Consider the following 56,542-nt stretch of genomic DNA (forward strand, 5'->3'; position numbering starts at 1 on the left):
CGAGGAAAACCTGCGGCGATTCGCTGCGACAATGGCCCAGAATATTTGTCAAGCGAGCTGATTAACTGGGCTGAAAAACATCAAATTACGATGCTCTACATTCAACCAGGTAAACCGACTCAGAATGCCTATGTTGAACGATTTAATCGAACAGTGCGGCATGAATGGCTCGATTTACACCTGTTTGAAAGTGTTGAACATGCACAAGAACTTGCCACTCAGTGGCTTTGGCTTTATAACAACGAAAGGCCTAATACAGCTATCGGAGGCATTCCGCCAAAACAATTAACGCAAGCGGTTCATTAATTCTACGAATAACTGCTGCTTAAAATGGGGGGATTACACTAGGTTCTACAGTGTTTTGCGGAAATACGTAAACTTCTTTCAGCCATCCGTAAAGCTACTTAAAAAAACACGTACCGGTGCCAAAGTGGCGAAACAATATGATAAAGCACTGACCCCTTACCAACGTATTTTAAATAGTCCGCACGTACAGCAAGGAGTCAAAGACGATTTGACCGCGATGTACTTACAACTTGACCCCGTGACGTTAATGTCTGAGTTAAAAGTGTTGCAAAATAACCTCATGACCTTTGCCTGGAATATTAACGGCTCCGCCAAAACCGAGCACCATGCTGATAAACGGGCTGAACCTAACCAAAGTCATACAGCACCGACAGAGTCAGAAGTCCTAGACTACTTTCGTTTTGAAAAGCCAAAAGACAAACGAAGTCTTCCGCGGACTTGGCGGACCCGTAAAGATCCGTTTGAACACGCCTGGGATGATATTAAATTCAAGCTTCAACTAGAGCCTCACTGTACAGCCCCTGAAATCATTGAGTGGCTTTCAGTTCGTTACCCCGGTCAACACGATATGGGACAAGTTCGGACCCTGCAAAGACGCATTTCAGCGTTGCGTTTACGTGACCATACTTATCAGGCTAAACTAACTCAGTTAATGCAAACGGAATGATTTTTGACTGAACTAACCGAGCGATTGGCAAAGTGTTACTTTTTAATGAGGCAATACGAACCGGCCAAGGTAATTGACGCTGGATACATTGGCCAGCAAACTTTGTATAATTGGCGAGATGAAGCCAAATTACGGGGGCGCCCAGTGCCAGGAAATAAACCGACTCCAGATCAATGGTCAGCAGAAGCCAAGCTGGCAGTTGTTATAGAAACGGGCTCAATGAATGAAGCCGAACTAAGTGAGTATTGTCGCGCTAAAGGACTCTATGTCGAGCAAGTGAAAGCGTGGAAAGCAGACTCATTAAAAGGCTTTGTAAGCTCGCGTGAACAAGAGCTCGAAGCGAAGCAACAACGTAAAGCAGACCGCAAAGAGATAAAACAGCTTAAGCGCGAGCTTCGCCAAAAAGAAAAAGCGTTGGCTGAAACCGCTGCATTGTTAGTACTCAGAAAAAAGCTGGATGCGTTCTGGGAGAACGACAGCGAGGACGATTGACCTCGGTCTCAGAGCGCACACAATATGTTACTTGGATCCGCGAAGCTAAAGAGTCAGGAGCTCGGCTTCCACTAGCATGCGAAGAAGCCGGTATCAGTTTGCGTACTTATAAGCGCTGGTATCAGAATGGCAAAGTGCTTGCGAACAAACGTCCGGATGCTGTTCGTCCGGAGCCAGTGAACAAGCTCTCACCGGGTTAAACTGATCGCGGTTTGTGCAATCATCAATACGGGGCAAAGGAACGCAAATAGCCACACCAAGCTACGTAGCTTATCCCAGTTCACGATATAAAAAATGTGATAAGCAATCCGAAAGACAATAAAGCTAACCGCTAAGCTGATGTTGAACGGGGTGATTTGGTTGGTGGCGATCACCAACAAAATCGCAGCCGCATAAAATGGAAAGGCTTCATAAGCATTGTAATGCCCAGCCACCGCTCGCGCTCCTGCACCCGTTAAGCGTTCTTGTTGAGCGCGGGGATGACGGTTGTCATACCCCTTGTCACGGTTTTGGAAGTAAACCACGGGGACTTTTGCCGCAATGGGCAAGAGTCCCGCAATCAGAAGACACCAAATTAACGGACTCATTTGACGACCTCGCCAGCGGCTTGCATATCTGCATGGTAAGACGAACGCACTAATGGACCTGAAGCAATATGGGTGAAGCCCATTTTCTCACCTTCTTCACGGAACATATCGAATTCTGTTGGTGTGACATAGCGTGTCACTGGAAGGTGATGGCGGCTCGGCTGCAAGTATTGACCAATGGTCAACATATCAACATCATGAGCGCGCAGATCACGCATGACTTCAAGAATTTCTTCGTTGGTTTCACCGAGCCCCACCATTAAGCCTGATTTAGTACGTACGTCGGGACGGGCTTCTTTATAGCGTTTCAGTAAGTCGAGCGACCACTGATAGTTTGCACCCGGACGTGCTGCTTTGTACAGGCGAGGAACCGTTTCTAAGTTGTGATTGAAAACATCTGGAGCTTCGTTGGTCAGAATCTCTAGGGCAACTTCCATGCGGCCACGGAAGTCTGGAACTAATACTTCCACTTGGATACCTGGACTTTCTGCGCGAATTTCACGAATACAATCCGCAAAATGTTGGGCGCCACCATCTCGTAAATCATCGCGGTCAACCGAGGTCACCACCACGTATTTCACCTTCATATCGCGAATAGTTGCTGCGAGCTTTGTTGCTTCTTCAGGATCCACTGGCAATGGACGGCCGTGGGCTACGTCACAGAACGGACAACGGCGGGTACAAATGGCACCTAAAATCATAAAGGTCGCCGTACCATGGTTAAAACATTCGGCCAAGTTGGGGCAAGACGCTTCTTCACAGACTGAATGCAGCCCGTGTTTGCGCATTGCTTGTTTAATTTCATCAATACGCTGGGTTGAGGTTGGCAGCTTAACTTTGAGCCATTCCGGCTTCCGCAGCATTTGATCGCGCTCTGTTGGCACAATTTTAACTGGGATCAACGCCATTTTGTCGGCGTCACGAAGTTTAACGCCAGGTTCAATTCGTACTGGTTTCGAGCTCATTATTAGTGAATCCTGTTGTAACGATCGTTGTCTCATAGCCCAAAAGACGGGCAAATAGTTGAGTCACTTCTTGGCCTGCTTCAGTCACCGTCTGGGGGCCATTAAGATCTTTGCATTGAATCATTTGCATGCCTGCATAACCACAAGGGTTGATGCGTAAAAAGGGTTCTAAATCCATATCGACATTGAGAGCTAAGCCGTGGAATGAACAGCCTTTGCGAATTCGTAACCCGAGTGAGCAGAGCTTGGCTCCATTCACATACACTCCGGGTGCGTCGGGACGAGCCATGGCTTCAATACCATACTCTGCCATGGTGGCGATCACCGCGTCTTCAATGGCGTTTACTAGGTGACGCACGCCAAGTTTGCGGCGACGTAAATCCAATAAAAAATAAATGACCAGTTGCCCTGGGCCATGGTAGGTTACTTGCCCACCACGGTCGACTGCAACTACCGGGATATTTCCAGGGGCTAGAATGTGTTCCGCTTTTCCAGCTTGCCCTTGAGTAAAAACAGGGTCATGTTCGAGCACCCAAAGTTCATCGGGAGTCTCGGCCTGCCGCTCATCGGTAAATTGCTGCATCCGGTGCCAAATAGGCTCATAAGCCTGCCGACCGAGCTGGCGGATAATTAAACTAGAGGACATAACGAACTTCCTCAATATCGGCAAGGGCACGATAGAGAGTTTCGATATGGGATTGGCTGGTGACCTGAATTTTTATCGAGACCGAGTGAAAGGTACCTTTACTGCTCGGTTTCACCGTTGGGGCGTAATCGCCGGGGGCATGTTTTTGAGCCACTGCAACGACTCGTTCAGGTAATTCGGGCACGGCTAAGCCCATCACCTTAAAGGTAAAGTCACATGGGAATTGGACCAACTCATCAAAGCGTGTTTTTTGCATGCTTTACTCCTGAATGAGGTGACGTTTGCTGGTATGGTAAGCACCAATTAATTGTGCTGTGATTGGACCACACTGGCCTTGACCAATCATTATATCATCAATTTGCCCAACCGGTTGTATCTCCCGACTGGAACTGGTGAGAAAAACTTCATCCATGGCCGTCAACTCATGGGTGAATAGAGGTGTTTCATGAACCTCTATTTGTAATTGTTTCGCTAAGTGAATCACCCATGTGCGGGTGATTCCCGCCAAAATCAAGTGATCGGCTGGAGGCGTATAAAGCTGCCCATCCCTCACGAAGAAATAATTACATGACGCACCTTCGGTTATCCGTCCGTCGCGATGCAATAGGGGCTCATCGGCATGGCGTTGCTGACAAGCCCGCTTCAACATAATGTTGCCTAACAAGCTGGTGGACTTAATATCACAGCGCAGCCAGCGAATATCGTCCAGCAAGGTGACGGTAAAAGGGGTGGGGATCTCCCAGCGGGCGTTGAATGGGCTAACGCTGGCGTAGACCGTTGGCGTTAATGGTTGGGAAGGTAAATGCTGGCGGTGTTCGTCTATCCCAAACGTGAGTTGCAAATAAACCAAGCCATCCATCACACGATTGCGTTGCAGCAGTTCTGTTATCAAGACTTGATAGGTTTCCAGCGGCGCAAGCGAAAGGCTAATGGCTGCCGCAGAGCGCTGCAGCCGTTGTAAGTGCAAGTCGAGTAGGAAAGGACGCTGTTGATAAACGGGAATGACTTCATAAATGCCATCAGCAAATAGAAAGCCTCGGTCGTTGACTGAGATTTTGGCGGCTGTTGCTGCGTGCCATTCTCCGTTTAGATACACAACTTGGGTCATCGCAGGAAATTTTACTCGTCGCTATCGCCACTCATTTGACGTTTCACCCAATCGGTTAAACGCTTAAAGACACCCGCTTGCTCAACACTGGTTAGGGTGACCAATGGGTAGCTGGCAATATCTTCACCATCCAATTGCAAATAAACGGTTCCAACTTGGGTCCCTTTTTGCACAGGTGCTTCTAAAGCTTGGCTTAATTCGAAGTTTGCTTGCAGGTTATTACGCTGACCTTTCGGTAACGTAATGACGACTGGCTCGGTGACACCGAGTGATACGGTATCTTGTTCGCCGCCCCAAACGCGATGGTCAACGAAGCTTTCACCGGCTTGGTAAGCGGTGACCGTTTCATAGTAACGGAAGCCATAGTTCAATAATTTTTTGCTTTCTACTTTACGTGCTTGCTCACTTGCAGCGCCCATCACCACAGCAATAAGACGTGTATCACCTTCAACTGCTGACGATACTAAACTATAGCCAGCTTCACTGGTATGACCAGTTTTGATGCCATCAACGTTCATGCTGCGATCCCACAGCAAGGAGTTCCGGTTATATTGCTTGATATTGTTATAGGTAAACGACTTTTCAGCATAGAGTGAATATTCTTCAGGAACATCACGGATCAATGCCTGGGCTAAAAACGCCATGTCATAAGGGGAGCTATATTGTTCGTCGGAATGGAGGCCGTGGCTGTTGGCGAAATACGTGTTGGATAACCCCAACTCAGCGGCATAAGTGTTCATTAAGTCGGTAAATGCGTCTTCACTGCCGGCAATGTGTTCTGCCATCGCAACGCAGGCATCATTTCCTGAAGAAATGACGATGCCGCGATTTAAATCTGCGACTGATACCTGTTTCCCCACTTCGATAAACATTTTGGAGGAATCGGGGAAGTTTTTTGCCCACGCGTTTTGACTGATGGTGACCATATCATCGTTGTGGATACGGCCCGATTGTAACTCCCGTCCAATAATGTAGCTGGTCATCATTTTGGTCAGACTCGCTGGGGAAAGAGGTTCATGCTCATTACCCGCCGTAATAACGTATCCGGTGGTGTAATCAATCAAAATATAGCCTTTGGCATTGACGGTTGGGGCAGGTGGAACAATGGCCGCTTGAGCGACAGCGGCGAATGTCGCTGCTGTGAACGCAACCGTACGAACGAAATGACGAAGGACACAATGCATGGTAACTCTTCTCTGTTTTGTTAGTTTCATGATGGAAATGGTACTGTTGACAACATCATCCAAAGGTTTGGTTGATATAGCTCTCGCTATTGACCGCTTGGCTCACTCGGTGGGATAGGCACCCGAAACGCATCGGGATAGCCTGCCCGGCGTAGCTGCTGCAGCAGCTCGTTCGATTGAGGCTCGGCCAGTGGACCTAACACCACTCGATATAGACCATTATTTTCCTGAGTAGTTGCAGGAACTTGATAGAAATGCTGCAACCGCTCTGCTTCGCTACGCAAACGCGCTAAGTCACTGCCTGCGTGCACTTGAATGTAAAATTGTGCGATTTCTTGATACTGAATTGGTGACGGTGTCGCCAACGCAGCATTGTCCTGATTAGGTTGCAATGCTTCAATCCGTACCCGCGCTGTGCCCGATTGTAACATGTCAAGCTTATAGGCGGCTACATAGGAAAGGTCAATGATACGATTTGAATGAAAGGGGCCACGGTCGTTCACGCGCACGACCACACTTTTCTGATTGGCAAGATTGGTCACCCGCACATAAGTCGGTAATGGGAGGGTTTTATGGGCCGCCGACATGGCGTACATATCATAGGTTTCTCCATTGGAGGTTAAGTGGCCGTGAAATTTTTCACCGTACCAAGAAGCCACTCCTTCTTCGACATAATTGTGACTGGATTCAAGAATGTGCCAAGTATTACCAAACAGACTGTAGCTGCGATTGCCTTGTCGACTTGGCGGTTCGAATCGAGGTTCCGGCTCAACCAGCTCTTCGGGGGTAGGTAAACGCGAAGGAATGGAGTCATGCTGCTGACTGTAGCGAGACTGAGAGGCCGGTGGCGGGGCACTCGAACACCCCACCATTCCGATGATCAGAGCAGCAATAATGAACGGATTCAATGGCTTCATTCGGCTTGATACGCTTCCTTGAGTTGTTGGCTGAATTGATAAACGGCCATGGCATAGAGAGGGCTGTGATTATATCGAGTGATCACATAGAAATTATGTAAACCCAACCAATATTCATGCCCTTCTACTTGTTCAAATGCAAATACTTTTGCTGGGATCGTGCTGGCAAGGGTTGGCTGTGCTGGTAATGGTAGACCTTTTGCTTGTAATTCTGCGACCGTTTCAGAAGGCTTCAAACCAGTACTTACCCATTGGGCGAACTGCGCTTCTGTCTCAAGCGGAATGGCAACCGCTTGGTCTGCTTTCCAGCCATGTCTGGCAAAGTAGTTTGCCACACTGCCAATCGCATCGACTGGGTTGGTGAGCAAGTCACGAACCTCGTCCCCGTCGAAATCGACGGCATAATGACGGTAAGAGGAAGAGATAAACTGCCCGTAGCCCATGGCGCCGGCATAAGAGCCGTATAATTCATCGTGCGGCAAAGATTCTTCCCGCGTCAGAATGAGAAACTGCTCCAGTTCTGAACGAAAGAATTTGGCGCGCGGAGGGTAGTGAAACCCTAATGTATAGAGAGCATCAAGAACTTTGTATTTTCCCATGTATTCGCCATAGAAGGTTTCTACCCCAATGATGGCGACAATGATTTCAGCCGGGACACCAAACTGTTGTTCTGCGCGGGTTAACACGTCTTGGTGTTGTTGCCAAAATTTTAGGCCAGCTTGGAGACGCTTCTCGGTTAGGAAAATCGGGTAATATTGATACCACGGCTTGGCCTCCCATGGGCGAGCAATGGCCGTTAGAATATCTTCGTTGCGTTGTGCTTGCTGTAAAATTGCTGTCACTTGGTCCGCATCAAATTGGTGTTTGCTGACCATTAATTCAATAAACTCTTGTTGCTGTTGACGAGTTTCATCTGCCCACGTCGGCTGGGTTAGTAACCCACAAGTGGCAAGTAATAATCCGATACAGGTGGTTCGATTGATCATTTTCTCAGCTCGTTTGTTAGTGATGCATGACAAAACGCTGGTTGGTGGCGATTGCCATTAATAACCCAAAACCAGCTAACAGGGTAACCATAGAGGTACCTCCGTAGCTGACCAAAGGTAAGGGTACACCAACCACAGGCAATAAACCCGACACCATGCCAATATTTACAAGAACATAAACAAAAAACGTAAGAATCAGGCTGCCCGCCAAAAGTTTTTGATACACTTGTTGTGCGCGAATTGCAATGATTAAGCCGCGGACAATAATGAAACCGTAAAGAATAAACAGCCCAATCACGCCCACCAATCCGAACTCTTCGCTAAAGACTGAGAAAATAAAGTCCGTATGTCGCTCTGGCAAGAATTCCAGTTGTGATTGTGTGCCTTGCAACCATCCTTTGCCTTCAATACCACCGGACCCAATGGCTATTTTCGACTGAATAATTTGATAGCCTGCGCCTAACGGATCGCGTTCGGGGTCTAAAAATGTTAGCACCCGTCGCCGCTGGTAATCGTGCATTAAGAAAAACCATAACACGGGAATAAAGGCACCGATTGCTCCCATAAAAAATAAAATCAACCGCCAGCTAATTCCCGCAAGGAAGAGTACAAAAATGCCCGAGCTGGCAATGAGGATAGCGGTGCCCAAGTCGGGTTGTTTCGCAATCATCAACGTTGGCACCATAAGCAGCACAAAGGCCATACCCATGCGGCGCTTGGAAGGCGGAATTCCATGTTCGGCAATAAACCAAGCAATCGTCATGGGCACGGCCAGTTTCATGAGCTCGGACGGCTGTATGGTGATCACCCCAAGGTTCAGCCAGCGTTGTGCGCCTTTATTGGATTCTCCAAATAACAGGACGCCCAATAACAGCACCACGCCAATCGAGAATAAGGGTAAGGAAAACCGCTCAATGGCTTTGGGGGGAATTTGCGCAATCACTAGCATGCCTACAAAGGCTAAGCCGATACGAAAGGCTTGCCGTTCCGTCATGGCAAGGTCTTGTCCACTGGCGGAATACACGGTCGCAATGCTAACCAAAGCGAGTAACACTAACCCAAAGAGGAGTGGGCCATCGATATGGAATCGTTGCCACCAACTGTGCGGAGCTGAGTTACTGTTCGACTTGGGCATGAGCTTGCTCCTGCGCGAAGTAAAAATCGAGTAGTTTGCGGGCCATCGGAGCGGCCACACTGCCACCACCTCCAATGGTATTTTCAACGGCAACGACCACCACGACTTCTGGGTCGGTAGCGGGGGCGTACCCCACATACATGGCGTTATCACGGTAACGCTCGTCAATTTCTTCTGCGTTGTATTTTTCTTCTTGGCCGATACTGCGAACTTGTGCGGTACCGGTTTTACCACCACTGGTATAGCTGGCGCCACGGAATGCGCGATGAGCCGTCCCTTTAACCGTACTGACCGTGCGATTCAATGCATCGAGGATCACATCCCAGTGTTCGGCGTTATTTAGCACCACCGGTTCGCGTGATTCCACCACCGCCGGGAGAATAATATCGCCTTCTTGTAGCGCGTGTAATAGGCGAGGTACGGGGCGATGACCACGGTTCGTTAAAACAGCGGTGCCGACAGCCAATTGAATGGGCGTGGTGGTCCAGTAGCTTTGGCCGATACCAACGGACACGGTTTCGCCGGCATACCAAGGTTGATTAAAACGAGCTCGCTTCCAACCTCGTGATGGCATGACCGCCGCTGCCTCTTCGTTAATATCGATGCCAGTGCGCTCGCCAAAGCCGTAACGGACCATGTGATCATGCAGGGTATCGATGCCTAATTTGAGCGCTAAATCGTAGTAGAAAGTATCACAACTTTCGACCAGCGAACTGGTGACATCCACCCAACCATGGCCCCAGGCGAGCCAATCACGATAACGGTGATTCACTCCTTCTATTTGGAACCAACCGGGATCCCAAATTCGAGTGGTTGGGGTAATCACGCCCTCATCCAGGCCAACCAGCGCGACCTGAGGCTTGACCGTCGATGCAGGGGGATAACCGCCTTGCGTGGAACGGTTCAATAAGGGGGAATGAGGGGAGTTCAATAAGCTTTGATACTGGGCGTGGGTGATGCCTTGGGCGAACCAGTTAGGATCATAACTAGGCTTACTAACGATAGCACGAATGGCCCCATCGCGAGGGTCCATTAAAATAATGGAACCCCGGTCATTGCCCAATAGGTCATAGGCAAACTGTTGTAATTCAATATCTATTTCTAAGTGTAAGTCTTGGCCGGGAATGGGCGGTTGCACGGATAAAGTACGAATGGCGCGCCCGTGAATATCCACTTCAACTTGTTCAAAGCCTATGGTGCCATGCAAGAGTTCTTCATAATAGCGCTCTATTCCTAGCTTGCCGATAACGCGAGTCGCTGCGTAGTTCGCTTGCTTATTTTCTTCGCGGAGTTTGTTTAAATCATTGGGGTTAATTTTGGCAACATAGCCGAGCGCATGCGTGAGCGCGTCACCATAGGGGTAGTGGCGGACCAGCCGTGCTTCGATACTTACTCCGGGAAAGTCATGTTGCCGCACCGCGAATCGCGCCGCTTGTTCTTCGGTGAGATGGTCGAGCAGGGTGACTTGACTAAAACGCCGTTCACGCCGGCGATTATCATGGAAGCTTTGAATCACCTCGTCATCAAATTCTAATACTTGCTGTAAACGCGTGAGGGTATCTGCCAGATCGGTCACTTTTTCAGGGGTTACCTCAAGGCTCAAGACCGGTCTGTTTTCTGCCAGAATTCGCCCGTGCCGATCGTAAATCAAGCCGCGGTTTGGGGCTAAGGGAACAACTTTGATACGGTTATCGTTGGAACGTGTTTGGAAACTATGGTGGTTCACCACCTGCAGGCGGTACATGTTGCTCAGTAAAATACCAAGGGCAATGACCACCACCACTAAACTGACAAAGACGCGGCGTCCGAACAGAGCGGCCTCGGCGTGATGATCTCGGATAGTGACACGTTTCTTCTTCATCTTATTCGCGGTGATAAGGGTGGTTCGCCGTGACGCTCCAAGCCCGATAGAGACTTTCTGCAAGCAAAACTCGGACGAGTGGATGAGGCAGTGTTAATGGCGATAGCGACCATCGTTCTTCGGCTGCTTGAATACATTCTGGAGCAAGGCCTTCGGGCCCTCCAACCAGTAAGCTCACATCGCGGCCATCCATCATCCACTGTTCCAGGCGTTGCGCCAACTGCGGTGTGGTCCAACTTTTCCCGGTCACTTCAAGGGTCACAATGCGGTCTGACTTGCCTACGGCAGCCAGCATGGCTTCGCCTTCTTGGCGTAAAATCCGCGCGATATCCGCATTTTTGCCACGCTTGCCCGCAGCAATTTCAACCAGTTCCAGTTGGCAATCTGCAGGCATCCGTTTGGCGTAGAGCTGGTAGCCTGAGCTGACCCAATCGGGCATTTTTTGCCCGACAGCTATCAGCCGGATACGCATTAACGACGTCCCCAGAGTTTTTCTAGTTCATAGTAGTCCCGCATGGATTCTTGCATGACATGAACTACCACATCGCCTAAATCTACCAGGACCCATTCAGATAACTCGTGGCCTTCAACACCTAACGGCGGCACACCATGATGTTTGGCTTCGCTGGCAACATAGTTAGCGATGCTACGGACATGGGTTTTTGAGTTGCCAGAACAGACCACCATATATTCAGCAACATCAGTTTGTTCTTTTACATCAAGGACTTTAATGTCGCGACCTTTCATATCATCGATTTTATCAACAACAAAATCTCGTAATTGTTCGGCTTGCAAGAGTAATCGGCTCCTAGTTATGAATCATTGTTCGGTTCAGTTTATGGCATCAGTTTACCACGATGCTGTTATAAAGATCAGCTAGCGATACAGCTGATGGTGTTCAATATAATCTGCCACTGCTGCTGGTACATATTTGTGCCAAGGTTGTTGGGTTTGAATGGCGGTACGAATGGCCGTGGCAGAGATTGAAATGAGCGGGGATTCCGCAAAATAGACCAATCCCTGTGGTTGCTGCTGTAGCGCAGCAATGGATGTTGTTTCAACGTGCGCTAGCCACTCAGTTAATTCAGCAGGATAATGCCGTGTTGAGTTCGGGCGGCGCATCACCACTAAATGAGCGTGCTCCACTAAGCGTTGCCATTGATACCAACTTGATAGCCCCGCGAAGGCATCTTCGCCGAGTAAGAAAATTAACGTATCCTTGGGCCAACGCTGGTGCAGCTGCGCTAAAGTGAGCTGGGTATAGGAGCGTCGTGGTTGTTTTAATTCCCAATCATCCGCTATGCAGTTAGGGAGTTCGGCAGCGGCTAACTGAGCCATTGCAAAGCGCTGTGCAGCACTGGCTTGGGGACCGTCCCGATGAGGAGGCTGCGCACTCGGCATCAACACCAAGCAGTCACTGGCTAAGCGCGTGCTGACATGATGTGCCGTGCGTAAATGGCCCCAGTGAATGGGATCAAAGGTTCCGCCCAGGATAGTCCGTATCATATGGGAATGTGTTCCACTGCCTGAGGTTGACAATAGAGCGTCACCAAATGGGTGGCAAGCGTTGCAAGTTGGGCCCCTGTATCACGTTTAAAGGCCAGTTCTAGCTGTGCTAATAGTTGCGCTGCGCGTGCCATTACTTGCGGTGCTGCCAGCCGTTGGCAAAATTGGCGATAGGCATTGATCTGGTTTCGCCAAACCCCATTTTTACGGCACGCATCTTCAAAATTGTCCGCCTGTTGTAAATTCATCACCAGTTGCCATTCGCGTTGTAGCATCCAGTTTAGAATCGCAAATTCACTGTCTTCTTCTAAGAGACGTTGGAGCCGGTGCAACGCAGTTTCCAATTGCCCGGCAACTATCGCCTCTTGCAACGCAAATACGTTAAAACGGCTCTGATCCTGAGCGATGGTTTCAATGTGCTCAATGGTGATGGGGTGGGGTAAATCCATCAGCGCTAACTTTTGTAGCTCCTGATCCAAGGCCAGCAGGTTGCCTTCAAACCACAAGGCTAAGCGTTGGATGGCTTCTTGAGCCAATGGTACGCCATAGCGTTGGGCTCGTTGCTGGATAAAAGCAGGTAAGGCTTGGCGCTCTGGATTATTGGCGAGCACCACGGGGCCAGCCGCTGCCAATTCTTGGTACCATTTGGATTTTAGTTGCTCTTGTTTCAACCGTGGGCCGAGAACGACCAAGGTTTGGTCGGTCGGAGGCGCTTGTAAATAACGTCGTAATGCATCGCCGCCTTCTCGTCCCGGTTTGGCTTCAGGTAGTTCGAGCTCAATCAGCTTATGACTGGAGAAAAGACTTAAGCTGGCACTTTGATCGGTTAATTGGCGCCACTCAAATTGACTGTCTTGGACATAGCGTAACCGCTCATCCACCCCTAATTGACGGGCGCTGGCGCGGATTTGCTGAAGACTATCGTCAACCAATAATGGAGCGTCACCAAAGACGCTGAGCACAACCGGCAGGCCATGTGTTGCAATATGGTCGGACAATTGTGCTGGCGTGAGTTGCATCAGGATTACTCCGTGAGTAAAGCGATGGTCTGGCGCAGTAATTGATGAGCGGCTTCTTGTCGCATTTCTTGCACAAGCACTTCTCGTTCACGGGTTTTCGCGAGCGCGAAGTTAGGATCATCTTGGTAGTCCCGATAAACTTCGAGCTTTTGTACCGCAGATGCTTCCCCTTGCTTGAGCAACTGATAAGTGACTGTATAAATCATTTCGTATTCAGCCACTTGTCCTGATTGAGATAAGGATAAGGTACGTCGGTCCAACTGTTCATTCAGCAATTCAATCACCAGCGTCTCGGTATCCAAGTTTGCTAAGTTAACGCCAGCTAAGGTAAAGCGTTGTTCCACTACTTTTGCAAATTCACTAAAAGCGGGCGCTTTGATTGCCACCGATTCCATTGCAGGAGGAAGTTGGTAGTGATCACGTAACTGGAAGCCGCAGCTGCTAACAGCTGCGGCGATAAGAGTAACAATAATCCAGCGACTCATTCGTTGCATGATTAATTGGCCACGATATTAAAGAGTTTGTTCGGTACGTAGATTTGTTTGCGAATAGTTTTACCATCCACAAACTTCTGGACGTTTTCATCCGCATAAGCGATTTCAGCTACTTGCTCCTCATTCGCGCTTGTCGGAACAGTGATTTTGCTGCGCACTTTGCCGTTCACCTGAACCACTACCAGCACGGAGCTTTTCACCAATGCGGTTTCATCAACGTGCGGCCAAGGCGCAAACACGATGTCGCTTTGGTGCCCAAGGGCTTGCCATAAAGCTTCTGATAGGTGTGGGGTAACTGGCGCTAACATCAGCACCACTGCATCCAACGCTTCGGCCATAATGCCACGGTCAAGTTCCGTTGCAAGAGGCGCTTTCTGTAAGTGATTGAGCAATTCCATGATGGCGGCAATGGCCGTATTAAAGTGCTGACGACGACCCATATCATCGGAGACTTTGGCGATAGTGCGGTGCACTTCACGGCGTAAGTCTTGCTGCGCATCATTCAGTGCCGACCAATCTTGTGAGCGTGGTTGCTCGAGGACTGCGGCAAAGTCTGCGACTAAACGCCACACACGGCGTAAAAACCGTTGCGCGCCTTCAACGCCTGAATCTGACCATTCCAAGGTGGCTTCGGGTGGCGCTGCGAACATCATGAACAAGCGCACCGTATCGGCACCGTATTTGTCGATCATCAATTGCGGGTCAATCCCGTTGTTTTTCGATTTCGACATCTTCGTCATGCCACCGTGAGTGACTGGCTGGCCATCTGATTTAAGAATGGCTTCGACGATTTCACCTTTCTCATTGCGGCTAACAATGTCAACATCGACCGGAGAATACCAGGTGTATTTTCCTGATTCGTCCACACGGTAATAGCAGTCCGCCAGTACCATGCCTTGCGTGAGAAGCTTTTTGAACGGCTCATCCGAATTGACGAGGCCGGCGTCACGCAAGAGTTTGTGGAAAAAGCGTGCGTACAATAAATGCAGAATGGCGTGTTCAATGCCACCAATATATTGGTCCACAGGCAGCCAGTAATTGGCCTGCGCAGGGTCAAGCATGCCCTCTTGATAATTCGCGCTGCAATAACGAGCGTAGTACCACGATGATTCCATAAAGGTATCGAAAGTATCGGTTTCGTGTTCTGCAGGTTGTCCCTGATAGGTGGTTTTACGCCATTCAGGATCGGTTTTTAAGGGCGAGCTATTGCCATCCATAACCACATCTTCCGGCAAGCGGACGGGTAATTGGTCAGCAGGTACGGGTACCGACTCCCCATTGGCAAGATTCAGCATAGGAATTGGCGCACCCCAGTAACGCTGGCGTGAAACGCCCCAATCACGTAAGCGATAGTTTACTTTACGGCGTCCAATACCTCGTTGTTCTAAGTGCTCGGCAATGGCGGTAAAGGCGTCATCGCTGCTCAGACCGGTGTACTCGCCTGAGTTGATGGTGGTTCCTTTACTGGTGATTGCAGCGACACTCAGATCAGTATTGCCTTCGGTGGTTTCAATGACCGGCTGAATTGGAAGCTGATAAGCCGTGGCAAATTCCCAGTCACGTTGGTCATGAGCAGGAACCGACATAACCGCACCAGAGCCGTAATCCATTAATACGAAATTAGCCACCCATACTGGAATTTCTGCTTCGGTCAGTGGATGGATAACACGCACGCCGGTGTCCATGCCTTGCTTATCAATTGTTGCGAGATCAGCCTCGGCAATTTTATTGTTTTTAATGGTATCAATAAACGCCGCTAACTCAGGGTTATCCTTTGCTGCCGCTTGGGTAAGAGGGTGCTGTGCCGCCACTGCCATATAAGTAACCCCGAAGAGGGTATCTGGCCGCGTGGTGTACACAGTGAGTTGAGCTGCTTGACCCACCACATCAAAATCGATTTCCACCCCTTCGGAACGCCCAATCCAATTGCGTTGCATGAGTTTCACTTGCTCAGGCCAACCATCGAGCTGGTCCAAATCGTTGAGGAGTTCGTCAGCATACGCGGTGATCTTGATGAACCATTGTGGAATTTCACGTTGTTCGACTAACGCGCCGGAGCGCCAGCCGCGGCCATCAATAACTTGCTCGTTAGCAAGCACGGTTTGGTCGACTGGGTCCCAGTTTACCGTAGCATTCTTTTTATAAACCAAGCCTTTTTCGAACAGTTTGGTAAAGAACCACTGTTCCCAACGGTAATAATCGGGATCGCAGGTAGCCAACTCCCGTGACCAGTCATAACCGAAGCCAAGCGATTTTAACTGCTGACGCATGTAATCGATATTTTGATAGGTCCAGGTAGCAGGAGCAGTCCGGTTGTCAATGGCAGCATTTTCGGCAGGCAGGCCAAAGGCGTCCCAACCCATGGGTTGTAAAACATTTTTACCTTGCATCCGTTGATAGCGGGCAATCACGTCACCAAGAGTATAGTTTCGCACGTGCCCCATGTGGAGTTTACCGCTCGGGTAGGGGAACATGGACAAGCAATAGAATTTTTCTTTGCTCGGATCTTCGGTAACTTGAAAAACATGATCGCGTTCCCAGCGTTGTTGAACCTGTTGCTCAACTTCCGCTGGATTGTATTGTTCCGCTAGTGTATTTGACATCTGACTATCCATTGACTGCTCTAACAAAGTGAATTAAAGGGCGTACCACATCATTAGCATCACCACGATGCCAACCACGCCGAAGAACGCGTACTCAAGACGTTCACGTTGCTGTTCATCACGGTTCTCATTACGGTGAAATGCGTACATACCTAAGCTGGTAACGCCCAATGAGCCAGCAGCAACTAATAAAGCAAATAAAATAGCAGCAATAATATTTTCCATGGTTTAACTCCATGCCAAGATTGAACAAATAATAATGACTTACTGAGTGGGGTCTAGTGTACTGATTTTGCCGACGCTTGACTATGGCGAAGTGCGCCAAAAATACTGCCAAGGGCAAGGATTATGGTGATAAACCACGCAGCACCATGACCCCAGTAATAAAATCCGGTGTGCCCCTCCACCAAGGGAACGGTCACGCTGAGGGCGGTGGTGGTGAATTGAGGGGCACGCCCCAGTTCTTCCCCCGCAGCTGAAACTGCCGCGGTAATCCCGTTATTGGTTGCACGGAGGAGCGGCCGACCGAGTTCCAATGCCCGCATTTTGGCAATTTGCATATGCTGCGCAGGCCCATGAGAGCGACCAAACCAAGTATCGTTACTGACGGTTATCAGAAAGTCGCTGGTGGATCCCACATTGGCGCGAACTTGATTTGGAAACGCAATTTCATAGCAGATGGCGGCCGCTAGTTGCCACCCGGTTGCCCGTAAATCCGCTTGTTGATAGTCACCCCGACTAAATGAACTCATGGGTAAATCAAACAAGGGGGCTAAGGGTCGTAATAAACTTTCAAAGGGAACAAACTCCCCAACGGGCAGTAACTGATGTTTCTGGTAGCGATTGCTGTGCCCGTGTTGATAGGGTTCAAAGGACTGCACCGGACCATCTAATCCTAATACTATCAAGGAATTATAATAGTTATTAGAACGATAATCGATAATCCCCGTAATCAACGCCGTTTGGTGTTCAACAAGGCGGTGATGAATATTATTTAGCACGTCGTCGGTATAGGGCTCTGGCATGGTCACCGCAGATTCGGGCCAGATAATGAGATCGTGACTTTCGTAATAAGGACGACTGAGCTCTAAATAGGTCGTTAATGATTGCCAATGCTGATCAGGATCCCATTTGATGCTTTGTTCGATATTGCCTTGCACTAACAGCACACGAGCCTGTTCACCGGTTTCTTGAAGTGGTGAGAGGGCATTCAAAATAAACGGCAGGGCTAATAGACTGATGCTATTGATGGCTGCCAAAGGATGTCGGTGGCGATACCAAAGCCAGACATTGATTGCGATTAACCAGAGCACGACGGTGACACCCATACCGCCCAGCCAGGGGGCATAGGCACCTAGCCAGCTTTCGGTTTGGGTATAACCAAGTTCAAGCCAAGGGAAACCAGTCAGCAACGAGCCGCGTAGAGACTCTGCCAGCAGCCAACAAAGGGGAAGGACACCAATTGCGAATGAACCGAGCCAACGTTCAGACACTTTCCAGAGCCAGAACGCAAGTGCTGGGAATAGTGCTAAGTAAGCAAATAACAACAGTAATATCGCAAGGGTAGCAATGACAGGGAGCCCGCCGAACTGGTCAATGCTGACATAAATCCAGCTAAGTCCAGCGGTGAACCAACCGAGCCCAAAGTAAAAACCATAACGCCAAGCAGCGCTCGCAGATGCTGGCTCGGTGAGAGCCAGCATTGCAATTAACACCGGAATCACTAGCCATGCTTGGGTAAAAGGTGCATACCCCAAAACAAGGCTGGCTCCGAGCAGAAACGCAGCAATTCGGCGAACTGTCATTAATGAGTATCTATCTGATTATTTTCAGTTTCCGCAATGGTTACCTGAAGTTGTTGGATACGGCGTTTATCGGCACTGGTGACCTTAAACACAATTCCTTCAATGGTGATTTCTTCACCAACTTTGGGCAGGTGACCGAATCCGTGTGCAACCATGCCGCCAATGGTGTCATATTCTTCATCATCGAAGTTCGTATTAAAATAGTCATTAAAATCTTCAATCATCGTCAGTGCTTTTACGGAGTAGCGCGACTTATTGATGCGTTTAATGTCTGCTTTATTATCATCGTGTTGGTCGGTTTCATCTTCAATGTCACCGACAATTTCTTCTAAGATATCTTCAATGGTGACCAGTCCTGACACGCCACCATATTCATCGACCACAATGGCCATGTGATACCGTTGTGAACGGAACTCTTTTAGCAAAATATCGACTCGTTTGCTTTCTGGCACAATGACCGCAGGGCGTATCACATTGGCCAATGAAAACTCCTCTTGGTTTAATCCGAAACCATATGCCAATAAGTCTTTCGCTAACAAGATTCCTTCAACATGGTCTTTATTTTCACTGATAACAGGATAACGACTATGTTGAGCGCGAATCACAATAGGTAAGAAGGACTCGACATTCTGGTTAATATCAATGGTCACCATTTGTGAGCGAGGAACCATAATATCGCGTACTTTAAGTTCTGCGACATCAAGCACCCCTTCGATCATCTCTTTGGTGTCATTATCAATTAAATCACGCTCTTCAGCGTCTTGGATTAAATCAACTAACTCTTCCCGGCTGTTCGGCTCTCCAGTAAACAGCTGCAGCAATTTTGATGCCCAGCTCTTTCGTGAAGAACCGTTGGTAGAGTGTGGGTTGTCGTCGTTCATGTGCTTTTAATGCTCCAATCAATAACTGCTATTCAGCAGGGTCATCAGCATAGGGATCAGGATAACCCAGTGCTGCTAAAATATTACGCTCGAGCTGCTCCATATGCTCGGCTTCAGCCTCTTCTATATGGTCGTAACCTAGCAAATGCAAGGTGCCATGTACAACCATATGCGCCCAATGTGCAAGCAAGGGTTTTCCTTGTGATTTTGCTTCATGGGCGACCACTTCTGCACAAATGACTAAATCACCTAACAATCGCACGGGCAAAGGAATCGGTGATTCAAATGGAAATGAGAGTACGTTGGTGGCGTAATCTTTCATGCGATACTGTTGATTTAAACTCAAGCCTTCGTCGGGATCAACAATTCGAATGGTGATTTCCACCGGTGTGGTTTCTTGAATCGTTTCGAGAGCTGTTTCGACCCACTGCTCGAGAGAGGCTTCCGATGGCAATTCTTGCACTTCACAGGCAATCTGCACATCTAAAGTAACTTGGTTCATGAGGATTGTTCAAAGGCCTCGTAAGCTTGGACAATTCGTTGTACCACTGGATGGCGAACAACGTCAGTCGCTTGGAAAAAGGTAAAACTGACGTCATCGATATCTTTGAGCACCTCAATGACGTGTCTCAGGCCGGATTTTTGTCCCCGCGGTAAATCCACTTGAGTGATATCCCCAGTGATGACGGCGCGGGAGTTAAAGCCGATACGAGTGAGGAACATTTTCATCTGCTCGCAGGTCGTGTTTTGGCTTTCGTCAAGAATAATGAAGGCATCATTTAAGGTGCGCCCACGCATATAGGCCAATGGCGCCACTTCAATTACGTTGCGCTCAATTAACTTTTCAACCCGTTCAAACCCTAGCATTTCAAACAATGCATCGTAGAGAGGACGCAAATAAGGATCGACTTTCTGTGCTAAATCACCGGGCAAAAAGCCTAACTTTTCTCCAGCTTCAACCGCTGGGCGGGTGAGCAGAATACGACGTACTTCTTGACGCTCTAGCGCATCCACTGCACAGGCAACCGCTAAATAGGTTTTCCCCGTTCCGGCTGGGCCGACGCCAAAGTTCACGTCATGGCTCAAGATAGCGCGAACATATTGGGCCTGGTTATGGGTACGCGGTTTAATTAAGCCGCGCTTGGTTTTAATGTGAACGATTTTCTCAGCATTCGGCTGATACTCGGAACCTTGATCAATTACATTGGCTTGCTGCACTGCCAAGTGCACCATTTGTGGTGTCACCTTGCCATCCACGCCTTTGACTGTGGCTGTTTCCACATAAAGATCGCGCAGAATTTTAGCGCCTGCTTGTACCGGGGTATGCGGGCCAATCAGACGGAACTCGTTATGCCGGTGGCTGATCTCGATGCCCAAACGACGCTCAATGTGCTTGAGGTTTTCATCCAGAGCCCCGCATAAATCGGCAATCCGACGATTGTCTGCGGGCTCTAAATCAATCTGTAAGGTACTGACTGAATGACTCAATGAACCATGCCTCACGAATGCTGTGCGGGTGGCACAAATGTTGCGACACCTAACGCATCAGGTTGTGATTTTGCTTGGCGCGCTAAAATTGTGTGGGGCGCGGTATCAACGCGAAGGCCCATATCAGATTCCACACGTAACACGTCACCGCGCAAGGAGTTCACAAATACATCGGTAATTTTTACATCAACAAATTTACCGATCATGTCAGGGGTGCCAACAAAGTTGACGACCCGGTTGTTTTCCGTACGGCCACTTAATTCCATCGGATCTTTCTTGGAAGGACCCGTCACCAAGATCCGCTGCTCGGTGCCGAGCATACGTCGAGCGTGAGCATGAGCTTGCTGGTTAAGCCGTTGTTGTAATAACTGTAACCGCTGCTTTTTGGTTTCTTCGCTGACATCGTCCGGAAGGTCCGCCGCAGGGGTGCCTGGCCGAGCGCTATAAATAAAGCTGAAGCTCATGTCATAGTCGACATCACGAATCAAATTCATGGTTGCTTCGAAGTCTTCATCGGTTTCGCCAGGGAAGCCGATGATAAAGTCAGAACTCATGGCCAACTCAGGTCGAACGCGACGCAGACGACGGATTTGCGATTTGTATTCTAAGACAGTATGACCACGTTTCATTAACGTTAAAATACGGTCTGAGCCGCTCTGCACCGGCAAGTGCAAGTGATTCACTAGTTCTGGAATGGTGGCATAGGCTTCGATAATATCATCGGTAAACTCGACCGGGTGCGAGGTGGTGTAACGAATTCGGTCGATGCCATCAATGGCTGCCACTAAATGCAGTAATTCTGCGAAACGGCAAATGGTTCCATCATGGTGCTCACCTCGATACGCATTCACGTTTTGTCCTAATAAATTGACTTCACGTACGCCTTGTTCTGCCAGTTGAGCAATTTCAAATAATACGTCATCCACCGGGCGGCTGACTTCTTCACCGCGGGTGTAAGGGACCACACAGAAAGTACAATATTTGCTGCACCCTTCCATAATGGAAACAAACGCAGACGGGCCATCTGCTTTGGGCTCAGGTAACCGATCAAATTTTTCAATTTCGGGAAACGAAATATCCACCATGGGGGTTTGATGGGTTTGTACCTGTTTAATCATTTCCGGTAAGCGATGCAGGGTTTGTGGACCAAACACAATGTCGACATAAGGGGCGCGCTGACGGATGTGCTCGCCTTCTTGGGACGCGACACAACCACCGACACCAATGACAAGATCTGGCTTGTGGTCTTTCAGTGTTTTCCATCGTCCTAATTGATGAAACACTTTTTCTTGTGCTTTTTCACGAATCGAACAGGTATTGAGTAATATTAAATCAGCGTCCTCAGCTTCTTCTGCGATTTCGTAGCCGTGCGTTGCTTTGAGCAGATCAGCCATTTTAGCTGAGTCATACTCATTCATTTGGCAACCCCACGTTTTGATATATAACTTCTTACTCATAAACCTCTGTGCTCGCTTACGTCGTTGTGCGGTGAATGACACCGAATGCGGTTCGCTATTCTAATATAGGGATATTTTAACTTGAAGTGATATCAACTGCCAACTTTGTGACCGCTTTCTGCTTTGCGTCGGGTTCGAATTGCTAAATAGCCCGCCGTAATAATGATCGCGGCGCCCAGCAGCATGCTCACCGTAATGGGTTCATCCCAAAACCAGTAGCCCATAATGGCCGCAAAGATGATGGAGCTGTAGGTAAACACCCCAACCCGCGCAGCTGGCGCGAGGGCAAAGGCTTTGGTCATCCCTAATTGACCACCAACGGCAAATAGACCCATGGCAATGATGGCAAGCCAATGTTCACTGGCAACGGCCTCACCCCGCCAGAGCAATGAAATGCCTGACACTAAGGTTGAGATACCGGCAAAGTAGAACACAATTTTACTGGGCGATTCGGTCACTGACATTTGGCGAATCAAGGTCTTGGTGTACGCCGAAAGGCAGGCAGCGGCAAAGGCCACCGCAATGATGGGCGATAATTCCGTGTGTTGTGGGTTAAGGAAAATAAAGACCCCAACAAACCCCACTGAAATAGCCAGCCAAGTTTGGCGATTGACATGTTCATCCAGCCAAATTTTTCCCATAATAGGAATAATAAAGGGCGATAACATCAACACCAGTGTTGCTTGCGCTAGGGGTAAATGGGCGATGCTATAGAAAAATAAGTAGGTGGCGATAACCCCGGCCAGGCCACGGGTCAGGTGAAAACGCCAAGCCTTGGTTTTGAAGGCAGCTGGACCTTTTCGCCATAACCAAGGTAACAAGACTAAAAGGGCAGTAAGGTTACGGAAAAACACCAATTGTTCTGGCGGCAAATCAGTGCTCAAATATTTAACTAAAGCACTCACTCCGGCGAAGCAAAACTCGGCGCCGAGAACGAGAATAGACGCTAAAATCACCTTGTGGTGTGAGGTTTCCATACAGCCCTTAGACGGTTAAGTACCGCTTACCATTGAAGAGAAATTATGAACCAATATCTTATCACGATCGGCTTATTAACGTTGAGCAATGTTTTTATGACGTTTGCTTGGTATGCTCACCTGAAGAACTTATCAGACAAGCCTTGGTTGATTGCGGCGTTTGCAAGTTGGGGTATTGCGTTGTTGGAGTACCTCTTGCAAGTACCGGCCAACCGGATTGGCTTTGAGGTCATGAATTTAGGGCAGCTTAAAATTCTGCAAGAAGTGATCACCTTAACGGTGTTTGTTCCTTTTGCGCTGTTTTATATGAAAGAAAAGCTGACTTGGGATTATTTATGGGCCGGCTTATGTATTTGTGGTGCGGTATTTTTTATTATGCGCAGTAAGTTTACAGGATAAATGAGCAACGTGATGAAAGTAGTTGTTATTGGCGGTGGCATGGTCGGTGCCGCTGCTGCAGTCGCATTCGCCCAGTTAGGCCATCAAGTAACGGTGGTAGAAGCTGGCGCTCGAATCGTGAGTGAAGGGGAGTGGGACCTTCGCATTTCATCCATTCATCAACAAAATGTCGAATGGCTGCAACAACAAGGAACTTGGCCGCTGATTCGGGCAGAGCGCCGTTATCCGTACACAGGACTGTCGGTACAAAGCCAAGATGGGCAACGCGTTGATTTTTCTCATGAGGATGTTGCGGCACCGGCCCTTGGCGCCATGGTCGAAAACAAAGCCCTGCAAGCAGCGCTCTGGCAACAACTGGACGCTTTGGGAGTGGAGTTGTACGAGCGCACGCGGGTAGCACAATACCAGTTTGATGAGCGTCGGGTCACTCTCAGCAACGGCGTTGAACTCTCCTATGATCTCCTGATTGGTGCGGATGGCGGCAACTCACAGGTTGCTCGAGCTGCCGGCATTGGCTACCGCGGTTGGGATTATGACATGCGGTGCCTGTTAGCAATTGCTGAAGTGGAGGTGGACGTTCCACCCGCCACTTGGGAGATTTTTCGGCCGCAAGGGCCTTATGCGTTGCTGCCATTAGGGGGCCAGCGAGTTTGTTTGATCGATTACCGTGCCGAATCGACCTGGCAAGAACTGCTCGCGCAGCCAACGGACACCTTGTACGACATGCTCCAAACGTTGTTTGAGCCTCATATTGGCGCCCATCGAGTACTTTCACACGGCAGCTTTCCCTTACGTCGGCAACGTGCGTTGCACTATCATCGTAATCAGTCCGTGGTTCTTATTGGTGATGCCGCGCATAGTATCCATCCGTTGGCGGGCCAAGGGGTCAACCTTGGATTTGCAGATGTGCAAGAGCTCGTAGAGCAGATTGCTCGTTTGTCCTTAGCAGAGGCGCTGGTTGCTTATGAACGGCGTCGGGTGGGTGCGAATCAGCAAATGATGCGGGCGATGGATATGATCCATGTCGGTTTTTGCAGCAAGCATTTTCTGCCGCGTGGTGCCATCGCACTTGGGCTCACTGGAGTGCAGCGGATTGCGCCATTAAAACGGGCGTTGTTATTGCGGGCCATTGGGTATTGTTAATCGATTGTTGCGGGCATAAAAAAACGCTATGAATTGTTCGCTTAACAGCTGCCAACAGTTCATAGCGCTTTCCTATGATTGCGGTTCACCACGGGAAGTGGTGCGGAGGGAGGGACTTGAACCCTCACGAGCGTTAGCTCACTAGCACCTGAAGCTAGCGCGTCTACCAATTCCGCCACCCCCGCAATACACAGGGGTAAAAAATGAGAGTGGCTGGGGTACTAGGATTTGAACCTAGGAATGGCGGGATCAAAACCCGCTGCCTTACCGCTTGGCTATACCCCAACTCTCGGGGTTGTGCATCACCTAAGGCAGTCGATGTGGCTGGGGTACTAGGATTTGAACCTAGGAATGGCGGGATCAAAACCCGCTGCCTTACCGCTTGGCTATACCCCAACACGGAGTCGACCACCTAACAGCTTGATAATTGGTGCGGACGGAGAGACTTGAACTCTCACGCCGTGAAGCACTGGAACCTAAATCCAGCGTGTCTACCAATTCCACCACGTCCGCCCTTTCGGGATTTGATTGGTGGCTACGGCGAGATTCGAACTTGCGACCCCAGCATTATGAGTGCTGTGCTCTAACCAGCTGAGCTACGTAGCCAACATCAAATTTTTATCAAACTGCACTTGGTGTGTGCGGCGCGTATTATGCAAATCGGGGGCGGAAGCGTCAACCTCTTTTTCTAAAAAAAACCATGATTTCTGTGCGATTGCTTAAAAAAGCGATGGTTTGCTTATTTAATCACCGAATCCGTTCGTTAATCGACCAGCTGATACTCCACCGTCGATACAACGCGGATAACTTTTAGGTGCGGTGTGTTGGAATCACGGTCACTAATGGTGAATTGCCCTTGGTAAGCCATCCGCACTTTACCGAGCTGACTGTCCGAATGTTCGGCGAATCGCAAGGCAACCTCCCGCGCGTTACGGGCCGATTCTTCAATCATGCTGGGTTTAATATCGTTGAGTCCGTTAAAGTGATACTCAACCATGGTGTCGTAGTTGTTGCCAGATAGGCCCACGCCTTGCTTGCCAAGTTCAGAAAGTTGCTGCCGTAAAGTGCGCACACGGTCGACTTGATCGGTATACACGGTGAGGGTTTGATCACCGGTATAACGTAGTCCGACTTCTTCGGTGGCCCAGCGTTCGGCCAATTTATCAAACACATTGGGGGCAGAGATAGAAATATCCGCATCACTGAACCCATTCTTCAATAAGAACCGACGAATGGCCTGAATATCTTTATCCAGTTCTTCATAAATTAAATTTTGGGTATTTCCGGCCCGCACCACTTTCAGAGGCCAAATGGCCGTATCGGCTTTGACTTCACGCTCGGCTAACCCTTTGACGGTGACAAAGCGATCAAAGCTACGGAAATCATTGACACTGGTAATGAGGCCATAACTCAACAACCCAGCGCTGATGATGGCGCCGATGGCAAAAATAAGGGCATGACTTGAACGGGATGTTGTCATAACACCACTCCTTCGCAGGGAAACACGGCGGCTAAACGATAACGTTCGCCGCATCTGTTTATATTGACCTATTCACCAATGAGTTCGTTCAGTTGCCAATTAAATTTTTAGGATCCAGCAACTGCTCAAGCTCAGCTTTTGGAATATCGGTCATTTCTGCGGCCACATCCAGAATTGGACGTTGCTGCTGATACGCCTGTTTCGCAATAGCTGCCGCTTGATTATAGCCAATGCGCCGATTCAACGCGGTGACTAAAATCGGATTACGACTTAAGGCTTCTTCAATATGCGCCTGATTCACCGTAAAGCCAACAATCATTTTCGTTGCTAAGTGTTCCGCTGCGGTACTTAACAACGAAATACTTTGGAGTTGATTATAGGCGATAACGGGTAACATCACGTTAAGCTGGAAGTTGCCATGTTGTGCTCCCATGCTAATGGTATGGTGGTTGCCGGCAACTTGGGCACAGATCATCATGATAGCTTCAGCAATCACAGGGTTTACTTTACCAGGCATGATGCTGCTCCCTGGTTGCAGAGTAGGGAGTGTTATTTCACCTAACCCCGCCAGTGGGCCGCTATTCATCCAGCGTAAGTCATTGCTGATTTTTAATAACACGGTGCCGAGGGCATTGAGCTGTCCACTTAAGAGCTGGTTGACTTCTTGCCCTGCAATTCCGGCAAACGCATTGGGGCTTGGTACAAATTGCTCCCCCGTAGCGCGATTTAAATGCTCACAAAATTCGGTGGCAAATCCGGCCGGCGCGTTAATTCCTGAACCAATGGCGGTTCCTCCTTGGGGGAGTTGTCGAGCCAAGGTTAAGGTATGCCGAATGCCTTGTTCGACATGTTCTAGCTGGGTGACCCAAGCCAGCAGTTCTTGTTCCATGCTGAGCGGCATGGCATCCATTAAGTGAGTGCGCCCTGTTTTAATGACCTGATTGAGTTGCCCCGCTTTATTTTTTATTTCATGTTTGAGCTGCTCAAGAGCCGGGAATAACTGTTGCTGAATACTTAGTACGCTACTCACCAAGATGGCGGTGGGGATCACGTCATTACTGCTTTGACTGGCGTTGACATGATCGTTGGGATGGACTTCGGTGTGAGTGAGCTGTGCCGCCAGGGTGGCGATCACTTCATTCATATTCATGTTGGTACTGGTGCCCGAGCCGGTTTGGAAAATATCCAGCGGAAAAGCATCGTCAGCAGCCCCCTGAAGAATCTGCTCGACGGCCGTTAGAATGGCCTGAGCTTGGTCGGGGCGGATGACTTCAAGCGCGGCATTTGCCGATGCCGCAGCGGCTTTAATATGCGCCAAGGCGTGAATGAATGGGGGAGGAAATCTTAACGAGCTAAATTGAAAGTTTTGTCGGGCGCGTTCTGTCTGTGCGCGCCATAGTGCGTGTTCAGGGACTTCGACGGCCCCCATGCTGTCATGCTCGATACGAACCTGAGAGGGGGGAGTTACCTGCGTCATCATGATTTCTGCCTCTAAAAAGGTGACTTGTATCCTACGGATATATGGTTAGTATGATGCAATTTCAATTCGAGATACAATGCTGAGACAGTTCATCAGTCAAATAATATAGGTTGTGCCCACCATGCAAAAAATAAAAATACCTCACACCTTGGTGTTACTACTTTACATCATGATCGCCGCATTAATCATGACGTGGGTGATTCCCGCGGGAGAATTTGAGCGTAGCGTGAATGAGTTAGGGCAAACGGTGGTACAACCGGGAACCTATTCGGTCTTAGCGGAACAAACCACGCTCAGCCCGCTCACCCTATTTACGGTCATTCCGCAAGCCATGGGCGATGCCCAAGCAGTTATTTTCTTTGTGTTGCTGATTGGCGGTGTGATGGGGATTTTACGCGCTACTGGCATGCTGGATGCAATCATTGGCGTGTTATTAAAGCGTTTTGCAAACAACACAGGCTGGTTGATTTTTGGTGGCATGCTCACCTTCGGGGTGTTCTCGGCACTGATCGGGGTGGCAGAAGAGTACTTAATTTTTGTCGCAATGCTGGTCGCACTTTGCCGTGCTCTGCGTCTCGATAGCATGACAGCGATGGGTATTTTGATTGGTGGTTATGCCATTGGCTATGGGTTGGCGTTGTTTAACCCGTTCACGCTACTAATTGCCCAAGCCGTCGCCGAAGTCCCACCAGCCTCTGGATTATGGTATCGCTTACTCTTATGGCCGGTCTTATTTGGAATTGCGTTCCATCATGTGTATCGCTACGCGAAGCGGGTGAAAGCCGATCCAAACCAATCCTTGATGGCGGATATTGAAGCAGCACAAGAACCAACTAAAGAACAACAGTATCCAGCACTCACCGGGCGTCACCGCTTGATCTTGGTGGCTTTTGTTGCAGTGTTAGGGGTGTTGGTGTGGGGCATCAAAGAACACGGCTGGTATTTGGTTGAACTCAGTGCTCTATTTCTCGGCTTTGGCTTATTTACTGCGCTTGTATCGCGGATGGATACTACCACGGCTGCCAATGAATTTATCACCGGTGCCGCGGAACTGACATCCACCGCCTTACTGATTGGGTTTGCTCGCTCGATTGCGATGATTCTTGAACAAGGGCAAGTGCTGGATACGGTTATCTATTATTTGGCCATGCCAGTCGAAGCATTTGGTGCGCATTTTGGTGCCGTGGCGATGTTGGCGATTCAGAGTATTCTTAATTTCTTTATTCCTTCCGGCAGTGGTCAGGCGTTTGTATCAATGCCAATTATGGTACCGATTGCGGATACCGTAGGTATCGGGCGGCAGTTGACCGTGCTTGCATTCCAAATGGGGGATGGGTTGATGAATATGATTGTGCCGACGAACCCTGTTTTAATGGGAATTTTAGGGTTGGCAGGAATCCCGTACGCACGGTGGGTGAAATTTGCGGGCCCGCTATTACTGAAACTGTTGCTGGCCTGTGCGGGTGCTATGATAGTGGGTGTCATTATTGGTTATTAACCACAGTATTGTATCAGCGAGGGTCTCATGAATTGTTTAGTCTCCCCCCAATGGCTTGCTGCTCGACTGCAGCAACCGCGTCACGCACTGCATGTATTGGATGCAAGCATGGTGCAGGTGGTTGGTCGGGTGCCACTTGAATACCCGCAACGTCAGGTGATTCCGGGCGCTCGTTGGTTAGGGTTGGAAGATTACCTGACCGACCATGAAGCGTCCTTACCGAATACGTTTCCGCGGCCGGAGCAAGTCACTGAGCGCTTACAGCAACTAGGGGTCAATACCGGTGATACCATCGTGTTGTATGATAACCAGGGGATTTATTCAGCCCCTCGGGCGTGGGTGATTTTAAAAGCCATGGGGGTGGAGCAGGTCTATTTTCTCAATGGTGGATTGCCACAATGGTTAGCGGATGGGTTGCCTTGGGCAACGGACTATCTACCGCTCCCTGAAAGTCGCGGTGACGTTATTGCGCAGCGACAGCCAGACTGGTTAGTGGACGCCCAACACGTGTTGGCAGCCAGTCAGCAACAGCAAGCATTGATTGTTGATGCGCGTGGCGCTGCACGCTTCTTGGGGCAACAACCCGAGCCGCGGGAAGGGATGCGCTCGGGGCATATTCCAACGGCGGTCAATTTACCATTTCAGGAGGTTCTAACGGAACATGGTTTCCGTTCGGCAGAGCAATTGGCTGAACAATTCAACCAGCTCGGTGCGACACAAGACACTCCACTGATCACCAGCTGTGGCTCAGGAATTACTGCCTGTGTTTTGTTGGTAGCGGCACACTTAGCCGGTTATCAGCAGGTGAAATTATATGATGGGTCGTGGGCAGAGTGGGGAGCTGATCCTCAACTCCCCATTGCGACTGGCGAATAATGAGGGAGCGGGATTAAACGTTAAAGCGGAATAAAATGACATCACCGTCGTTGACGATGTAGTCTTTCCCTTCTTCCCGACGTTTTCCTGCTTCTTTCGCGCCTTGCTCACCTTGATACTGAATGAAGTCGTCATAGCCGACTACCACAGCACGGATAAACCCTTTTTCAAAGTCCGTATGAATTTTACCTGCAGCTTGGGGAGCGGTTGCACCGACAGGAATTGTCCAAGCACGAACTTCTTTAACGCCCGCAGTGAAGTAAGTTTGTAAATTTAACAGGTTATAGCCGGCCCGAATCACTCGGTTTAAACCGGGTTCGGTGAGGCCTAACTCCGCCATAAACTCGGCTTTATCCGCGTCATCTAATTCCGCAAGCTCTGACTCAATTTCGGCACAAACAGGGACTACCACGGCATTTTCTTTTGCCGCAATGTCACGCACTTGATCTAAATAAGGGTTATTTTCGAAGCCATCTTCATTGACGTTCGCAATGTACATGGTCGGCTTGAGCGTTAATAAGTTGTAGCTACGAATGGTGGCAGCTTCATCCGCACTTAGCGCAATTGAACGAGCCATTTCACCGTTCTCTAGAGCCGGTAATAGTTTTTGTAACACAGCGATTTCAGCGGCTGCTTGCTTATCGCCGCCTTTGGCTTTTTTACCTTGTCGGACAATGGCTTTTTCCACACTCTCAAGATCGGCGAGAGCGAGCTCGGTATTGATAACCTCAATATCTTCAATGGGATTGACGCGGCCGGCGACGTGCACAATATTATCGTTTTCGAAGCAACGAACCACGTGACCGATGGCGTCGGTTTCACGAATGTTAGCAAGGAACTGGTTGCCTAAACCTTCGCCTTTTGACGCGCCTTTGACCAAACCCGCAATATCCACGAATTCCATGGTGGTTGGCACCGTTCGCTGTGGATTGACGATTTTGGCTAATTCATCTAAGCGCGGATCAGGAACAGCGACAACCCCAGTATTTGGCTCAATGGTGCAAAACGGAAAGTTTGCTGCTTCAATTCCCGCTTTCGTGAGTGCATTGAACAGAGTTGATTTACCGACGTTCGGTAAGCCGACAATACCACACTTAAATCCCATGCTTCGTTCTCTCTATTGTGCTTTAAAACTATGTAAATGTTGTTGGGCGGCACGCATGTCTTCGCGTAGTAAGATATCGATACTACGACAGGCTTCGGTAATGCTCGCATCGATGAGCTGCTGCTCGTGGGCAGGTGCTTTGCCTAATACCCAACCTGTGACTTTGCTTTTATCACCAGGGTGCCCAATACCAATGCGTAAACGATGAAAATCTTGCTGCCCTAAACGTGCCACAATATCTTTAATGCCATTATGCCCACCAGTGCCACCCCCAGTTTTAAATTTTGCGACTCCGGGCGGTAAGTCCAGCTCATCGTAGGCGACTAAAATTTCTTCAGGAGCGATTTTGAAAAAGTTGGCAAGGGTGGCGACTGCCGTTCCGCTACGGTTCATAAACTGCATCGGCTGTAAAATGCGTAAATCAGTGCTGCCGATTTGAATGCGGGCGGTATAACCAAAAAATTTACTATCAGGCTGTAGGGAGTGGCCATGTGCGCGAGCAAACTGCTCAACGAGCCAAAAGCCTGCATTATGACGAGTTTGAGAATATTCGGGGCCTGGATTACCCAGGCCCACTAATAAGCGAATTGCTGACATGGTCTGTCTTATTCAGCGTCGCTCTTATTCTCAGCGTCATCACCAGCTTCATCAGCGGCTTCGTCAGTTTCAACTTCTACACGAGGAGCTGAGATAGAAACAACTGGGTGGTTGAAGTCTTCACCTTTCATCAGGTCAAGCAATTCAATTGTTTCTGGAATCACTAAATCGCTTAAGTGCACGGTTTCGCCAACTTTCAGATTGGCAACGTCAACGACGATCGCTTCTGGAATATCTTGTGGCATACACTCAACTTCAACATCTGTGATGTGGTGCATTAAGATACCGCCTTCAAGCTTCACACCAACAGCTGATTCTTCATTCACTAAGTGAACTGGAACCAAGGTTTGAAGTTTCTGACCTTTAACAACGCGTTGAAAGTCTAAGTGAGCTAACTTTGGCTTGAACGGGTGACGTTGAACATCTTTCAAAATTGTTTGATGTTTCTTGCCATCAATGACCAAGGTCACGATTTGTGAGTAGAAACCTTCGTGCTCAGACATGTTGTTCACTTTGTTGTGATCCAACGTCAGTGAAATGGCCTCTTCACCAGCACCATATAAAATAGCAGGAACTTTATCCGCACGACGCAGGCGGCGGCTCGCACCTTTCCCTGTATCCTTACGGACTTCTGCTTGTAAAACAAATTCGATTGTAGACATCGGGAGATTCTCCGTTAAATAAAAATAAGCCGAATATTCGCGACCAAATATTCGACATGGACCTCATCGGCTCTATAGGAGCGGAGGGCGGCGCATATTAGCACCGCACCTGATGAATTTCAATGACTCAATACTCAAACATCGCGGAAATAGATTCTTCATTACTGACGCGACGAATGGCTTCCGAAAGCATGCCGCTCAGCGTCAATTGATGAACTTTGCTGAGGGATTTCATTTCAGGATTGAGTGGAATACTGTCGGTAATGATGACGCGGTCAATGAGGGAGTCGCGGATATTCGCAAATGCATTGCCGGAAAAAACTGGATGGGTGGCGTATGCAAACACTCGGCGGGCACCTTTTTTCTTTAATGCTTCTGCTGCTTTACACAGCGTTCCACCGGTATCAATCATGTCATCAACAATAATGCAATCGCGGTCTTCAATGTCACCAATAATGTGCATTACTTGGGACTCATTGGCACGCGGACGGCGCTTGTCAATAATGGCTAAATCGATGTCATTCAGGAGCTTCGCAATCGCTCGGGCCCGTACAACGCCGCCAATATCCGGGGATACCACGACAGGATTGTGGAATTCTTGCACGCGCAAATGTTCCATCAGCACCGGGCTGGCAAACACGTTGTCCACAGGGACATCAAAGAAACCTTGAATTTGTTCAGCATGAAGGTCGACGGTAAGGACACGGTCAACGCCAACACTGGAAAGAAAGTCTGCAACGACTTTTGCGGTAATCGGGACCCGTGCAGAACGTACGCGGCGATCTTGTCGAGCGTAGCCAAAATACGGCATCACCGCTGTAATTCGACCTGCTGAGGCACGGCGCAAGGCGTCGACCATCACGATCAACTCCATCAAGTTGTCGTTGGTAGGCGCACAGGTGGATTGAATAATAAAAACGTCCGAACCACGCACGTTCTCATTAATTTGCACGCTAATTTCACCATCACTAAAACGCCCTACATCAGCGCTACCGAGTTTGATATACAAACGATCGGCAATTTTCTGGGCGAGTTCTGGCGTTGCGTTGCCAGCAAAAAGCTTCATATCAGGCACACTAAACCTCAATCTTAGTCGGGTAGGTTCACAGTTGAAGCCTGCCGCAAATGCTGGCAGACCGGGTTCTCATTCAGCCCTTGCGCAACAAAGCCTTGCCATTTATCAGGCAATGCTTGAAGCGCTTGTTGAGCAGGTTCCTCGCTGTCAAAGCGTGCAAATACGCAGGCACCAGTGCCGGTCAAACGAGGTGGTGCATATTCTAGCAACCAGGCAAGGGCATTGGCAACTTCAGGGTGCAGTTGACTGACCAGCTGCTCACAATCATTGCGCGTGGTTTCCCATTGCCACTGGGTCCAATCCTGCAAAGGCAGGGTTTGGCGTGGTAAATCGGGATGTTTAAACACCGTTGGTGTGGCAACGGTCACGCCAGGATGCACCACCAGATACCAAGGGCAAGGCGGTGTTGCTGGGGTAAGTATTTCACCAATACCGGTAGCAAATGCAGCCCGACCGTGAATAAATACCGGAATATCAGCACCCAGCGATAAGCCAAGCGTGGCGAGCTCTGCAGTGGAGAGCGGCAGTTGCCAAAGGTGTCGCAACGCTAATAAGGTGGTTGCCGCATCTGATGAACCGCCACCCAGACCGCCCCCCGCTGGCAATCGCTTGTCCAGATGCACATGCACACCGCGCCAGTGGGTAGGAAAGCGGTGCTGTAATAACCGTGCGGCTTGCAGCACTAGGTTATCGGCTGTAGCAAATTGTGCTTGGGAACAGGTGAAAGTGAGGGTTCGCTCCGGCTGCGGGGTAAAGGTTAAGGTGTCGCCATAATCAATAAATTGGAACAGTGTTTCTAAACGATGGTAGCCATCGTCACGTTGGCCAATGATGTGTAAGAATAAATTGAGCTTTGCGACCGCAGGAAGGGTTAAAACTGCCATTTTGAAACCTGTAATTTGAGCCGCCACTGCTTGCTCGAAAGTTCGATAAGGTGGGGAAGGTAGACCCCATTCGTTGATTTGTACTGCTGCAATTGACCTTGCCAGAGTTGTCCGGAGGCAGGCATGACAAAGCCGGCCAACAGTGCCAGCGATTCGTCGTTAACCGACTGTAATTGATAAGATTTATCCATCATTTGAGGTTGTTCTCGACCACTGATGATGGCACTCATCTGATTTATCGGTAACTCCAATCGAAAATATTCCCACAATAACTCATCCATTGTGGTGGCTTGGTAATGAGTGCCGTCTTCAGCAATCAAAATGGCGCCTGCGGGGGTCTGCTCTAAACGCGCCAAAGTGCCGCGTAGCGGGTGATAGAAGCGCATCTTGAGTTGCGTTGGCGTTGCTTGCCACTCCACATACATGCTATGCCGATCTTGTTGTTGTAGATCAAACAATGCCATTTGTCCGCGCAACTGCCAATCGGTCAGTTTTTGCAGCCGAGACTGCTGAGCTTGAATGGCGGCAATGCTGACGTCATGCTGGATTGGTGGGCGTTGCACGGAACTACAGGCAGTTAAGCTAAGTAGGGCGAGCAACAGGATCAGGGGGCGGTTCATCTCGATAGCTATCCTTGTTCGTACGCTTTTCATAATGCGGGCTTTCACGTACAATTGCCAGCGTTTCGCAGTAGTTAAGGGCTCGTTCTATTTTCTATTATGACCATTTTTGCGCTAGGTGTTAACCACAAAACCGCTTCCGTCGCTTTACGGGAGCAAGTTGCTTTCACGCCAGAGCAGTTGCATCAAGCACTGCCAGCTTTGCGTGAGCAAACGGGTGTGGCCGAAGCCGTTATCTTATCCACTTGTAACCGCACTGAGCTGTATTGCCATGGGGCAACCTCAACCGATATGTTGTTGGGCTGGTTAGCCGGTTACCATCGAATCCCGTTGGAACAGTTACGGGAGCATTGCTATGCCTATCAAGATGACGCAGCAATTGAACACCTTATGGCGGTTGCCAGTGGCTTGGACTCCTTGGTGTTGGGAGAGCCTCAAATTCTAGGCCAAGTGAAGCAAGCCTATCAATTTGCACGGAACCAAGCGAGTGTTGGTACGGTGATGGAACGGCTGTTCCAAAGCACATTTCGCGTGGCTAAAACTGTCCGCAGTGAAACCAAAGTGGGTGAAAATGCGGTATCGGTGGCGTTTGCTGCAGTGAATTTAGCACGCCAGATTTTCGCCGAGCTGCCGCAATCCCGAGTATTATTGGTGGGAGCTGGTGACACCGCTGAATTGGTGGCGCAGCACTTGACTGAACATGGGGTGCAGCAGCTGATGGTCGCCAACCGTACCCTTGAGCGGGCTCAGGTAGTCGCCAACCGGTTTCAGGGGCAGGCCCATACCTTGGGAGAGCTCCCTGAGTTATTGCCACAGGCAGACATTGTGATCAGTTCAACCGCAAGTCCCTTACCCATTGTTGGTAAAGGCTTGATTGAAAAGGCACTGAAAGAGCGTAAACGCCGGCCGATTTTATTAATCGACCTTGCCGTTCCTCGTGATATTGAAGAACAAGTTAATGAGCTTGATGGTGCCTACTTGTACACAGTGGATGATTTGCAAGGCATTATCACTGAAAACCTTCGGAACCGGGAAGAAGCCGCAGAAGAAGCAAAAGTGATTATTGCTGAGCACACTGAAGCGTTTTCTGCGTGGTTACGCCAATTGGATCACGTTGATGTGATTCGTGACTATCGTCAACGCGTGCAACAGATGGCGCAAGAACAGTTACAACGCGCACACAACCAATTAACGTCAGGAAAATCTCCAGAAGCCGTGTTGCAAGAGCTCACCCAACGTTTAACCAATCAATTTTTACATCAGCCCACGCAGTTAATGCGGGAAGCTGGGGCTGCTGGTGATGATTTAACACTGGCTGTATTTCAACGATTAATCGCAGACGACGAGTAAGGTCCGCACGCCATGATGAATCCGTCGATAGTTCGAAAACTAGAAGCATTATTAGAACGTTATGAAGAAGTTCAGCATTTACTGAGTGATCCAAGTGTCATTGACGATCAGGACCGCTTCCGTGGATTATCGCGGGAGTATTCTCAATTAGATGAATTGGTGCAGTGCTTTACCCAATACCAACAAGCTCAGGAAGATGAAGCAACGGCACAAGAAATGTTGCAAGAAGATGACGCTGAGTTACGGGAAATGGCCCGTCTTGAGCTCTTAGAGGCCAAAGAGAAACAAGCAGAACTTGCGCAACAACTACAAATTTTATTATTGCCGAAAGATCCGAATGATGAGCGTTCATGCTACCTCGAAATTCGTGCCGGAGCCGGTGGCGATGAAGCGGCTATTTTTGCGGGGGATTTATTCCGCATGTATAGCCGTTATGCGGAGCAGCGTGGCTGGCGTGTCAGTATTGTCAGTAGCAACGAAGGGGAACATGGGGGTTATAAAGAAGTAATTGCCCATGTGACCGGCGATGGCGCCTACGGCCGCTTCAAGTTCGAGTCAGGTGGGCATCGCGTGCAACGGGTTCCTGAAACTGAATCCCAAGGGCGGGTGCATACCTCGGCATGTACGGTTGCTGTTTTACCGGAAGTTCCTGAGGCGGAAGCCATTGAGATTAATCCCGCAGATTTGCGTATCGATACGTTCCGTGCCTCGGGCGCGGGTGGTCAGCACGTGAACCGGACGGACTCGGCCATTCGTATTACCCATATTCCATCGGGCTTTGTGGTCGAATGTCAGGACGAGCGTTCGCAACACAAAAACCGCGCCAAAGCGATGGCCGTGCTGCAAGCGCGTTTACAACAAGCGGAAGATGAAAAACGCCGTTTGGAAGAACAGTCTACCCGGCGCAGCTTGGTGGGCAGCGGCGATCGCTCTGAACGTATTCGCACCTATAACTATCCGCAAGGGCGGGTCAGTGAACATCGCATTAATTTAACGTTGTATAAATTGGAAGAAATTCTCAACGGTGATTTGGACGCGATTTTGGATGTGTTGGTGCAAGAACACCAAGCAGACGAATTGGCCGCACTCGCAGAACAATAATGGTTAGCCTCCCTAGTATTGCTGAAGCATTGCGGTGGGCCGGTTCGCAACTCGCCGACAGCCCCACTGCCAAGCTTGACGCTGAGGTGTTATTAGCCCATGTGCTAGCAGTGGAACGGGTGTATTTGTTGACCTGGCCTGAGCGCGCTGTGCAACCGTCCGCTTGGCAGACATTCCAGCAGTTAGTGGAACAGCGGATGACCGGGGTTCCCGTGGCTCATTTGGTGGGGCAGCGAGAGTTTTGGTCGCTGCCGCTTCGGGTTAATGCGAGCACTTTAATTCCGCGTCCTGATACGGAAGTTTTGGTTGAGGCCGCGTTGCAATTAAGCCTGCCAGCCGAAGCGCAGGTGCTTGATTTGGGAACTGGCACCGGAGCCATTGCGCTCGCCTTAAAAAGCAGTCGCCCTCAATGGCAGGTGAGTGCGGTTGATCGGCACCCTGATGCCGTCCTGTTAGCCCAGCACAATGCCGCGGAATTAGGGCTCGCCATTGAGGTTTTTCAAAGTGACTGGTTTGCCGCAGTTACGCCGAATCAAGCATTTCATCTTATCGTCGCTAATCCTCCTTATATTGATGCAGAAGATCCGCATTTACAGCAAGGGGATGTACGGTTTGAACCCCTATCTGCCTTAATTGCAGAGCAACAAGGCTTTGCCGATTTAGCGCACATTGTCAGCACCGCCCCCAAATTTATTCAACCGCAAGGCTGGCTGGTGTTAGAGCATGGCTGGCAGCAAGGCGAGGCAGTGCGCAAGGCGATGCTTGCTCGAGGTTACCAAGAGGTTACCACGGTTCGTGATTATGCTAATCTTGATCGTGTTACCTTAGGTCAATGGAGTCAGGCCCATGTCAAATGATTTTATTTTTGCCGACGAACAAGACTCTCAAGAAGTGGTCGATCGAACCGCGAAAGAGGGCTGGAAAGTTTTGATTGTGGATGATGAGCGTGAAGTTCATGCCGTGACACGATTGGCATTAATGGGCATTGAGTTTGAAGGTCGTGGCTTGCAGTTCATCAGCGCCTTCTCTCGCCAGGAAGCCGAACAATTACTCACGGAACATGATGATATTGCCATTGTGTTGTTGGACGTGGTGATGGAAACCGATGATGCGGGCTTGCAAGTGGCGAAATTCATTCGGGATACCATCGGGAATCGCCGGAGCCGCATTGTCTTGCGGACGGGGCAACCGGGCCAAGCACCAGAGCGTCACGTGGTGATGCATTATGATATTAACGATTATAAAGCGAAAACTGAACTGACCGCACAAAAGTTGTTTACTTGTGTGATGTCAGCCTTACGCTCATACCGTGATATCATGCGCGTCACCGAACAATTTGAGCAAGTTGATCAAGAGTTAAGTTTTTACCAAACGTGGTTGCATGAACACCACCCATCGGTGGCGCAGCAACTTGCTGATGCCTACCAACGAATTACCGATACCAATAAAAATTAAGGGAAATCACCATGTCGTTTATGGCACTTAAACATCTGCATGTCACTTTCGTTGCGATCAGTGTGGTATTATTCATCTTACGATTTTTTTGGCGTTCCATAGGAGCCAAAATTGCTCAGCAAAAATGGGTGAAAATCGTCCCGCATATCATTGATACCGCCTTGTTACTCACCATTGTTGGAATGCTCATTCATTGGCGTATGTGGCCATGGGAAACCGCGTGGTTATTAAACAAAATTGTCGGTCTGGTGGGGTACATTGTGTTTGGTCTGGTGGCCATGAAAGCGTCGTATCGCTGGTTGCGTTATGTCGGCTTTATTGTTGCGTTAAGCTGGATCATGTTTTTGTTGCATATTGCGTTTAGCAAACAAGCAATCATTACTTTTTAAATTTGAAGGTTTATGCGTTTTCCATACTTAGAACATGTGGCTCATGAAATTCTCCCCACCATTGAAATTTTGTGGGAGATTAGCCGTGCGTTTAATCCCGAGAGCGATGGCTCAGTCAGTGAATTTTATCAACTGAGCCGTGAGTTGGCTGAACGCCATGAAGACCTCGATGGGCTCGAAAAACTACAAGCGTTACAGGATGATTTCTACTATCAACTGGGCTTTAGTGACGCCCCCGAGACAGTGGTGGGGGCGCAACGAGTATTACTGGATAGTGTGGTGAGCTACCGTACTGGGCTGCCGATTAGTCTGGCGCTATTATTGCAGGAAACCGCAGCGTACGCTGGATTACAATTAGAAGTGATTGACTTCCCAGGCTATCCGTTATTACGGTTTGACTTTGAACAAGAAAGTTACTTTGTGGATCCGGTACAAGGCGAGCTGCTAAAAGGGCGTCAGGTGCAAGAGCGGTTTGAAGATATTACTGAGCAAACCTTAGACTTTTCTTGGGATATGTTCGAAACAGCCGATCAAAAAACCATTCTGCGGCGTTATTTGACCGAATTGAAACATGCCATGATTCATGACCATGCGTTTGCCAATGCGTTGACGGTGGTGCATATGTTATTAGCCATTTCACCGGATGATCCCTACGAAATTCGTGATCGCGGTTATGTTCTTGAAGAGCTTGATTGTCAGCAAGCTGCGGTTGACGACTATCAGTATTTTGTCGAACAATGCCCCGATGATCCAAGTGCACAGATGTTGCGGTTACAACTAGAAACATGGGCCGCCCCCCAGCAGGTCCTTCATTAACCAATTAAGAATAACAAGGGGTTTCTATGGAAAGCACAGCGTTAATCACCAATGATGGGATTATCTTTGGGTTATTAGCGGTTATTTTGGGGCTAATTTTCTATACCCAAAGCAGTAGTAATAAGTTCTGGCAATCCTTTTACCGCTGGGTACCGGCATTATTAGTGTGCTATTTCGTGCCGTCGCTGCTGAATACTTTCGGAATTGTTGATGGTTCCAACACCAATTTATATCCATTTGTTATGGATTATTTATTGCCTGCCTGTTTGGTGTTACTGACCTTAAGTTTAGATTTGAAAGCAATCCTGCGGTTAGGGCCTAAGGTTCTCATTCTGTTTTTAACGGGAACCGTTGGGGTGGTGATTGGTGGCCCTATTGCATTACTGATTGTGGGTGCGTTGTTCCCTGAGGTGTTGGGCGGAGCTGGTCCAGAAGCAGTATGGCGGGGCATGACCACTGTTGCCGGCAGCTGGATTGGTGGCGGTGCCAACCAAGCGGCCATGAAAGAAATCTACGAGGTGGGGGGAGAAATATTCTCGGCCATGGTGACCGTGGATATTATTGTCGCCAATATCTGGATGGCGGTCTTACTTTACATGGCGGGCGCCAGTAAACGAATTGACGCTCGCACCGGTGCTGATACGAGCGCGATTGATACCTTGAAACAGCGCATGGAAGAATATGAAGCATTGCATCGTCGTGAGTCGAAACTTCCCGATATTATGTTTATTGTTGCGGTGGCGTTTGGGGTGACGGGCTTAGCCCATTGGGGTGCTGAGGTGATTACCCCGTGGGTTGCTGAACATGCACCTGTGCTGAAAGACTTTAGCTTAGATAAGAAATTTTTCTGGCTGATCGTGATCGCCACCACCGTGGGCATTGCCCTATCGTTTACGCGGGTGCGGCAACTTGAAGGTGTAGGCGCTTCTAAGTACGGTTCCATGCTGGTCTATTTGTTAGTAGCAACCATCGGCTTGCATATGGATGTGACTGCAATTGTTGATGTGCCTAAATACTTCCTCATTGGCATTATTTGGATGATCATTCATGCCAGCTTGATGTTGATTGTGGCCCGCTTATTGAAAGCGCCTATTTTTTACATGGCAGTGGGCAGTCAAGCCAATATTGGTGGGGCCGCGTCAGCGCCGGTGGTGGCTTCGGCCTTCCACCCTTCTCTAGCACCGATAGGGGTGTTATTAGCGGTGCTAGGCTACGCGATTGGCACATACATGTCGTATATTTGTGGCCAGATTTTACGTGTGATTGCAGTCGGCGGTTAATCGGCTGCTTTCACCACAGTGAAGGAATTTAACGTGATAAATACACAAGTGATCAAAATTGGGAAAGTGCAGCTTGGGAACGAACTGCCGTTTGTTTTATTTGGCGGCATGAATGTTCTGGAGTCTCGCGACTTAGCCATGCGGATTGCTGAGCACTACGTTGAAGTAACGAGCAAGCTCGGTATCCCGTATGTGTTTAAAGCCAGTTTTGATAAAGCAAACCGTTCGTCGATTCACTCCTACCGGGGGCCGGGGATGGACCGTGGCTTAGAGATCTTTGCAGAAATTAAGCAAACCTTTAATGTCCCGATTATTACTGACGTGCACGAGCCTTATCAGGCCAAGCCGGTGGCAGAAGTGGTAGATATTTTACAACTACCCGCATTCTTAGCACGGCAAACGGACTTGGTGGTGGCCATGGCCGAAACGGGTGCGGTGATTAACGTTAAAAAACCACAATTTCTTGCCCCCCATGAAATGCGGCATATTCTTAAAAAGTTTGGTGAAGCCGGCAATCACAATGTGATTTTGTGTGAACGTGGCAGTTGCTTTGGCTACAACAACTTAGTGGTTGATATGCTGGGCATGGATGATATGAAGCAATTAGCACCGGTCATGTTTGACGCCACACACGCATTGCAACGTCCTGGTGGACGAGCAGATTCGGCTGACGGGCGTCGTGCACAAGCGGCAGAATTGGCGCGGGCAGGCATGGCGTTAGGGTTAGCGGGGCTGTTTATTGAAGCTCATCCTGACCCCGATCAAGCGAAGTGCGACGGCCCGTGTGCGTTACCCTTAGCCAAGCTAGAGCCTTATTTGCAACAAATGAAAGATGTTGACGACTTGGTCAAAAGCTTCCCAAAACTGGATACCAGCCGCTAATATCCTCATCACTCTGCATTCAATCTTGGCGGTGCTTGTCGATGGCAAGCACCGCCAGCTCACGGACATTCATCTCAATCCCATCATTTTCATCGTTTATTCACTTGCGGATTGGCGAGTTCTGTTTTAAATTAAAACGCATGTTTAAAATGCGCGTTCTAAACTGAGCTGATTTCGTGAGTGAGAATGAAACCATGGTAAAGCGATTGACGACCAAAGATAAGATTTTGAATGCTGCCGAAGCATTGTTTGCCGAACACGGATTCGAGCAAACGTCATTGCGTCAAATCACTGCGGATGCTCAGGTGAACCTTGCTTCTGTGAATTATCATTTTGGTTCCAAAAAGGCACTGATTCAGGCAGTGATGGCACGTTATTTAGAAGTGTTGATGCCGGCGCTTCACCAAGAATTACAGACCTTATCACAGCAACCGCAGATCACCACCCGCGCGGTGTTTGATTGTTTTCGTGGTCCGTTGCAAGAGTTAATCCATGTGTGTCGGCAAGGCCCGACAATTTTCTTAAGTTTGCTTGGATTCGCCTATACTGAAATTCAAGGCCATTTACGGCGTTATACCATGGCGCACTTCGGTGATGTCATTCAATTGTTACTCACATTGCTACATGCTGCTAATCCTCAATTGAGCCCCGCCGAAATGTTTTGGCGATTGCATTTTGTGTTGGGCGCCACGGTATTTGCGCAAGTATCAGGGCCAGCCTTGCGAGAGATCGCTGCCGCAGATTTTGGGGAAGCCATTGAAGCGGATGATGTGCTGGAACGACTGATTCCATTTTTAGCAGGCGGTGTTGATGCACCGTCTAAGTAACGAACAAGCGACTTCGTAGAAGCCGTCCAAACCTCCCATTGTACCTATAGGAAAAGGTGTTATTCGATGGAAATTTTGATTCTCTTAGCGGTCGTTGTGGTGTTGCTGTTTGCAGTGCCCGATATTCGCCGCAGTTTAATTACCCGTCCGGCGTTTGGCTTTTTTAAACGAGTCTTACCGCCCTTGTCTCCAACTGAGCGTGAAGCAATGCAAGCGGGGGATACGTGGTGGGATGCTGATTTATTTAGCGGCCGCCCAGACTGGCATGAGTTTCATCAAATCAAGGCACCGCAATTTACTGCGGACGAGCAAGCCTTTATTGATAATCAACTCGAGACCTTGTTAACGCTATTGGATGATTTCCGCATTGTGCAACAAGACGCGGATTTGCCTAAAGAAGTATGGGACTATCTGCGCCAGGAAAAATTCTTTGCCATGATCATTGGAAAAGAATATGGCGGGTTAGATTTCTCACCGGCAGCGAACTCACACATTGTGTCGCGCATCGCAACGCGCTCAATCAGTGCTGCGGTTTCTGTGATGGTTCCAAACTCGTTGGGGCCGGGTGAGTTATTAACTCACTATGGTACGGAAGAACAGAAAAACTACTGGCTCCCCCGTTTAGCCGATGGCACAGATATTCCGTGTTTCGCATTGACTGCTCCGGAAGCAGGTTCGGATGCGGGTGCGATTCCAGATATGGGCATTGTCTGTAAGGGAGAGTTCGACGGCGAAGAAGTGGTCGGTATCCGGTTAAACTGGAATAAGCGCTACATTACGTTAGCGCCGATTGCGACCGTACTAGGCTTGGCGTTCAAGCTTTATGATCCGGAAGGACTTATGGGTGATGAGAAAGATATTGGCATCACCTGTGCCTTGATCCCAACCAATCATCCAGGCGTGGAAGTAGGGGAGCGTCACCTGCCATTAAATCAAGCCTTTATGAATGGCACGACCTATGGCAAGGATGTTTTTATCCCATTAGATTGGATTATTGGTGGACGTGAGTACGCCGGCAAAGGCTGGCGGATGCTGATTGAATGTTTGTCCGCAGGGCGTGGCATTAGCTTGCCAGCTTTAGCGGCAGCGACGGGGCATGTCACCCAACGGATGACGGGCGCCTATGCGTATGTGCGGCAACAGTTTGGCTTACCAATCGGGCTATTCGAAGGGGTGCAGGAAGCACTCGGTGAAATTGGTGGCAAGAACTATATTCTTGAATCCATGCGTCGCTTGACCTTGACTGCCTTGTGTGACGGGAAAAGTCCTTCAGTGATTACCGCCATGACTAAGTATCACATGACAGAAATGGGGCGTGATGTGCTTGACGCAGCCATGGATATTCATGCGGGTAAAGGCATTCAGTTAGGGCCACGTAACTACCTCGGACACGGGTATATGGCGACACCGGTATCGATTACCGTGGAAGGCGCTAATATTTTAACGCGCAACCTGATGATTTTTGGTCAAGGCGCAACCCGCTGTCACCCCTACGTTTTGGCGGAAATGGAAGCAGCTGCTAACCCGAATGAAGAGGAAGGTTTGGCACAGTTTGATAAGCTGTTGTTGAACCATATTGGATTCGCGGCAGGCAACTTCTTTGGCAGTTTGTGGATGGGGCTCACCGGCGCGCACTTTAACGCGAGCCCAATGAGCGGTCCGACGGCTCGTTACTATCAACAATTGACCCGCATGAGCCGCGCCTTGGCGCTATCTGCGGATATGGCGATGTTGGTCATGGGCGGTGACTTGAAACGCCGCGAAATGCTGTCAGCACGTCTTGGTGATGTATTGAGTCATCTGTATATGGCGTCAGCGGTGTTAAAACGCTATGAAGATGATGGTCGTCAGGCGAGTGATTTACCATTCGTGGATTACGCGTTGCAACATCACTTGTACAGTATTGGCCAAGCCTTTGATGGGTTCTTTGCGAACTTCCCGAATCGCTTTGTCGCTTGGACCCAACGCTTTGTTATTTTCCCTCTTGGCATTCGTTTCAAAAAGCCAACGGACGCAACCTTGCAAGCCATTGCGAAGAGCACCATGGAGCCTGGTACCACGCGTGATCGTCATACTTTCTTGTGTTACTGGCGTGAGGAAGAAGATGACATGACTGGCCACATGGAGCTGGCTTTTTTAGGCATGCGCAAGAATGCGGATGTGTATAAGCGGATTCGTCAAGCGGTTAAGCGGGGCGATATTGCCGAAAACCTCAATGGCGATGCCTTGGCAGAAGCGGCACTGGCTGCTGAGATTGTGACCGCGGCAGAAGCGACCGAGCTAAAACATGTGGAAGCGTTGCGCTTGCGAGCCATTGGTGTGGATAGCTTTGCGCCGGGTGTGATTGAGCAACGCAGGTTTTATTCGTAGTTCATGACTCGGTAAGACACAAAAAAAGGAAGCTAAGCTTCCTTTTTTTGTTCATTTTGCCCTTTAATTAATGGGCTTGTAGCGAGTGCGATGAGGCTCCATGGCTTGTTCACCATGAGTTTTCTTCATGTACTCTTCGTAATCGGTGTAGTTCCCTTCGTAGAAGTTAATCTGCCCTTCATCACGATAATCGAGAATATGCGTTGCGACGCGGTCGAGGAACCAGCGGTCGTGCGAAATAACCATGGCAGAGCCCGGGAATTCAAGTAACGCATTTTCTAAGGCACGCAAGGTTTCAACGTCAAGATCGTTGGTCGGTTCGTCAAGTAACAATAAGTTACCACCAGCCTTGAGCAGTTTAGCCAAATGCACCCGGTTACGTTCCCCTCCGGATAACTCACCTATGCGTTTTTGCTGGTCATTCCCACGGAAGTTAAAACGGCCCACGTAGGCACGGCTATTGATTTCAAAGTTGCCAATGCGAATCATATCTTGACCGTCGGAAATTTCCTGCCACACGGTGTTGCTATCCACCATGCTATCGCGGAACTGATCAACACTGGCCAGTTGTACGGTTTCACCCAGCTCTACTGTGCCGGAATCGGGTTGTTCTTGGCCGGTGATCATACGGAATAGGGTTGACTTACCGGCACCGTTCGGGCCGATAATCCCCACAATGGCACCCTTAGGAACACTAAAGCTGAGATTATCAATTAAGACGCGCCCATCGTAGGCTTTGCTTAATTGATTCACTTCTAGCACTTTGTCCCCTAAACGTGGGCCTGGTGGAATAAAGAGCTCATTGGTTTCATTGCGTTTTTGATAATCTGAGCTTTGCAGCTCTTCAAACCGCGCCATCCGAGATTTGCTTTTCGCTTGACGACCTTTAGGGTTTTGACGCACCCACTCAAGTTCTTGCTTAATACTGCGTTGACGCGCCTTCTCTTGCTTTTCTTCTTGTTCAAGGCGACGTTCTTTTTGTTCCAACCACGAGGAGTAATTACCTTCCCACGGAATGCCATAGCCACGGTCGAGTTCGAGGATCCAGCCCGCCACGTTATCTAAGAAGTAACGGTCGTGGGTAATCGCAACCACAGTGCCTTCATAATCATGGAGGAAGCGTTCTAACCAAGCGACAGATTCCGCATCCAAGTGGTTCGTCGGCTCGTCCAGTAACAACATATCAGGCTTGCTTAACAATAAGCGGCAAATGGCAACTCGGCGGCGCTCACCTCCAGATAATACTTTAATAGGAGCATCCCAAGGCGGTAAGCGGAGGGCATCGGCGGCGCGCTCAAGCATATGATTCAGGTTATGCCCGTCTTTTGCTTGAATAATGGCTTCCAGCTCTCCTTGGCGTTTTGCCAAGGCGTCAAAATCGGCGTCTTCTTCAGCATAAGCTGCATAAACTTGGTCTAATTCAGCGAGTGCGTTGTTGACGTCAGCAACGGCTTCTTCAACAGTTTCACGAACTGTTTTGTTTTCATCCAATTGTGGTTCTTGTGGCAAGTAACCAATTTGGATGCCTGCTAATGGGCGCGCTTCACCTTCGTATTCTTTATCTACGCCAGCCATAATACGAAGGAGGGTTGATTTCCCTGCGCCGTTTAAGCCTAACACCCCAATTTTGGCACCGGGGAAAAACGATAACGAGATATCTTTCAGAATGGTCTTTTTGGGTGGCACCACCTTACTGACCCGCGACATCGAATAAATGAATTGTGCCATAACAGCATGCGCTCCTTTTGAGGCGAAAAATTAAAGCCAAAAACAACAATCGCTTATTTTAACCCTTAAGTTGGCGCTAACCCAAGTATATTGGTAAACTAGAGCCACTTATTTTGTGGTCATTGTATCTGAAGTCAGGAGCCCCCGATGTTAAAACATGATTTGAAGATTGCCGAATATGATAACGAGTTGTGGCAAGCCATGACGGGTGAAGTACAGCGTCAAGAAGAACATATTGAGCTGATTGCATCTGAAAACTACACCAGCCCACGAGTCCTTGAAGCACAGGGCTCACAGTTAACGAACAAATATGCGGAAGGTTACCCAAACCGTCGTTATTACGGTGGTTGTGAGTATGTGGATGTGGTGGAGACATTGGCCATTGAGCGTGCCAAAGAATTGTTTGGCGCGTGCTATGCAAACGTGCAACCACACTCGGGCTCGCAAGCAAACTCTGCCGTATTTTTAGCATTATTAGAAGCAGGCGATACAGTGCTCGGCATGAGCTTGGCGCATGGTGGTCACTTGACCCATGGCTCGCCAGTGAACTTCTCAGGCAAGTTATACAACGCAATTCATTACGGGCTTGATGAGAGCACCGGTGAAATCGATTATGACGAAGTGCGCTCTATGGCACTTGAGCATAAGCCGAAAATGATCGTAGCAGGATTCTCTGCGTACTCCGGCATTGTTGACTGGGCAAAGTTCCGTGAAATTGCCGATGAAGTTGGCGCTTATTTCTTAGTGGACATGGCCCACGTAGCCGGTTTGGTTGCAGCAGGTCTGTACCCGAACCCAGTCCCTCATGCTGACGTCGTGACTAGTACCACTCATAAAACCTTGGCAGGCCCACGGAGCGGTCTCATTCTGTCAGGTAAAAACGACGAAGAGTTGCATAAAAAATTGAACAGTGGTGTGTTCCCAGGCAGCCAAGGTGGCCCTTTGTGTCACGTGATTGCCGCCAAAGCTATCGCCTTCAAAGAAGCCATGGAGCCGGAGTTTAAAGCGTACCAACAGCAGGTGTTAGAAAATGCCAATACCATGGTGAAAGTAATGCAAGAACGTGGTTACAAAATCGTTTCTGGCGGCACACAAAACCATTTATTCTTGGTTGATTTAATCGACAAAGGCATTACAGGAAAAGATGCCGATGCGGCGTTAGGGCGTGCTTACATCACGGTGAATAAAAACTCGGTCCCTAATGATCCTCGCTCTCCGTTTGTCACTTCAGGTTTACGGATGGGAACACCAGCCATTACTCGTCGCGGCTTCAAACAAGCCGAAACTGAGCAAGTGGCGAACTGGATCTGTGACGTGCTCGATAATATCGAAAACGAAACGGTTATCGAGCAAGTGCGTGAGAAAGTGAAAGCACTTTGTAAAGAATTCCCAGTCTACAGCAGCAACTAAGGGAAGGATTCGCCTATGCATTGTCCTTTTTGTGGCACACAAGATACCAAAGTGATTGACTCACGACTCGTGAATGACGGCGCCTCGGTGCGCCGTCGACGGGAATGCACCGATTGCAAAGAGCGGTTTACAACCTTTGAAACTGCGGAATTGGTGATGCCACGAGTCATTAAATCCGACGGCACACGTGAACCATTTAATGAGGACAAACTGCGGAGTGGCTTGTTACGGGCACTGGAAAAACGCCCGGTTAGTCTGGAAGCGATTGAACAAGCCATTCAAAACGTCAAATCTTCATTGCGTGCAACCGGTGATCGAGAAGTGACCAGCCAATTGATTGGGGCATTGGTCATGGATAATTTGAAAGCACTGGATAAAGTGGCATACATTCGGTTTGCCTCAGTGTATCGCGCCTTTGAAGATATTCGTGAATTTGGTGAAGAGATTGCTCGACTGAATGACTAATGTGAAGGTAATTCATCAGAAGTACATGCAACGCGCCCTTGAGCTAGCCGCTCTCGGGCGCTTTTCGTCTATGCCAAACCCAATGGTTGGCTGTGTGATTGTGGCAGACGGCACCATTGTCGGCGAAGGCTGGCATGCGAAAGCAGGTGAGCCCCATGCTGAAGTTCATGCCTTACGTGCCGCCGGTGCTGCAGCACGTGGTGCGACAGCGTATGTGACCCTAGAGCCATGCAGTCACCACGGGCGAACCCCGCCCTGTGTGGATGCGTTGTTAGCTGCTGGGATCGGCCACGTTGTGATTGCCATGGAAGATCCTAATCCGTTAGTGAGCGGGCAGGGGATTGCTCGGTTACGGGACCAAGGGGTAGCTGTGACCGTAGGTATATTAGCTGACGCTGCGCGGCGCCTGAATCAAGGGTTTGTGGCACGAATGGAACGTCAGCGTCCGTGGTTGCAAGTGAAAATGGCGGCTAGCATCGATGGTAAAACAGCGTTGGTAAATGGTGAAAGCCAATGGATTACCAGCCCGCAAGCTCGTCAAGATGTGCATCGCTGGCGTGCACAAAGTGGTGCAATCTTAAGCTCAGCGGCGACGGTATTAGCGGATGGCGCGCGCTTAACAGCTCGCCACCCACACGCACAGCAACAGCCATTACGCGTCATTATTGATAGTAAAGGCTTGTTAACTGCAGATTTGCCCTTATTTAAAGAAACCAGTCCAATCCTATTGGTGCAGGCTGAAGAAACTCCCGTCGTGGCGTTTCCTGAGCATGTTGAACGGCTGATACTACCCCTGACGGAGTCCGGGAATATTGACTTGCCGGCGCTGTTTCAAGCGCTGGCAGAGAAGCAAGTAAACCGCGTTTGGACCGAGTGCGGAGCTCAGTTAGCCGGTGCTTTGTTGCAAGCCAATTTGGTTGATGAACTGGTGATTTATCTTGCACCAAAATTAATTGGTGCTGCTGGGTTGAGCTTGGTTGCATTACCAGAATATACAGCCATGGCGCAGATACCAGAATTAACCTTTACAGATGTACGTCAAGTCGGTGATGATCTGCGGATTATTGCTGAGCCTCGAATGACGCTAGGAGACCAATTGTTGTGAGTCAATTACATACAGCTGCAGAAATTATCGAAGATATCCGTCAAGGTAAAATGGTGATCTTGATGGACGATGAAGACCGTGAAAATGAAGGGGATTTAATTCTCGCAGCAGAATGCGTTACCCCTGAAGCGATTAACTTTATGGCTCGCTACGGTCGTGGCTTGATTTGTTTGACCTTAACGGAAGAACGTTGCCAGCAATTGCGTCTGCCCCTGATGGTGGACAAAAATAATTCCCCCTATGCGACGAACTTTACCGTGTCGATTGAAGCGGCGGAAGGGGTTACCACTGGAATTTCTGCCGCAGACCGCGCGCGCACGGTGCAGGCGGCTGTCGCGAAGGATGCGAAACCAAGTGACCTGGTCATGCCAGGGCATATTTTCCCATTAAAAGCCAAGCCCGGCGGTGTCTTAAACCGAGCAGGTCATACCGAAGCTGGTTGTGATCTCGCGCGGTTAGCTGGGTTCGAACCGGCCGCGGTGATTGTTGAAGTTCTGAATGAAGATGGCACCATGGCACGGCGCCCTGATTTAGAAAAGTTCGCCGCCGAACATGGCCTGAAAATCGGTACCATTGCAGACTTAATCGAGTATCGGTCACTCACCGAGAAAACGGTTGAGCGTAAAGCCCATTGTAAGTTGCCAACGGCGTACGGCGAGTTTGAATTGATTACTTATCAAGACACCATTGATATGCAACTTCATTATGCGCTGGTGCGCGGCGAGATTCATGCGGGTGAGCCGGTGAATGTTCGCGTGCATTTACAAGATACTTTCCATGATTTGTTTGCCACTGAGCGGACAGTGAAACGCAGCTGGCCACTGGCCAATGCGATGGAATATATCGGTAAGCATCAAGGGGTGTTGGTGGTGATAGGGCGAGATCAGCGTCCGGCCGATATTCTTGAACAAGTGATGGCCTTTGCAGCCGAAGATCGTGGGGAAGTGAAACCCGTCGCAGCGGCATCGAATGCTTCTCGAAACGTTGGGATTGGCTCACAGATCTTGGCTGATTTGGGAGTGCATCAAATGACCTTAATGAGTTCACCCAAACGCTATTCTGCCTTGTCAGGGTTTGGTTTAGAAGTGGTCGACTTCATCGAAGACGGCGAAGCCGACGACTCAATCTAAACTCAACTCACGAACTCGGTGCCAAATTGCCTTGTGCTGAGGCGCCGAGCCAGCCAGCTGGTCTGCTTGGCGGGCCACAAATCCATTCAAATAATCAATTTCAGTGCGGCGTTGGTGTTTCACGTCCATGTACATGGATGAATAGTTTGCTGACGTTTGCGCAATGACCTGCCACGCCTGCTGCACCAATTCATCGGCATTGAGTGCCAGCTGATGTTGGTGGGCTAACCAGACCAACTCCTCAGCCAGTTTGTGCTGTTCAGCGCGAATTGAGGGAGGTAATTCCCCATTCCGACATTGGTGAATGACTGTAAATGGGTTAATTAAGCAGTTCATGGCTAATTTTTGCCAGCGGCGTTGCTGAATCGAGTCACTCCAATGCACCTCTGGCAGGGCGTTATTGAGAGCCTGTAGGATGGTTTCCGGTGTAGGTGTTGAGGCCTGTTGTGGCTGAGCCCAGCCGAGCCAACTTTCACCTTGTCCTGCATGGACGACCGTTGGCCCGTCGCGATAAGCGCCGTGGATTGTCACCCAGTGCAAGGTGTCGGTAGGTAACAAACTTGGTTCATTATCCAACATGCCGTTATAGCTCAGAATTAAGGTTGATCCCGCAGGTAACGGCCATTGCTGCAATTCATCGAGAAAATCGCCGACACTATACGCCTTGATAGCGGCAAACACGTGCATGGGTTGTGACAACGGCAAATTTTGGGTGCTGAATTGAAACTGCGCGCCCTGCATGCCCAGCGCTACTGATGTGATCTCTGGTTGTCTTAATTTAAGTACGACGTTGTTGCCGCTGCGCTGTAACGATGCCGCCATAAGACTACCAATGGCCCCTTGGCCAACGATCAGCCACTGCATTTATTGTTGCTCCTGATGATATTGTTGCTCTAATCGAGTTAAGGGTTTTCGCAGCGCAATGAGAATGATCAGGCTCGGAACCACCATCACTGCGGTCAGAATAAAGAACAGCTGCCAATCACCCTCTAGCCAATCCACGACGTAGCCACTGTAGGAAGATAGTAAGGTTCGCCCCAGGTTTCCTAATGATGCAAATAAGGCGTACTGAGTGGCGGTAAAGGCGCGGTGACAGAGTAAACTAATGAAGGCGACAAATGCGACCGTGGACCAAGCTCCGGTAAATCCATCAATGAGCACGGCTGCCAGGAGTAAGTTCGTATCGGGACCCACGCCGGCAATCCACGCAAACATCAGGTTTGATGATGCCATGGCGACACCACCAATTAGCAGACCGCGAATAATTCCCACACGTAAATTGACGTAACTGCCTAGAATGGCAAAGATGATGGTGACCCACCAGTTGACCATTTTCGAGTAGATTCCAATTTCCTCGTTGGTGAAGCCCACTTCTTTATAGAAGACAATGGACATCCGTCCCAGGAAAGCTTCGCCCAGCTTAAATAAGAAAATAAAACTTAGAATACCGATGGCGAGCTGCCAGCCGCTCCGCTTAAAAAACTCGGTAATGGGGGCGACGAGCGTGACCGCCAACCATTCTAACCAATGATTGAAGACCGGAGGGGCCTGTTGGTATCGCTGGGACTCACGAACCCAGAATACCGCGATAATTTGGATGCCAATGAGGAGGCACAAATAGCCATAAGCATCTTGCCAGGTGACTTGGGTACCATCGACAAATAAGAATGGAATGGCTCCCAAACCGCTGTAGCCGGTCCACCAGCCTGCGGTCGCCATGGCAGCACCAGCAGATTGGAGTCGTGCTTCATGGGGCCCAAAGGTTTCAATCCGAAACGCATCGATGGCAATGTCTTGGGTGGCGGAAAAAATAGCGATGAGTAGGGCTGCAAAAGCGGCCCACCACAGGTTTTCTACGACCGAAATCTGGCTCAGTAACAAGGTGGCGGCCAAAATTCCGAATAAGCAGAACGCAATCCAAGCACGGCGGGCTCCCAAGTGACGATGGAGCCCAGGGATTCGAATCCGATCGACGAATGGCGCCCACAGCGCATTGATGGAATACACCACAAAGACCACGCCAAATAGCCCGATTGCTGAGCGATTGACGCCCATTTCTTGCAACCAAGCGGAGAGCATGGAACCAATCAACACCCATGGAAAACCGCTAATGACCCCAAACCCGAAGATTGTCCAGAGTCGTGGTTCGCGGTAGACCTTAAGGTCTTGGTACCATGGGGGAGAGGAGGATTGGCTCATGAAGCAGGCAATAATTCGACTTTGAGCAGCACTGGCGGTTGTTTCGGAACATCTGGCCAACCCGTCTGTTCATGAATCCTAGTTTCCACTGTCGCCATTTGCTCCAGTACCTCCATGCCTTCAACCACACTGCCAAACACGGTGTAACCCCAGCGTCGACTAGATGGGTTCAACGACTCGTTGTCATTCACGTTAAAATAGAATTGGCGGGTAGCAGAATGTGGCTCGGACATCCGCGCCATGGCAATGGTGCCGTATTGATTTAACAGGCCATTGCCCGATTCGTTGGGAATGGGCTTAAACATGGTTCGCTCGTTGAACTCCACGTCGTAGCCACCCCCTTGCACCACAAACCCTGGGATGATGCGATGAAAAATCGTCTCGTTATAACTGCCTGACTGCACATAGGTTAAAAAGTTTTCAACGGTGAGTGGGGCTCTGGAACGGTTGAGCTCCACCACAATATCGCCAGCACTGGTGGTGAATTTAACCCGAGGAAACAGGTTGTCCGGTTGCGGTTGCAACGCCTGAGTGGAACAAGAAACCAAGAAGGCCAAAACTAATAATAGATAACGCATCTTACCCTCGTGCTTGATAAATCATGAACTTATTGTTCTGTGCGACGGTTTTTACGGTGCGAAACAGTCGCTTTAATGCATGATAATAAGGCAGATGACGATTAGCCACTACCCATAATTCACCATTTTTCCGTAATACCCGTTTGCTATCGCGAAACATCTGTTGGGCGATATGTTCGGTCACCACATGCTCTTGATGAAATGGTGGATTGCATAAAATTAAGTCGGCACTTTGTGCCGCTCTTGCCGTTAAGCAATCATCGACCACTGTTGTATATTGCGATGACCCTGGCAAGTTGGCTGCGATATTACGGATAACCGATGCGATAGTCAGATACGACTCATCCACAAATTCAATGTGACTCTGGGGAGAAAGTTGCGCATAACGCAAACCGAGGACGCCATTACCACAGCCTAAGTCGATCACCTGCTCGGCACCCGGAGGAGGAAGATGCTCCAGTAAAAAACGGGCACCGATATCCAGTTGGTTGCGAGCAAAAACTCCGGCATGGTGGGATAATTTCAACCCGAACTCTGGTAAGTCCCACTCGCTGATAAAGCGATTTTCATCGAGAGGAACCTGTTTTAAGGTGGCCGTTACGATGCGACACTTTCGTTTGATCAAGGAAAACTCAACCGGTTCACAATAGTGTTCAAACAGCGCCCGCACCGAGGGGGTGAATAATTTACTTTTAGCGGCAGCATATAAGGGCGTGCCAGGTGCTAAGCTGGCGCTTAACTTTGCCAACTGAAATTCAAGTAAACTCAAGCTTTTAGGAAGCTTTAAATACACCACGTCGGTTGTTGCAGGGAGCGGATCTAACGGTGTTAGACGTTGTAATGTATTGGGTAACTGGTTTTGTGCTAAATTATTAAACCAAGCACAATGACTGACATAAGAGTCACTCAGGCTCGCCACTTGAGTTGAGGCCAGTGGCATTAACAATGCCCCCCACTGATCATTCACCAGCAACGGGTTCTGGTCACTGCGTTCGGCAATGATGTCATGCAGCAATTCGTCAGCGGCTTCCCATGCTTGTAATGTATCGCGAGAGGTTTTTGGATATCGGTGCAGTTGCCATTGGCTACTGCCACTAGTCATGATTGTCATGCGCTCACTTGTTATCGACTAAGGTAAATGAATGGTCGGACATTTCACTGTACGACATTCGTGATATGATAGCGAAAAACGACCGCTGACTATATAGGTTTTAACACGTGAAAAAATACGCTGAAATTACCGGCTGGGGTAAATGTTTACCACCTGCCAAATTAACAAACGATGATCTCGCCACTTTTTTAGATACGTCCGATGAGTGGATTCGAACGCGCACAGGAATTGAAGAGCGCCGTGTTAGTGCCGTGGGCACGTCGAAGATGGCGGTGGTTGCAGCGCGTAACGCATTAGCAGCAGCGGGCTTGGACGCTGAAGAACTCGATTTGATTTTAGTGGGTACTTGTACCCCAGATGAGATTATCCCTAACGTGGCATCCGCGGTGCAGCGCGATTTAGGTAATAAAACAGCCGCAGCGTTTGACTTAAACGCGGCATGTAGTAGTTTCTTATATGGGTTGCATTATGCCACCCAAGCCATCCGTACCGGCGCGCATAAAAAAGTCTTGGTGATTGGTGCAGAGCGTTTAACTCGTATCTTGGACTGGACCAAGCGGGAAAGTGCCGTACTGTTCGGTGATGGTGCTGGTGCAATGATTCTGGAAGCCAGTGATGTGGAAAGTGGCCTTTTGGCTTCTCACGTGACCTGCGATGCGGAAGCACGTGATGTATTATCACTTGAATTTGGCATGAGCTTTGACCGGTTTGGGTTTGACGGAATCATGCCATTTAACTTTATCGGCCAGGAAATTTTCAAGCGCGCGGTAAAAGGCATGAACACCGCTGTCGAGCGCGTCTTTGCAGAAACCGGCTTAACCACCGATGACATTGATTCATTGATTCCGCATCAGGCCAATAAACGGTTGATCGACTACCTGGCAAAAATGTGCAATGTGCCGGAAGAAAAAACCGTCATTAACATTCAGAAGTATGGCAACACGTCATCGGCAACCTTGCCGATCGCTTTTTGTGAAGCGGTGGAGCAGGGCATTGTCAAACCGGGAGACACCATTGTCTCTGCGGTGTTTGGTGGCGGTTTAACGTGTGGTGCGGGAATTATTAAATGGGGCCAACGGGTCACTCCAATTCGTGATAATACCGAAACTTTACCGGATACTGGTGAGACAGCGCTCGATTTAATCCTTCCTTTATATCAAGGAACCAAAGCAGCATGGGAAAAACGTGGCGATGAGTGAGTTCATTCTCTCGGAGGTGCGACAGCAGGTACTGTGGCTGACGCTGAACCGACCGGAAAAGAAAAATGCCTTAACGCAAGACATGTATCGCGCGTTAAACCAAGCGTTGCTTGAAGCTGAGCAAGATACCTCGATTGCCGCTGTCGTTATTACCGGGGCAGGCGATAGTTTTACTGCTGGTAATGATTTGCATGATTTTCTAGCGGTGGAAGCTTTGGATGATACCGCGCCTCCGTTTCAATTC

At 49.3% G+C, this 56,542-nt stretch carries 57 protein-coding genes, 5 tRNA genes and 2 pseudogenes (1 of these 64 cut by a window edge); 23 read left to right on the forward strand and 41 right to left on the reverse strand.

The window, feature by feature from the left end; genetic code table 11:
- The 3 genes and pseudogenes from BLP64_RS05165 to BLP64_RS05175 all read left to right on the forward strand — a co-directional run.
- Positions 1-306: integrase core domain-containing protein (locus tag BLP64_RS05165; RefSeq protein WP_143001070.1), on the forward strand; the 306-nt coding region annotated here is incomplete at its 5' end.
- A gap of 124 nt (positions 307-430) precedes the next feature.
- Positions 431-973: a hypothetical protein gene (locus BLP64_RS05170; protein WP_092592467.1), complete on the forward strand. Its 543-nt coding sequence runs from the start codon at positions 431-433 to the stop codon at positions 971-973.
- Positions 974-1,060: 87 nt separating this feature from the next.
- Positions 1,061-1,653: pseudogene (locus BLP64_RS05175) on the forward strand (IS3 family transposase); the annotation flags it as partial.
- Here BLP64_RS05175 and BLP64_RS05180 read toward each other — a convergent pair.
- From BLP64_RS05180 to BLP64_RS05290, 23 genes are all read right to left on the reverse strand, one after another.
- The gene (locus BLP64_RS05180) at positions 1,654-2,052 is read right to left on the reverse strand and encodes an MAPEG family protein (protein WP_092592471.1); all 399 of its coding nucleotides are present in this window, start codon (positions 2,050-2,052) and stop codon (positions 1,654-1,656) included.
- On the reverse strand, positions 2,049-3,017 hold the full coding sequence (gene lipA / locus BLP64_RS05185; protein ID WP_092592473.1) for a lipoyl synthase: 969 nt from the start codon (positions 3,015-3,017) through the stop codon (positions 2,049-2,051). The genes BLP64_RS05180 and lipA overlap by 4 nt, the downstream gene beginning before the upstream one ends.
- Positions 2,992-3,663, reverse strand: a complete 672-nt coding sequence (gene lipB / locus BLP64_RS05190) for a lipoyl(octanoyl) transferase LipB (RefSeq protein WP_092592475.1) — start codon at positions 3,661-3,663, stop codon at positions 2,992-2,994. Before lipB ends, lipA begins: the two co-directional genes overlap by 26 nt.
- Positions 3,653-3,919 carry a DUF493 family protein YbeD gene (gene ybeD, locus BLP64_RS05195; protein ID WP_092592477.1) on the reverse strand — a complete coding sequence of 89 codons (267 nt, stop codon included), beginning with the start codon at positions 3,917-3,919 and terminating at the stop codon, positions 3,653-3,655. Before ybeD ends, lipB begins: the two co-directional genes overlap by 11 nt.
- A 3-nt stretch (positions 3,920-3,922) precedes the next feature.
- Positions 3,923-4,771 (reverse strand): aminotransferase class IV, encoded by an 849-nt coding sequence (locus BLP64_RS05200; protein ID WP_092592479.1) that lies wholly within the window; start codon positions 4,769-4,771, stop codon positions 3,923-3,925.
- 11 nt (positions 4,772-4,782) lie between these two features.
- Positions 4,783-5,955, reverse strand: a complete 1,173-nt coding sequence (locus BLP64_RS05205; RefSeq protein WP_092592481.1) for a D-alanyl-D-alanine carboxypeptidase family protein — start codon at positions 5,953-5,955, stop codon at positions 4,783-4,785.
- Between the two features lie 86 nt (positions 5,956-6,041).
- Positions 6,042-6,872 carry a septal ring lytic transglycosylase RlpA family protein gene (locus tag BLP64_RS05210; RefSeq protein ID WP_092592483.1) on the reverse strand — a complete coding sequence of 277 codons (831 nt, stop codon included), beginning with the start codon at positions 6,870-6,872 and terminating at the stop codon, positions 6,042-6,044.
- Positions 6,869-7,858, reverse strand: coding sequence for a lytic murein transglycosylase B (gene mltB, locus BLP64_RS05215; RefSeq protein ID WP_092592485.1), 990 nt, complete (start codon positions 7,856-7,858; stop codon positions 6,869-6,871). The genes BLP64_RS05210 and mltB overlap by 4 nt, the downstream gene beginning before the upstream one ends.
- Positions 7,859-7,874: 16 nt before the next feature.
- A complete protein-coding gene (gene rodA / locus BLP64_RS05220; RefSeq protein WP_092592487.1) occupies positions 7,875-8,993 on the reverse strand; it encodes a rod shape-determining protein RodA in 1,119 nt (372 codons plus the stop codon).
- Positions 8,974-10,854 carry a penicillin-binding protein 2 gene (mrdA, locus tag BLP64_RS05225; protein ID WP_092592489.1) on the reverse strand — a complete coding sequence of 627 codons (1,881 nt, stop codon included), beginning with the start codon at positions 10,852-10,854 and terminating at the stop codon, positions 8,974-8,976. Before mrdA ends, rodA begins: the two co-directional genes overlap by 20 nt.
- A 1-nt stretch (position 10,855) precedes the next feature.
- Positions 10,856-11,326 carry a 23S rRNA (pseudouridine(1915)-N(3))-methyltransferase RlmH gene (gene rlmH, locus BLP64_RS05230; protein WP_092592491.1) on the reverse strand — a complete coding sequence of 157 codons (471 nt, stop codon included), beginning with the start codon at positions 11,324-11,326 and terminating at the stop codon, positions 10,856-10,858.
- On the reverse strand, positions 11,326-11,649 hold the full coding sequence (gene rsfS, locus BLP64_RS05235; RefSeq protein ID WP_092592493.1) for a ribosome silencing factor: 324 nt from the start codon (positions 11,647-11,649) through the stop codon (positions 11,326-11,328). Before rsfS ends, rlmH begins: the two co-directional genes overlap by 1 nt.
- An 81-nt stretch (positions 11,650-11,730) precedes the next feature.
- Entirely contained in the window at positions 11,731-12,360 is a 630-nt protein-coding gene (gene nadD, locus BLP64_RS05240; RefSeq protein ID WP_092592495.1) for a nicotinate-nucleotide adenylyltransferase, read from the reverse strand.
- Positions 12,357-13,379, reverse strand: coding sequence for a DNA polymerase III subunit delta (gene holA / locus BLP64_RS05245; RefSeq protein ID WP_092592497.1), 1,023 nt, complete (start codon positions 13,377-13,379; stop codon positions 12,357-12,359). Before holA ends, nadD begins: the two co-directional genes overlap by 4 nt.
- Before the next feature lie 5 nt (positions 13,380-13,384).
- Positions 13,385-13,873 carry an LPS-assembly lipoprotein LptE gene (locus BLP64_RS05250; RefSeq protein ID WP_092592499.1) on the reverse strand — a complete coding sequence of 163 codons (489 nt, stop codon included), beginning with the start codon at positions 13,871-13,873 and terminating at the stop codon, positions 13,385-13,387.
- A gap of 2 nt (positions 13,874-13,875) precedes the next feature.
- Positions 13,876-16,476 (reverse strand): leucine--tRNA ligase, encoded by a 2,601-nt coding sequence (gene leuS, locus BLP64_RS05255; RefSeq protein ID WP_092592501.1) that lies wholly within the window; start codon positions 16,474-16,476, stop codon positions 13,876-13,878.
- 33 nt (positions 16,477-16,509) lie between these two features.
- Positions 16,510-16,701 carry a hypothetical protein gene (locus tag BLP64_RS05260; protein WP_092592502.1) on the reverse strand — a complete coding sequence of 64 codons (192 nt, stop codon included), beginning with the start codon at positions 16,699-16,701 and terminating at the stop codon, positions 16,510-16,512.
- Between the two features lie 53 nt (positions 16,702-16,754).
- Positions 16,755-18,281, reverse strand: coding sequence for an apolipoprotein N-acyltransferase (lnt, locus tag BLP64_RS05265; protein ID WP_092592504.1), 1,527 nt, complete (start codon positions 18,279-18,281; stop codon positions 16,755-16,757).
- Positions 18,281-19,162, reverse strand: a complete 882-nt coding sequence (gene corC / locus BLP64_RS05270) for a CNNM family magnesium/cobalt transport protein CorC (protein ID WP_092592506.1) — start codon at positions 19,160-19,162, stop codon at positions 18,281-18,283. Before corC ends, lnt begins: the two co-directional genes overlap by 1 nt.
- 28 nt (positions 19,163-19,190) lie before the next feature.
- Positions 19,191-19,664, reverse strand: a complete 474-nt coding sequence (ybeY, locus tag BLP64_RS05275; protein ID WP_092592508.1) for an rRNA maturation RNase YbeY — start codon at positions 19,662-19,664, stop codon at positions 19,191-19,193.
- A complete protein-coding gene (locus BLP64_RS05280) occupies positions 19,661-20,650 on the reverse strand; it encodes a PhoH family protein (protein ID WP_092592737.1) in 990 nt (329 codons plus the stop codon). The genes ybeY and BLP64_RS05280 overlap by 4 nt, the downstream gene beginning before the upstream one ends.
- Positions 20,651-20,661: 11 nt before the next feature.
- Positions 20,662-22,107 carry a tRNA (N6-isopentenyl adenosine(37)-C2)-methylthiotransferase MiaB gene (miaB, locus tag BLP64_RS05285; RefSeq protein WP_092592510.1) on the reverse strand — a complete coding sequence of 482 codons (1,446 nt, stop codon included), beginning with the start codon at positions 22,105-22,107 and terminating at the stop codon, positions 20,662-20,664.
- 92 nt (positions 22,108-22,199) lie between these two features.
- Positions 22,200-23,084 (reverse strand): DMT family transporter, encoded by an 885-nt coding sequence (locus BLP64_RS05290; RefSeq protein WP_092592512.1) that lies wholly within the window; start codon positions 23,082-23,084, stop codon positions 22,200-22,202.
- Between the two features lie 45 nt (positions 23,085-23,129).
- On the opposite strand from BLP64_RS05290, the gene BLP64_RS05295 reads away from it, so the two are divergent.
- The gene (locus BLP64_RS05295; protein ID WP_092592514.1) at positions 23,130-23,483 is read left to right on the forward strand and encodes a DMT family protein; all 354 of its coding nucleotides are present in this window, start codon (positions 23,130-23,132) and stop codon (positions 23,481-23,483) included.
- Between the two features lie 12 nt (positions 23,484-23,495).
- Complete coding sequence (locus BLP64_RS05300; protein ID WP_233340116.1) at positions 23,496-24,626, forward strand: FAD-dependent oxidoreductase; 1,131 nt, start codon at positions 23,496-23,498, stop codon at positions 24,624-24,626.
- Between the two features lie 98 nt (positions 24,627-24,724).
- On the opposite strand, the gene BLP64_RS05305 is transcribed toward BLP64_RS05300, so the two are convergent.
- The 7 genes from BLP64_RS05305 to BLP64_RS05335 all read right to left on the reverse strand — a co-directional run bounded on the left by BLP64_RS05305 (position 24,725) and on the right by BLP64_RS05335 (position 27,586).
- Positions 24,725-24,811: transfer RNA gene (locus BLP64_RS05305), tRNA-Leu, on the reverse strand.
- A 25-nt stretch (positions 24,812-24,836) separates the two neighbouring features.
- A tRNA-Gln gene (locus BLP64_RS05310) sits at positions 24,837-24,911 on the reverse strand.
- A gap of 36 nt (positions 24,912-24,947) precedes the next feature.
- Positions 24,948-25,022 (reverse strand) — tRNA-Gln (locus BLP64_RS05315).
- 32 nt (positions 25,023-25,054) lie between these two features.
- Positions 25,055-25,139 (reverse strand) — tRNA-Leu (locus BLP64_RS05320).
- A gap of 16 nt (positions 25,140-25,155) precedes the next feature.
- Positions 25,156-25,232 (reverse strand) — tRNA-Met (locus BLP64_RS05325).
- Between the two features lie 157 nt (positions 25,233-25,389).
- A complete protein-coding gene (locus tag BLP64_RS05330; protein WP_092592518.1) occupies positions 25,390-26,106 on the reverse strand; it encodes an SIMPL domain-containing protein in 717 nt (238 codons plus the stop codon).
- 88 nt (positions 26,107-26,194) lie between these two features.
- Positions 26,195-27,586, reverse strand: coding sequence for a class II fumarate hydratase (locus BLP64_RS05335; protein ID WP_324615340.1), 1,392 nt, complete (start codon positions 27,584-27,586; stop codon positions 26,195-26,197).
- A gap of 121 nt (positions 27,587-27,707) precedes the next feature.
- Here BLP64_RS05335 and BLP64_RS05340 point away from each other — a divergent pair, with 121 nt between their 5' ends.
- Together BLP64_RS05340 and BLP64_RS05345 are read left to right on the forward strand one after the other, a co-directional pair.
- A complete protein-coding gene (locus tag BLP64_RS05340) occupies positions 27,708-29,084 on the forward strand; it encodes a YfcC family protein (RefSeq protein WP_092592522.1) in 1,377 nt (458 codons plus the stop codon).
- Between the two features lie 27 nt (positions 29,085-29,111).
- Entirely contained in the window at positions 29,112-29,960 is an 849-nt protein-coding gene (locus tag BLP64_RS05345; RefSeq protein WP_092592524.1) for a sulfurtransferase, read from the forward strand.
- 13 nt (positions 29,961-29,973) lie between these two features.
- Here BLP64_RS05345 and ychF read toward each other — a convergent pair whose 3' ends face one another.
- The 6 genes from ychF to lolB form a co-directional block, all read right to left on the reverse strand.
- Entirely contained in the window at positions 29,974-31,065 is a 1,092-nt protein-coding gene (gene ychF / locus BLP64_RS05350; protein ID WP_092592526.1) for a redox-regulated ATPase YchF, read from the reverse strand.
- Between the two features lie 12 nt (positions 31,066-31,077).
- Positions 31,078-31,662 (reverse strand): aminoacyl-tRNA hydrolase, encoded by a 585-nt coding sequence (gene pth, locus BLP64_RS05355; RefSeq protein WP_092592528.1) that lies wholly within the window; start codon positions 31,660-31,662, stop codon positions 31,078-31,080.
- An 8-nt stretch (positions 31,663-31,670) separates the two neighbouring features.
- On the reverse strand, positions 31,671-32,324 hold the full coding sequence (locus tag BLP64_RS05360; RefSeq protein WP_092592530.1) for a 50S ribosomal protein L25/general stress protein Ctc: 654 nt from the start codon (positions 32,322-32,324) through the stop codon (positions 31,671-31,673).
- Positions 32,325-32,451: 127 nt separating this feature from the next.
- Positions 32,452-33,399, reverse strand: coding sequence for a ribose-phosphate pyrophosphokinase (locus BLP64_RS05365; RefSeq protein ID WP_143001071.1), 948 nt, complete (start codon positions 33,397-33,399; stop codon positions 32,452-32,454).
- 14 nt (positions 33,400-33,413) lie between these two features.
- Complete coding sequence (gene ispE, locus BLP64_RS05370; protein ID WP_092592532.1) at positions 33,414-34,283, reverse strand: 4-(cytidine 5'-diphospho)-2-C-methyl-D-erythritol kinase; 870 nt, start codon at positions 34,281-34,283, stop codon at positions 33,414-33,416.
- Entirely contained in the window at positions 34,271-34,903 is a 633-nt protein-coding gene (gene lolB, locus BLP64_RS05375; protein ID WP_176754928.1) for a lipoprotein insertase outer membrane protein LolB, read from the reverse strand. Before lolB ends, ispE begins: the two co-directional genes overlap by 13 nt.
- Positions 34,904-35,002: 99 nt before the next feature.
- On the opposite strand from lolB, the gene hemA reads away from it, so the two are divergent.
- From hemA to BLP64_RS05425, 10 genes and pseudogenes are all read left to right on the forward strand, one after another.
- Positions 35,003-36,253 (forward strand): glutamyl-tRNA reductase, encoded by a 1,251-nt coding sequence (gene hemA, locus BLP64_RS05380; protein ID WP_092592535.1) that lies wholly within the window; start codon positions 35,003-35,005, stop codon positions 36,251-36,253.
- A gap of 15 nt (positions 36,254-36,268) precedes the next feature.
- Positions 36,269-37,354 carry a peptide chain release factor 1 gene (gene prfA / locus BLP64_RS05385; RefSeq protein ID WP_092592741.1) on the forward strand — a complete coding sequence of 362 codons (1,086 nt, stop codon included), beginning with the start codon at positions 36,269-36,271 and terminating at the stop codon, positions 37,352-37,354.
- A complete protein-coding gene (gene prmC, locus BLP64_RS05390; protein WP_092592537.1) occupies positions 37,354-38,211 on the forward strand; it encodes a peptide chain release factor N(5)-glutamine methyltransferase in 858 nt (285 codons plus the stop codon). The genes prfA and prmC overlap by 1 nt, the downstream gene beginning before the upstream one ends.
- A pseudogene (locus BLP64_RS05395) lies at positions 38,201-38,707 on the forward strand (response regulator); the annotation flags it as partial. The gene prmC and the pseudogene BLP64_RS05395, both read left to right, overlap by 11 nt.
- A gap of 113 nt (positions 38,708-38,820) precedes the next feature.
- Entirely contained in the window at positions 38,821-39,198 is a 378-nt protein-coding gene (locus BLP64_RS05400) for a SirB2 family protein (protein ID WP_092592541.1), read from the forward strand.
- A 12-nt stretch (positions 39,199-39,210) separates the two neighbouring features.
- Positions 39,211-40,014, forward strand: coding sequence for a SirB1 family protein (locus BLP64_RS05405; protein WP_092592543.1), 804 nt, complete (start codon positions 39,211-39,213; stop codon positions 40,012-40,014).
- A 26-nt stretch (positions 40,015-40,040) separates the two neighbouring features.
- Entirely contained in the window at positions 40,041-41,294 is a 1,254-nt protein-coding gene (locus BLP64_RS05410) for a DUF819 family protein (protein WP_092592545.1), read from the forward strand.
- A gap of 36 nt (positions 41,295-41,330) precedes the next feature.
- On the forward strand, positions 41,331-42,176 hold the full coding sequence (kdsA, locus tag BLP64_RS05415; RefSeq protein ID WP_092592743.1) for a 3-deoxy-8-phosphooctulonate synthase: 846 nt from the start codon (positions 41,331-41,333) through the stop codon (positions 42,174-42,176).
- Positions 42,177-42,370: 194 nt separating this feature from the next.
- Positions 42,371-43,003: a TetR family transcriptional repressor PsrA gene (locus tag BLP64_RS05420; protein ID WP_092592745.1), complete on the forward strand. Its 633-nt coding sequence runs from the start codon at positions 42,371-42,373 to the stop codon at positions 43,001-43,003.
- 66 nt (positions 43,004-43,069) lie between these two features.
- Positions 43,070-45,373 carry an acyl-CoA dehydrogenase gene (locus BLP64_RS05425; RefSeq protein ID WP_092592547.1) on the forward strand — a complete coding sequence of 768 codons (2,304 nt, stop codon included), beginning with the start codon at positions 43,070-43,072 and terminating at the stop codon, positions 45,371-45,373.
- Positions 45,374-45,436: 63 nt separating this feature from the next.
- Here BLP64_RS05425 and ettA read toward each other — a convergent pair whose 3' ends face one another.
- Positions 45,437-47,101, reverse strand: a complete 1,665-nt coding sequence (ettA, locus tag BLP64_RS05430) for an energy-dependent translational throttle protein EttA (RefSeq protein WP_092592549.1) — start codon at positions 47,099-47,101, stop codon at positions 45,437-45,439.
- A 147-nt stretch (positions 47,102-47,248) separates the two neighbouring features.
- Between ettA and glyA the strand changes: the two genes are divergently transcribed.
- The 4 genes from glyA to ribBA are packed head-to-tail and all read left to right on the forward strand — an operon-like array spanning position 47,249 to position 51,211.
- Positions 47,249-48,511: a serine hydroxymethyltransferase gene (glyA, locus tag BLP64_RS05435; RefSeq protein ID WP_092592551.1), complete on the forward strand. Its 1,263-nt coding sequence runs from the start codon at positions 47,249-47,251 to the stop codon at positions 48,509-48,511.
- Positions 48,512-48,526: 15 nt separating this feature from the next.
- Positions 48,527-48,976 carry a transcriptional regulator NrdR gene (nrdR, locus tag BLP64_RS05440; protein WP_092592553.1) on the forward strand — a complete coding sequence of 150 codons (450 nt, stop codon included), beginning with the start codon at positions 48,527-48,529 and terminating at the stop codon, positions 48,974-48,976.
- Positions 48,969-50,081, forward strand: a complete 1,113-nt coding sequence (gene ribD, locus BLP64_RS05445) for a bifunctional diaminohydroxyphosphoribosylaminopyrimidine deaminase/5-amino-6-(5-phosphoribosylamino)uracil reductase RibD (protein ID WP_092592555.1) — start codon at positions 48,969-48,971, stop codon at positions 50,079-50,081. Before nrdR ends, ribD begins: the two co-directional genes overlap by 8 nt.
- A complete protein-coding gene (ribBA, locus tag BLP64_RS05450) occupies positions 50,078-51,211 on the forward strand; it encodes a bifunctional 3,4-dihydroxy-2-butanone-4-phosphate synthase/GTP cyclohydrolase II (RefSeq protein WP_092592557.1) in 1,134 nt (377 codons plus the stop codon). Before ribD ends, ribBA begins: the two co-directional genes overlap by 4 nt.
- Here the strand turns inward: ribBA and BLP64_RS05455 are convergent.
- From BLP64_RS05455 to BLP64_RS05470, 4 genes are read right to left on the reverse strand one after another with little or no spacing between them, the layout of a single operon-like run.
- The gene (locus BLP64_RS05455) at positions 51,203-52,075 is read right to left on the reverse strand and encodes a ketopantoate reductase family protein (protein ID WP_092592559.1); all 873 of its coding nucleotides are present in this window, start codon (positions 52,073-52,075) and stop codon (positions 51,203-51,205) included. The genes ribBA and BLP64_RS05455 overlap by 9 nt on opposite strands.
- A complete protein-coding gene (locus tag BLP64_RS05460; protein WP_092592561.1) occupies positions 52,076-53,410 on the reverse strand; it encodes an AmpG family muropeptide MFS transporter in 1,335 nt (444 codons plus the stop codon). It lies immediately after the preceding gene.
- The gene (locus BLP64_RS05465) at positions 53,407-53,988 is read right to left on the reverse strand and encodes a peptidylprolyl isomerase (RefSeq protein ID WP_092592563.1); all 582 of its coding nucleotides are present in this window, start codon (positions 53,986-53,988) and stop codon (positions 53,407-53,409) included. Before BLP64_RS05465 ends, BLP64_RS05460 begins: the two co-directional genes overlap by 4 nt.
- 1 nt (position 53,989) lies before the next feature.
- The gene (locus BLP64_RS05470) at positions 53,990-55,099 is read right to left on the reverse strand and encodes a methyltransferase (RefSeq protein ID WP_092592565.1); all 1,110 of its coding nucleotides are present in this window, start codon (positions 55,097-55,099) and stop codon (positions 53,990-53,992) included.
- A 107-nt stretch (positions 55,100-55,206) separates the two neighbouring features.
- On the opposite strand from BLP64_RS05470, the gene BLP64_RS05475 reads away from it, so the two are divergent.
- Together BLP64_RS05475 and BLP64_RS05480 are read left to right on the forward strand one after the other, a co-directional pair.
- Complete coding sequence (locus BLP64_RS05475) at positions 55,207-56,298, forward strand: ketoacyl-ACP synthase III (RefSeq protein ID WP_092592567.1); 1,092 nt, start codon at positions 55,207-55,209, stop codon at positions 56,296-56,298.
- Positions 56,291-56,542, forward strand: partial view of an enoyl-CoA hydratase gene (locus BLP64_RS05480; RefSeq protein ID WP_092592569.1) — the start only. The gene runs 495 nt beyond the window's last position; only the first 252 of its 747 coding nucleotides appear in the window; it begins with the start codon at positions 56,291-56,293; its stop codon lies off the right edge, out of view. Before BLP64_RS05475 ends, BLP64_RS05480 begins: the two co-directional genes overlap by 8 nt.

The sequence above is a fragment of the Pseudidiomarina indica genome (genome assembly GCF_900104245.1).
In the GTDB taxonomy this organism is placed as follows: domain Bacteria; phylum Pseudomonadota; class Gammaproteobacteria; order Enterobacterales; family Alteromonadaceae; genus Pseudidiomarina; species Pseudidiomarina indica.

Excerpts from the sequence above, each read along its gene's own strand:
- BLP64_RS05410 (WP_092592545.1), top strand. The coding sequence starts at position 40,041 with ATGGAAAGCACAGCGTTAATCACCAATGATGGGATTATCTTTGGGTTA.
- lolB (WP_176754928.1), bottom strand. The coding sequence starts at position 34,903 with ATGAACCGCCCCCTGATCCTGTTGCTCGCCCTACTTAGCTTAACTGCC.
- nadD (WP_092592495.1), bottom strand. The coding sequence starts at position 12,360 with ATGATACGGACTATCCTGGGCGGAACCTTTGATCCCATTCACTGGGGC.
- BLP64_RS05360 (WP_092592530.1), bottom strand. The coding sequence starts at position 32,324 with ATGTCTACAATCGAATTTGTTTTACAAGCAGAAGTCCGTAAGGATACA.
- lipA (WP_092592473.1), bottom strand. The coding sequence starts at position 3,017 with ATGAGCTCGAAACCAGTACGAATTGAACCTGGCGTTAAACTTCGTGAC.
- BLP64_RS05345 (WP_092592524.1), top strand. The coding sequence starts at position 29,112 with ATGAATTGTTTAGTCTCCCCCCAATGGCTTGCTGCTCGACTGCAGCAA.
- BLP64_RS05425 (WP_092592547.1), top strand. The coding sequence starts at position 43,070 with ATGGAAATTTTGATTCTCTTAGCGGTCGTTGTGGTGTTGCTGTTTGCA.
- BLP64_RS05200 (WP_092592479.1), bottom strand. The coding sequence starts at position 4,771 with ATGACCCAAGTTGTGTATCTAAACGGAGAATGGCACGCAGCAACAGCC.
- BLP64_RS05455 (WP_092592559.1), bottom strand. The coding sequence starts at position 52,075 with ATGCAGTGGCTGATCGTTGGCCAAGGGGCCATTGGTAGTCTTATGGCG.
- pth (WP_092592528.1), bottom strand. The coding sequence starts at position 31,662 with ATGTCAGCAATTCGCTTATTAGTGGGCCTGGGTAATCCAGGCCCCGAA.
- ispE (WP_092592532.1), bottom strand. The coding sequence starts at position 34,283 with ATGGCAGTTTTAACCCTTCCTGCGGTCGCAAAGCTCAATTTATTCTTA.
- ybeD (WP_092592477.1), bottom strand. The coding sequence starts at position 3,919 with ATGCAAAAAACACGCTTTGATGAGTTGGTCCAATTCCCATGTGACTTT.
- holA (WP_092592497.1), bottom strand. The coding sequence starts at position 13,379 with ATGCAACTCACGCCAGCACAATTGTCCGACCATATTGCAACACATGGC.
- leuS (WP_092592501.1), bottom strand. The coding sequence starts at position 16,476 with ATGTCAAATACACTAGCGGAACAATACAATCCAGCGGAAGTTGAGCAA.
- prfA (WP_092592741.1), top strand. The coding sequence starts at position 36,269 with ATGAATCCGTCGATAGTTCGAAAACTAGAAGCATTATTAGAACGTTAT.
- BLP64_RS05300 (WP_233340116.1), top strand. The coding sequence starts at position 23,496 with ATGAAAGTAGTTGTTATTGGCGGTGGCATGGTCGGTGCCGCTGCTGCA.
- BLP64_RS05260 (WP_092592502.1), bottom strand. The coding sequence starts at position 16,701 with ATGGAAAATATTATTGCTGCTATTTTATTTGCTTTATTAGTTGCTGCT.
- mrdA (WP_092592489.1), bottom strand. The coding sequence starts at position 10,854 with ATGAAGAAGAAACGTGTCACTATCCGAGATCATCACGCCGAGGCCGCT.
- glyA (WP_092592551.1), top strand. The coding sequence starts at position 47,249 with ATGTTAAAACATGATTTGAAGATTGCCGAATATGATAACGAGTTGTGG.
- BLP64_RS05205 (WP_092592481.1), bottom strand. The coding sequence starts at position 5,955 with ATGCATTGTGTCCTTCGTCATTTCGTTCGTACGGTTGCGTTCACAGCA.
- BLP64_RS05180 (WP_092592471.1), bottom strand. The coding sequence starts at position 2,052 with ATGAGTCCGTTAATTTGGTGTCTTCTGATTGCGGGACTCTTGCCCATT.
- mltB (WP_092592485.1), bottom strand. The coding sequence starts at position 7,858 with ATGATCAATCGAACCACCTGTATCGGATTATTACTTGCCACTTGTGGG.
- rlmH (WP_092592491.1), bottom strand. The coding sequence starts at position 11,326 with ATGCGTATCCGGCTGATAGCTGTCGGGCAAAAAATGCCCGATTGGGTC.
- ribD (WP_092592555.1), top strand. The coding sequence starts at position 48,969 with ATGACTAATGTGAAGGTAATTCATCAGAAGTACATGCAACGCGCCCTT.
- BLP64_RS05470 (WP_092592565.1), bottom strand. The coding sequence starts at position 55,099 with ATGACAATCATGACTAGTGGCAGTAGCCAATGGCAACTGCACCGATAT.
- BLP64_RS05400 (WP_092592541.1), top strand. The coding sequence starts at position 38,821 with ATGTCGTTTATGGCACTTAAACATCTGCATGTCACTTTCGTTGCGATC.
- lipB (WP_092592475.1), bottom strand. The coding sequence starts at position 3,663 with ATGTCCTCTAGTTTAATTATCCGCCAGCTCGGTCGGCAGGCTTATGAG.
- ettA (WP_092592549.1), bottom strand. The coding sequence starts at position 47,101 with ATGGCACAATTCATTTATTCGATGTCGCGGGTCAGTAAGGTGGTGCCA.
- BLP64_RS05340 (WP_092592522.1), top strand. The coding sequence starts at position 27,708 with ATGCAAAAAATAAAAATACCTCACACCTTGGTGTTACTACTTTACATC.
- BLP64_RS05405 (WP_092592543.1), top strand. The coding sequence starts at position 39,211 with ATGCGTTTTCCATACTTAGAACATGTGGCTCATGAAATTCTCCCCACC.
- nrdR (WP_092592553.1), top strand. The coding sequence starts at position 48,527 with ATGCATTGTCCTTTTTGTGGCACACAAGATACCAAAGTGATTGACTCA.
- hemA (WP_092592535.1), top strand. The coding sequence starts at position 35,003 with ATGACCATTTTTGCGCTAGGTGTTAACCACAAAACCGCTTCCGTCGCT.
- BLP64_RS05250 (WP_092592499.1), bottom strand. The coding sequence starts at position 13,873 with ATGCAACGAATGAGTCGCTGGATTATTGTTACTCTTATCGCCGCAGCT.
- BLP64_RS05330 (WP_092592518.1), bottom strand. The coding sequence starts at position 26,106 with ATGACAACATCCCGTTCAAGTCATGCCCTTATTTTTGCCATCGGCGCC.
- ychF (WP_092592526.1), bottom strand. The coding sequence starts at position 31,065 with ATGGGATTTAAGTGTGGTATTGTCGGCTTACCGAACGTCGGTAAATCA.
- BLP64_RS05290 (WP_092592512.1), bottom strand. The coding sequence starts at position 23,084 with ATGGAAACCTCACACCACAAGGTGATTTTAGCGTCTATTCTCGTTCTC.
- BLP64_RS05465 (WP_092592563.1), bottom strand. The coding sequence starts at position 53,988 with ATGCGTTATCTATTATTAGTTTTGGCCTTCTTGGTTTCTTGTTCCACT.
- rodA (WP_092592487.1), bottom strand. The coding sequence starts at position 8,993 with ATGCCCAAGTCGAACAGTAACTCAGCTCCGCACAGTTGGTGGCAACGA.
- BLP64_RS05420 (WP_092592745.1), top strand. The coding sequence starts at position 42,371 with ATGGTAAAGCGATTGACGACCAAAGATAAGATTTTGAATGCTGCCGAA.
- BLP64_RS05335 (WP_324615340.1), bottom strand. The coding sequence starts at position 27,586 with ATGATGACGCAGGTAACTCCCCCCTCTCAGGTTCGTATCGAGCATGAC.
- corC (WP_092592506.1), bottom strand. The coding sequence starts at position 19,162 with ATGAACGACGACAACCCACACTCTACCAACGGTTCTTCACGAAAGAGC.
- BLP64_RS05460 (WP_092592561.1), bottom strand. The coding sequence starts at position 53,410 with ATGAGCCAATCCTCCTCTCCCCCATGGTACCAAGACCTTAAGGTCTAC.
- BLP64_RS05210 (WP_092592483.1), bottom strand. The coding sequence starts at position 6,872 with ATGAAGCCATTGAATCCGTTCATTATTGCTGCTCTGATCATCGGAATG.
- BLP64_RS05295 (WP_092592514.1), top strand. The coding sequence starts at position 23,130 with ATGAACCAATATCTTATCACGATCGGCTTATTAACGTTGAGCAATGTT.
- miaB (WP_092592510.1), bottom strand. The coding sequence starts at position 22,107 with ATGAGTAAGAAGTTATATATCAAAACGTGGGGTTGCCAAATGAATGAG.
- ybeY (WP_092592508.1), bottom strand. The coding sequence starts at position 19,664 with ATGAACCAAGTTACTTTAGATGTGCAGATTGCCTGTGAAGTGCAAGAA.
- lnt (WP_092592504.1), bottom strand. The coding sequence starts at position 18,281 with ATGACAGTTCGCCGAATTGCTGCGTTTCTGCTCGGAGCCAGCCTTGTT.
- prmC (WP_092592537.1), top strand. The coding sequence starts at position 37,354 with ATGGTTAGCCTCCCTAGTATTGCTGAAGCATTGCGGTGGGCCGGTTCG.